43 protein-coding genes and 3 tRNA genes are annotated in these 49,426 nt (G+C 57.9%); 30 read left to right on the forward strand and 16 right to left on the reverse strand.

The window, feature by feature from the left end; all coding sequences use genetic code 11:
- Positions 1-244: 244 nt before the first annotated feature.
- The 3 genes from B5F98_RS09470 to B5F98_RS09480 form a co-directional block, all read right to left on the reverse strand.
- A complete protein-coding gene (locus tag B5F98_RS09470) occupies positions 245-2,863 on the reverse strand; it encodes a cation-translocating P-type ATPase (protein WP_087371846.1) in 2,619 nt (872 codons plus the stop codon).
- 326 nt (positions 2,864-3,189) lie between these two features.
- Positions 3,190-4,767, reverse strand: a complete 1,578-nt coding sequence (gene asnB / locus B5F98_RS09475) for an asparagine synthase B (protein ID WP_087371849.1) — start codon at positions 4,765-4,767, stop codon at positions 3,190-3,192.
- A gap of 81 nt (positions 4,768-4,848) precedes the next feature.
- Positions 4,849-6,942: a glutamine synthetase III gene (locus B5F98_RS09480; protein ID WP_087371952.1), complete on the reverse strand. Its 2,094-nt coding sequence runs from the start codon at positions 6,940-6,942 to the stop codon at positions 4,849-4,851.
- Between the two features lie 371 nt (positions 6,943-7,313).
- Between B5F98_RS09480 and gltB the strand changes: the two genes are divergently transcribed.
- Both gltB and B5F98_RS09490 read left to right on the forward strand, forming a co-directional pair.
- Positions 7,314-11,855: a glutamate synthase large subunit gene (gltB, locus tag B5F98_RS09485; RefSeq protein ID WP_087371853.1), complete on the forward strand. Its 4,542-nt coding sequence runs from the start codon at positions 7,314-7,316 to the stop codon at positions 11,853-11,855.
- A 5-nt stretch (positions 11,856-11,860) separates the two neighbouring features.
- Positions 11,861-13,348 carry a glutamate synthase subunit beta gene (locus B5F98_RS09490; protein ID WP_087371856.1) on the forward strand — a complete coding sequence of 496 codons (1,488 nt, stop codon included), beginning with the start codon at positions 11,861-11,863 and terminating at the stop codon, positions 13,346-13,348.
- A 43-nt stretch (positions 13,349-13,391) separates the two neighbouring features.
- Here the strand turns inward: B5F98_RS09490 and B5F98_RS09495 are convergent, their stop codons facing one another.
- Positions 13,392-13,952, reverse strand: a complete 561-nt coding sequence (locus B5F98_RS09495) for a TetR/AcrR family transcriptional regulator (protein WP_087371859.1) — start codon at positions 13,950-13,952, stop codon at positions 13,392-13,394.
- 146 nt (positions 13,953-14,098) lie between these two features.
- Between B5F98_RS09495 and glgB the strand changes: the two genes are divergently transcribed.
- Positions 14,099-15,895, forward strand: a complete 1,797-nt coding sequence (glgB, locus tag B5F98_RS09500; protein ID WP_087371862.1) for a 1,4-alpha-glucan branching protein GlgB — start codon at positions 14,099-14,101, stop codon at positions 15,893-15,895.
- 19 nt (positions 15,896-15,914) lie between these two features.
- Here glgB and B5F98_RS09505 read toward each other — a convergent pair whose 3' ends face one another.
- Positions 15,915-17,318 carry an MATE family efflux transporter gene (locus B5F98_RS09505; protein ID WP_242961644.1) on the reverse strand — a complete coding sequence of 468 codons (1,404 nt, stop codon included), beginning with the start codon at positions 17,316-17,318 and terminating at the stop codon, positions 15,915-15,917.
- 184 nt (positions 17,319-17,502) lie between these two features.
- Positions 17,503-17,578, reverse strand: a tRNA-Ala gene (locus B5F98_RS09510).
- 543 nt (positions 17,579-18,121) lie between these two features.
- On the opposite strand from B5F98_RS09510, the gene B5F98_RS09515 reads away from it, so the two are divergent.
- Positions 18,122-18,197, forward strand: a tRNA-Ala gene (locus B5F98_RS09515).
- 147 nt (positions 18,198-18,344) lie between these two features.
- Here B5F98_RS09515 and B5F98_RS13115 read toward each other — a convergent pair.
- The 3 genes from B5F98_RS13115 to B5F98_RS09530 form a co-directional block, all read right to left on the reverse strand.
- Positions 18,345-19,235 carry an IS3 family transposase gene (locus B5F98_RS13115; RefSeq protein WP_242961645.1) on the reverse strand — a complete coding sequence of 297 codons (891 nt, stop codon included), beginning with the start codon at positions 19,233-19,235 and terminating at the stop codon, positions 18,345-18,347.
- Positions 19,232-19,927 carry a helix-turn-helix domain-containing protein gene (locus B5F98_RS13120; RefSeq protein ID WP_087371866.1) on the reverse strand — a complete coding sequence of 232 codons (696 nt, stop codon included), beginning with the start codon at positions 19,925-19,927 and terminating at the stop codon, positions 19,232-19,234. The genes B5F98_RS13115 and B5F98_RS13120 overlap by 4 nt, the downstream gene beginning before the upstream one ends.
- Positions 19,928-20,016: 89 nt before the next feature.
- On the reverse strand, positions 20,017-20,496 hold the full coding sequence (locus B5F98_RS09530) for a hypothetical protein (protein WP_206418112.1): 480 nt from the start codon (positions 20,494-20,496) through the stop codon (positions 20,017-20,019).
- 297 nt (positions 20,497-20,793) lie between these two features.
- Here B5F98_RS09530 and B5F98_RS09535 point away from each other — a divergent pair, with 297 nt between their 5' ends.
- The 6 genes from B5F98_RS09535 to B5F98_RS12795 all read left to right on the forward strand — a co-directional run bounded on the left by B5F98_RS09535 (position 20,794) and on the right by B5F98_RS12795 (position 25,124).
- Positions 20,794-20,994 carry a helix-turn-helix transcriptional regulator gene (locus B5F98_RS09535; RefSeq protein ID WP_087371868.1) on the forward strand — a complete coding sequence of 67 codons (201 nt, stop codon included), beginning with the start codon at positions 20,794-20,796 and terminating at the stop codon, positions 20,992-20,994.
- 82 nt (positions 20,995-21,076) lie between these two features.
- Positions 21,077-21,859 carry a hypothetical protein gene (locus tag B5F98_RS09540; protein WP_206418115.1) on the forward strand — a complete coding sequence of 261 codons (783 nt, stop codon included), beginning with the start codon at positions 21,077-21,079 and terminating at the stop codon, positions 21,857-21,859.
- 6 nt (positions 21,860-21,865) lie between these two features.
- On the forward strand, positions 21,866-24,286 hold the full coding sequence (locus B5F98_RS09545) for a DEAD/DEAH box helicase (RefSeq protein WP_087371872.1): 2,421 nt from the start codon (positions 21,866-21,868) through the stop codon (positions 24,284-24,286).
- An 87-nt stretch (positions 24,287-24,373) separates the two neighbouring features.
- Positions 24,374-24,455: transfer RNA gene (locus B5F98_RS09550), tRNA-Ala, on the forward strand.
- A gap of 120 nt (positions 24,456-24,575) precedes the next feature.
- Complete coding sequence (locus B5F98_RS13000; protein ID WP_158099831.1) at positions 24,576-24,752, forward strand: hypothetical protein; 177 nt, start codon at positions 24,576-24,578, stop codon at positions 24,750-24,752.
- Positions 24,753-24,863: 111 nt separating this feature from the next.
- Entirely contained in the window at positions 24,864-25,124 is a 261-nt protein-coding gene (locus tag B5F98_RS12795) for a hypothetical protein (RefSeq protein ID WP_143482778.1), read from the forward strand.
- Positions 25,125-25,162: 38 nt separating this feature from the next.
- On the opposite strand, the gene B5F98_RS09555 is transcribed toward B5F98_RS12795, so the two are convergent.
- From B5F98_RS09555 to B5F98_RS09575, 5 genes are all read right to left on the reverse strand, one after another.
- Entirely contained in the window at positions 25,163-25,636 is a 474-nt protein-coding gene (locus B5F98_RS09555) for a TspO/MBR family protein (protein ID WP_087371876.1), read from the reverse strand.
- 96 nt (positions 25,637-25,732) lie between these two features.
- Positions 25,733-26,149 carry a YbaN family protein gene (locus B5F98_RS09560; protein WP_087371878.1) on the reverse strand — a complete coding sequence of 139 codons (417 nt, stop codon included), beginning with the start codon at positions 26,147-26,149 and terminating at the stop codon, positions 25,733-25,735.
- Positions 26,150-26,153: 4 nt separating this feature from the next.
- Positions 26,154-26,498: a nitrous oxide-stimulated promoter family protein gene (locus tag B5F98_RS09565; RefSeq protein WP_087371881.1), complete on the reverse strand. Its 345-nt coding sequence runs from the start codon at positions 26,496-26,498 to the stop codon at positions 26,154-26,156.
- Entirely contained in the window at positions 26,498-28,150 is a 1,653-nt protein-coding gene (cydC, locus tag B5F98_RS09570; protein ID WP_087371884.1) for a thiol reductant ABC exporter subunit CydC, read from the reverse strand. Before cydC ends, B5F98_RS09565 begins: the two co-directional genes overlap by 1 nt.
- Complete coding sequence (locus B5F98_RS09575; protein ID WP_087371887.1) at positions 28,147-29,883, reverse strand: ABC transporter ATP-binding protein/permease; 1,737 nt, start codon at positions 29,881-29,883, stop codon at positions 28,147-28,149. Before B5F98_RS09575 ends, cydC begins: the two co-directional genes overlap by 4 nt.
- A gap of 202 nt (positions 29,884-30,085) precedes the next feature.
- Between B5F98_RS09575 and B5F98_RS09580 the strand changes: the two genes are divergently transcribed.
- From B5F98_RS09580 to B5F98_RS09640, 13 genes are all read left to right on the forward strand, one after another.
- Positions 30,086-30,553 carry a hypothetical protein gene (locus B5F98_RS09580; protein WP_087371890.1) on the forward strand — a complete coding sequence of 156 codons (468 nt, stop codon included), beginning with the start codon at positions 30,086-30,088 and terminating at the stop codon, positions 30,551-30,553.
- A gap of 177 nt (positions 30,554-30,730) precedes the next feature.
- Positions 30,731-30,925, forward strand: coding sequence for a ferredoxin (locus B5F98_RS09585; protein WP_087228756.1), 195 nt, complete (start codon positions 30,731-30,733; stop codon positions 30,923-30,925).
- A 15-nt stretch (positions 30,926-30,940) separates the two neighbouring features.
- A complete protein-coding gene (gene hcp, locus B5F98_RS09590; protein WP_087371893.1) occupies positions 30,941-32,581 on the forward strand; it encodes a hydroxylamine reductase in 1,641 nt (546 codons plus the stop codon).
- Between the two features lie 103 nt (positions 32,582-32,684).
- Positions 32,685-33,191, forward strand: a complete 507-nt coding sequence (locus B5F98_RS09595; protein ID WP_087371896.1) for an HD domain-containing protein — start codon at positions 32,685-32,687, stop codon at positions 33,189-33,191.
- A 28-nt stretch (positions 33,192-33,219) separates the two neighbouring features.
- The gene (locus B5F98_RS09600) at positions 33,220-33,552 is read left to right on the forward strand and encodes a cupin domain-containing protein (RefSeq protein WP_087371899.1); all 333 of its coding nucleotides are present in this window, start codon (positions 33,220-33,222) and stop codon (positions 33,550-33,552) included.
- Between the two features lie 18 nt (positions 33,553-33,570).
- The gene (locus B5F98_RS09605) at positions 33,571-33,759 is read left to right on the forward strand and encodes a ferredoxin (protein ID WP_087371903.1); all 189 of its coding nucleotides are present in this window, start codon (positions 33,571-33,573) and stop codon (positions 33,757-33,759) included.
- A gap of 126 nt (positions 33,760-33,885) precedes the next feature.
- A complete protein-coding gene (locus B5F98_RS09610) occupies positions 33,886-35,202 on the forward strand; it encodes a M18 family aminopeptidase (RefSeq protein ID WP_087371906.1) in 1,317 nt (438 codons plus the stop codon).
- 25 nt (positions 35,203-35,227) lie between these two features.
- Positions 35,228-36,253 (forward strand): selenide, water dikinase SelD, encoded by a 1,026-nt coding sequence (gene selD / locus B5F98_RS09615; protein ID WP_087371910.1) that lies wholly within the window; start codon positions 35,228-35,230, stop codon positions 36,251-36,253.
- Positions 36,254-36,272: 19 nt separating this feature from the next.
- Positions 36,273-36,896, forward strand: a complete 624-nt coding sequence (gene yedF / locus B5F98_RS09620; RefSeq protein WP_087371913.1) for a sulfurtransferase-like selenium metabolism protein YedF — start codon at positions 36,273-36,275, stop codon at positions 36,894-36,896.
- Positions 36,893-37,720 (forward strand): selenium-dependent molybdenum cofactor biosynthesis protein YqeB, encoded by an 828-nt coding sequence (yqeB, locus tag B5F98_RS09625; RefSeq protein ID WP_087371916.1) that lies wholly within the window; start codon positions 36,893-36,895, stop codon positions 37,718-37,720. Before yedF ends, yqeB begins: the two co-directional genes overlap by 4 nt.
- 4 nt (positions 37,721-37,724) lie before the next feature.
- Positions 37,725-38,873, forward strand: a complete 1,149-nt coding sequence (locus B5F98_RS09630; RefSeq protein ID WP_087371919.1) for an aminotransferase class V-fold PLP-dependent enzyme — start codon at positions 37,725-37,727, stop codon at positions 38,871-38,873.
- Between the two features lie 10 nt (positions 38,874-38,883).
- Complete coding sequence (locus B5F98_RS09635; RefSeq protein ID WP_343219402.1) at positions 38,884-39,123, forward strand: DUF3343 domain-containing protein; 240 nt, start codon at positions 38,884-38,886, stop codon at positions 39,121-39,123.
- An 11-nt stretch (positions 39,124-39,134) separates the two neighbouring features.
- A complete protein-coding gene (locus B5F98_RS09640; protein ID WP_158099832.1) occupies positions 39,135-40,127 on the forward strand; it encodes an XdhC/CoxI family protein in 993 nt (330 codons plus the stop codon).
- A gap of 41 nt (positions 40,128-40,168) precedes the next feature.
- Here B5F98_RS09640 and yqeC read toward each other — a convergent pair whose 3' ends face one another.
- Positions 40,169-40,837, reverse strand: coding sequence for a selenium cofactor biosynthesis protein YqeC (gene yqeC, locus B5F98_RS09645; RefSeq protein ID WP_087371928.1), 669 nt, complete (start codon positions 40,835-40,837; stop codon positions 40,169-40,171).
- A gap of 331 nt (positions 40,838-41,168) precedes the next feature.
- On the opposite strand from yqeC, the gene B5F98_RS09650 reads away from it, so the two are divergent.
- The 6 genes from B5F98_RS09650 to yaaA all read left to right on the forward strand — a co-directional run bounded on the left by B5F98_RS09650 (position 41,169) and on the right by yaaA (position 46,928).
- Positions 41,169-42,794 carry a response regulator gene (locus B5F98_RS09650; protein WP_143482779.1) on the forward strand — a complete coding sequence of 542 codons (1,626 nt, stop codon included), beginning with the start codon at positions 41,169-41,171 and terminating at the stop codon, positions 42,792-42,794.
- A complete protein-coding gene (locus B5F98_RS09655) occupies positions 42,781-44,076 on the forward strand; it encodes a cache domain-containing protein (RefSeq protein ID WP_087371935.1) in 1,296 nt (431 codons plus the stop codon). The genes B5F98_RS09650 and B5F98_RS09655 overlap by 14 nt, the downstream gene beginning before the upstream one ends.
- Positions 43,992-44,669 (forward strand): ABC transporter ATP-binding protein, encoded by a 678-nt coding sequence (locus tag B5F98_RS09660; protein WP_087371938.1) that lies wholly within the window; start codon positions 43,992-43,994, stop codon positions 44,667-44,669. The genes B5F98_RS09655 and B5F98_RS09660 overlap by 85 nt, the downstream gene beginning before the upstream one ends.
- A gap of 79 nt (positions 44,670-44,748) precedes the next feature.
- Complete coding sequence (locus B5F98_RS09665) at positions 44,749-45,636, forward strand: hypothetical protein (RefSeq protein ID WP_087371941.1); 888 nt, start codon at positions 44,749-44,751, stop codon at positions 45,634-45,636.
- Between the two features lie 74 nt (positions 45,637-45,710).
- Entirely contained in the window at positions 45,711-46,175 is a 465-nt protein-coding gene (gene bcp / locus B5F98_RS09670; RefSeq protein WP_087371944.1) for a thioredoxin-dependent thiol peroxidase, read from the forward strand.
- Positions 46,176-46,181: 6 nt separating this feature from the next.
- A complete protein-coding gene (gene yaaA / locus B5F98_RS09675; protein ID WP_087371947.1) occupies positions 46,182-46,928 on the forward strand; it encodes a peroxide stress protein YaaA in 747 nt (248 codons plus the stop codon).
- 38 nt (positions 46,929-46,966) lie between these two features.
- Here yaaA and B5F98_RS09680 read toward each other — a convergent pair whose 3' ends face one another.
- Entirely contained in the window at positions 46,967-48,190 is a 1,224-nt protein-coding gene (locus B5F98_RS09680) for a HipA domain-containing protein (RefSeq protein WP_242961646.1), read from the reverse strand.
- A 167-nt stretch (positions 48,191-48,357) separates the two neighbouring features.
- Between B5F98_RS09680 and B5F98_RS09685 the strand changes: the two genes are divergently transcribed.
- The gene (locus tag B5F98_RS09685; RefSeq protein WP_087371950.1) at positions 48,358-49,371 is read left to right on the forward strand and encodes an alcohol dehydrogenase; all 1,014 of its coding nucleotides are present in this window, start codon (positions 48,358-48,360) and stop codon (positions 49,369-49,371) included.
- Positions 49,372-49,426 lie beyond the last annotated feature (55 nt).

A 49,426-nucleotide genomic window follows, 5' to 3' on the forward strand; every position in this document is an offset into this window, starting at 1 on the left:
CTTTACCAGCAAGAAAGAACTTGTCCAGATGATCAGACATTACATCCACTATTACAACACCAGGAGAGTGCAGCGAAATCTGGGTGTGCTGACGCCTATGGAAAAGCATGAACTGTATCTCGCTGCATAAAAAGCGGCCAGCAGCACATATAGGCTACTGGCCGGGAAAACTTTATATTTTTTCACTGTCCTCTTGACGGGGAGCGGTTCATAATGGAACTTGGAGTCTCTCTTTCTTATGGGATTACTTGCGCTCTATAATCACCTTGGCGATCTGGATGACGATGGTGGGGATGAGGGCCAGGCCCACGATCTCGCCCAGATTGGCCACCCCAAAGGAGGGGGAGACCATGAACAGGGAGTTGAGACCGGGGACAAAGAGCACCAGCATCAGCAGCACCACACCAGCCAGAAACGCCCAGATGGAGGCCTTGTTGCTGGAGAACTTCAGCCGGAAGATGGACTCGGCGCCTCGGCAGTTGAAGCCGTGGAACAGGCGGGCCAGAGTCAGAGTGGAGAAGGCCATGGTGGTAGCCAGAGCGGCGTCGCCAGTCTGATAGCCCAGATAGAAGGCAATCATGGTGACAATGGCGATGAGCAGACCCTGGATGCCGATACGGACCAGCAGAGGCCGGGTGAGAATGGGCTCCTTGGGGTCACGGGGTTTCTGATTGAGCAGCCCACGGCGGGCGGGCTCCATGCCGATGGCGATGGCAGGCAGGGAGTCGGTGAGCAGGTTGATAAACAGCAGATGCACCGCCTCAAAGGGAGCGGGCAGGGCCATCAGGGAGGCGTACACCACGCAGAAGATACCAGCGGTGTTGCCGGAGAGCAGGAACTGAATGGCGTTTTTGATGTTGGCGTACACGCTGCGGCCGTTGACCACCGCCTTGACGATGGTGGCGAAGTTGTCGTCGGCCAGAATCATGGAGGCGGCATCCTTGGACACCTCGGTGCCGGTGATGCCCATGGCCACGCCGATGTCGGCCTTTTTCAGGGCGGGGGCGTCGTTGACGCCGTCACCGGTCATGGACACGATGTTGCCCCGGCGCTGCCAGGCGTTGACGATGCGGATTTTGTGCTCCGGGGACACACGGGCGTAGACGGAGACAGAGGCCAGGCAGGCGTCCAGCTGCTCGTCGGTCATGTTGTCCAGCTCCACACCGGACAGGGCCTGATCGCCCTCCTGGAAGATGCCCAGCTGCTTGGCGATGGCGGTGGCGGTAATCTTGTGGTCACCGGTGATCATGATGGTGCGAATGCCGCCCTGCTTGGCGTCTGCCACGGCCTGAATGGCCTCGGGACGGGGCGGATCGATCATGGAGATGAGGCCCAGGAAGGTGAATTCCTGCTCATCGTCCAGGGACAGGGGACGAATGGCGTCCAGCTCCCGGTAGGCGAAGGCCAGCACACGCAGGCCCTCGGTGGACAGCTGGGTGTTGACCCGGCCGATCTCCTCTTTCATCTCCTGGGTCAGAGGCACCCGGCCCTCGCTGGTGAGCAGCCACTTGGAGCGGTCCAGCAGCACGTCCATGGCGCCCTTGGTGAAGAGGGTGGGCACGCCGTCAATGTCGTGGAGGGTACTCATGAGCTTGCGGTCGGAGTCAAAGGCCAGCTCGCCCAGACGGGGGTGCTGCACCCGGTAGGTCTCCTCTTCCACACCGAAGTGCTCGCCCAACATCACCAGGGCTACCTCGGTGGGGTCGCCGATGGAGGTGCCGGTCTCCTCCTCGTGGGTGGCGTCGCTGGCCAGCAGAGCGGCCTTCAGAAGCAGGCGCTGGACGTGGTTGGCCAGGTTCAAGTCCTTGCCCTCCACCAGAGCGCCGTCGGCGTACACCTTTTGGGGAGTCATCTTGTTCTGGGTCAGGGTGCCGGTCTTATCCGAGCAGATGACGGACACGCAGCCCAGGCTCTCCACGGCCTTCAGGTCCTTCATGATGGCGTTTTGTTTGGCCATCTTCTGGGTGCCCATGGCCAGCACGATGGTGACGATGGAGGACAGGGCCTCGGGGATGGCGGCCACGGCCAGAGCCACGGCAAACATCAGAGCGTCCAGAATCTCCATGTTGCTGCGGAACACGGACAGGCCAAAGACGATGGCGCAGATGACCATGATGACGATGGCCAGCTTGGCGCTGAAGTTGTCCAGGCTCTCCTGGAGGGGGGTCTTGCGCTGCTGGGTCTGATTCATCAACGTGGCGATCTTGCCCAGCTCGGTGTTCATGCCGGTGGCGGTGACCAGCACGGTGGCACGGCCATAGGTGACCAGGGAGCCGGAGAAGACCATGTTCTTCTGGTCGCCCAGAGCCACCTGGTCGGCGTGGATGACGTCGGCGGTCTTGTCCACGCCCTCGCTCTCACCGGTGAGGGAGCTCTCATTGACCTTTAGGGAGTAGTTTTCCAAAATGCGGCCGTCGGCCACCACCATGTCGCCGGCCTCCAGCAGCACGATGTCGCCGGGGACGATCTGGGTGGAGGGGATCTCCATGCGCTTGCCGTCCCGTAGCACTTTCGCTGTGGGGGAGGACATGGCTTTCAGGCTCTCCAGGGATTTTTCCGCCTTGAAGTACTGCACGGTACCCAGAATGGCGTTGAGAATGAGCACGGCGATGATGACGATGGTGCTCTCCAGATTGCCGGAGGCGGCGGAGATGAGGGCGGCGATGATGAGGATGATCACCAGTAGGTCTTTGAACTGCTCGGCAAAGACCTGGAGCACACTCTTTTTCTCACCCTCAGCCAGCTGGTTGGGGCCGAACTGCTGGGTCCGGGCTTGGGCTTCCTGGCCAGACAGTCCGTTGGAACTGGCTTTTTGAGTCTCCAGGGCCTGCTGTGGGGTTTGTTTGTAGTAGGCGTCTGTCATTGGTATTCCTTCCTTCCATGTGTTGAGTTGGGGGCGGAGAGGCAAAATAAAAAAGACCCTCCGCCAACTGCCCGCAAAGCGACAGTTGTCGAAAAGTCTTGTTACCACACAGGGTGCATACCGCCAGGCCAGCACGCTGACCGAGGTGTTGACGGCATAGCTTCAAACTACTCCCTTTTCAACTGCCGTCATTCTATCATGGGGGTGTGAGAAAGTCAAGGATGAATTTCCCTTTGCCCAGGGTGGACGGAGGTACCTTCTCAGTATTTCCAGAGAATAGGGGCAGTAAACGGGAGCAGCGTGCCATCGCCGCTCCCGTTTCCAGGTTACAGCCCGCTGTTTCCATAGTTGGACAGCACCCGGGCGGAGGGGTCGTCCACGTTGCACCCCGGCCAGGTCTTGTTGGGCATCCAGAAGTCAGTGACCATCTGGCTCTGGCCGGGATAGTGGGCTTCAAACAGTTCCCGGTAGAGCAGAGACTCCTTGGTGAAGGGCTGGGCGTGGGTGTAGGCCTTGCGCCGAGCCTGGAACTCTTGGTCGGTGTAGCAGGTCTCTGCATAGGCTTTCAGGTCGTCCACCATGGAGTGGCCCACGGCGTCGGAGAAAGCCGCCTTCTCCCGGTAGAGAATGTGCAGAGGCAGCCAATCCCCTTCAAATGCACGGCGTAGCAAGTATTTTCCCTTGCCATAGGTGTTGCACTTCAGACGGGGGTCAATGGCCATCACATAGCGCACAAAGTCCAGGTCACCAAAGGGCACCCGGGCCTCCAGAGCGTTCACCGAGATGCACCGGTCTGCCCGCAGTACGTCGTACATGTGGATTTCCCGAATCCGCTTGGCGGCCTCCTTCTGGAAGGCCTGGGCGGAGGGGGCGAAGTCGGTGTACTTGTAGCCGAACAGCTCGTCGGAGATCTCCCCGGTGAGGAGCACCCGGATGTCCGTGCGTTCATGGATGGCCTTGCACAGCAGATACATGCCAATGCTGGCCCGGATGGTGGTGATGTCATAGGTGGCCAGCAGCTCCACCACCGGCTCCAGGGCGGTGAGCACATCCTGCCGGGTGATGATGACCTCGGTGTGGTCGCTGCCGATGTAGTCGGCCACCTCCCGGGCGTATTTCAGGTCGATGGCATCCCGGTCCATGCCGATGGCAAAGGTGCGGATGGGAGTGGGGGACGCTTTGGCGGCGACTGCGCACACCAGAGAGGAGTCCAGCCCGCCGCTGAGGAGAAAGCCCACCGGGGCGTCGGACACCAGGCGTTTTTGAATCCCAGCCACCAGCTTTTCCCGGATGTTGGTGCAGATGGTGTCCAGGTCTCCCTCCACCACCTGGTCCACGCGGGTCATGTCCGCATAGCGCACAAACTGTCCGTCCAGATAGTAGTGGCCAGGGGGGAAGGGGAGAATGCGGCCCACCAGCCCCACCAGGTTTTTGGGCTCGCTGGCAAAGAGAATGGCCCCGGCCTGGTCGTAGCCGTAGTATAGGGGACGAATGCCCAGAGGGTCCCGGGCGGCGATCACGTGGCCACCCTGGGTGTCCAGAATGATACAGGCAAACTCCGCATCCAGCTGGGCAAACAGGTCCACTCCGTGCTCGAAATAGAGGGGGAGGAGAATCTCACAGTCGGATTGGCTCTGAAAGGTGTATTTATCCTTGAGTTGTTCCCGTATGGCCTCAAAGCCGTATAGTTCCCCGTTGCACACCCCATAGCAGCCATGGAGAACGAAGGGCTGCATTCCCTGGGGCTGTAGCCCCATAATGGCCAGGCGGTGGAAGCCCAGCAGCCCCATTCCGGTGTCCACAATGCGGGAGTTGTCCGGGCCCCGGGACTTGGTTTTGTAGAAGCCTTGGGTAAATGCCGTCACGTCAGCGTTTGGGGTGCAATATCCCATAATGGAACACATGTTGATGCCTCCTTGTGCGCCTGTGCCCATACCTCGGTGGAGGTATGGGCACAGGCATGTATATTCAAATAGGTATCGTGATTACCGAACCCCGAACAGCAGCTGTCCGTAGGAGGGGTAGGGCCAGAAGGAACTGGCGGTGATGGTCTCGGCCTGGTCCACCGCCTGGCGCAGCTGGACCATGGCGGGGAGCATCTTGTCCCGCACCGCCTCCGAGGTGGCGGTGACATCTTCCATCTGCTCCACGCGGTCCGTCACCACCTCCAGGGCTTCCATGCCCTGGGCGATCTGGTCGGTGAGGGTGCTCAGCTGTTCCAGCAGCTTGATCTCGTGGGTGCAGCGCAGAGTGTCCACCACACTGCGCTTGGCAGCAATGCCCTGGGCCACATGGGTGGCGTAGCTCTGGACGGCGGGGAGAATGTCCTGGCGGGCCATGTCGATCATGGTGTTGGCCTCGATTTCCACCGTCTTGCAGTAGTTGTCCAGCATGATCTCACAGCGGGAGTGGAGCTCGGGCACGGAGAATACCCCATGGCGGGTGAGCATCTCCACGTTTTTCTCGTGGAGTAGGTAGGGCATACAGTCGGCGGTGGTGGGCAGGTTGAGCAGCCCACGGGCTTTCGCCTCTTCAATCCAGCTCTCATCGTAGCCGTTGCCGTCAAAGAGAATGCGCTTGTGCTGGCGAATGACGTCCCGGAGAATGTGGTGGATTTCCGCCACCCGATCCTGGGCCTGTTCCAGGCGGTCGGCGTACTGGCGCAGGGACTCCGCCACAGCGGCGTTGAGCATCATGTTGGCGCAGGCGATGGAGTTGGAGGAGCCCAACATGCGGAACTCAAACTTGTTGCCGGTGAAGGCGAAGGGGGAGGTGCGGTTGCGGTCAGTGGTGTCCCGGGGCAGCGGGGGCAGGGCGTGGACCCCCAGCTTGACGCGCTCGGCCTGGGGGGCGGTGTACTGGCTGCCCTCCTCCATGGACTTGAGAATGCCGGACAGCTCATCCCCCAGGAAGATGGACACCACGGCGGGGGGCGCTTCATGGGCGCCCAGGCGGTGGTCGTTGCCAGCGGTGGCCACAGACAGCCGCAGCAGATCCTGGTAGTCGTCCACCGCCTGGATGACGGCACACAGGAAGAGGAGGAACCGGGTGTTCTCGTGGGGCTTGTCGCCGGGGGAGAGGAGGTTCACTCCGGTGTTGGTGGCCATGGACCAGTTGTTGTGCTTGCCCGAGCCATTGACTCCGGCAAAGGGCTTTTCGTGGAGCAGACACACCAGGCCGTGCTTGGCGGCCACCTTCTGCATGATCTCCATGGTCAGCTGGTTGTGGTCGGTGGCAATGTTGGTGGTGGTGTAGATGGGGGCCAGCTCGTGCTGCGCGGGAGCCACCTCGTTGTGCTGGGTCTTGGCCAGAATGCCCAACTTCCACAGCTCTTCGTTGAGTTCCTCCATGTAGGCGGCCACCCGCTCCTTGATGTTGCCGAAATAGTGGTCGTTGAGCTCCTGCCCCTTGGGGGAGCGGGCGCCGAAGAGGGTGCGCCCGGTGTAGATGAGGTCGGGCCGCTGGTCGTACAGCTTCCGGTCCACCAGGAAATACTCCTGTTCCGGGCCCACCGAGGTGCGCACCGACTTCACATCGGTGTCCCCCAGCAGATGGAGCACCCGCAGAGCCTGGCGGTTCAAAGCCTCCATGGAGCGCAGCAGGGGGGTCTTCTTGTCCAGTGCCTCGCCGCCGTAGGAGCAGAAGGCGGTGGGAATGCACAACGTCTTGCCCTTGATGAAGGCGTAAGAGGTGGGGTCCCAGGCGGTGTAGCCCCGGGCCTCAAAGGTGGCTCGCAGCCCGCCGGAAGGGAAGGAGGAGGCGTCGGGCTCCCCTCGGATGAGCTCCTTGCCGGAAAACTCCATAATCACGCCGCCATCCGGGGCGGGGGAGATGAAGCTGTCGTGCTTCTCGGCGGTGACGCCGGTCATGGGCTGGAACCAGTGGGTAAAGTGGGTGGCACCCTGCTCCACCGCCCAGTCCCGCATGGCGGCGGCCACCACATTGGCCACGGGCAGGTCCAGGGGCGTTCCCTCCTCCATGGTACAGCGCAGGGAACGGTAAATATCTTGAGGAAGGCGGGCCTTCATCACACGCTGGTCAAATACCTGACTTCCAAAATAGCTGGGCACGTTCGTCATGTTCATCCATCCTCTCCAGAAAATAAAAACGGACAGCGACGTCATAGAACTGAGCTCCATGACGTCGTTGTCCGTTGGATGGGCTTATGATACGCCCCGTTTTCGCCAAAGTCAAGTGTGAAAATGCTGCAAAGTGAAGTGGCTGTTTCTGGCAGAAACTTGTGAAAACTGCCATTTGTGTTCCAGGGGGTTGACAAGCTCCGGGGGTGTGTCGTATACTTTAACGAAATAAATAGTCCGCGCACGGCGCACGGATGTATTTACAAATACGAGATTGACAAGGGTGTCAAGGAATCCCACGGACAAGGTGGTCTGAGGGTTCTTTGGCGCCCTTGTGTTCGTTTTACAGATATTCCAAAGGGGGAGTCACCATGACAAAGCCATCCATGCAAACCCTATACTGCCCGCAGCTGGAGCATGACAACTGCGGCATCGGGGCCGTTGTGGACATCCACGGCCGGAAAACCCATCAAATTGTAGCAGATGCCCTGCACATTGTGGAAAACCTGGAACACCGGGCCGGAAAAGATGCCCAGGGCAAGACCGGGGACGGCGTTGGCATTCTGGTTCAGATCAGCCACCGCTTTTTCACCAAGGTATGTGCCCAATTGGGCATTGCTCTGGGCGGGGAGCGGGAATACGGCGTTGGCATGTTCTTCTTTCCCCAGGACGAACTGAAACGCAGCCGGGCCATGAAGATGTTCGAGGTCATTGTGGCCAAGGAGGGGCTGGAGTTTTTGGGTTGGCGTCCAGTGCCCACCGCCCCTCAGGTGCTGGGGGAGAAGGCACTGGCGTGTATGCCTGCCATCTACCAGGGCTTTGTGAAAAAGCCCAAGGACATCCCGGCGGGGCTGGCCTTTGACCGAAAGTTGTACATGGTGCGCCGGGTCTTCGAGCAGAGCAACGACAACACCTATGTGCCCTCTCTGTCCAGCCGCACCATGGTCTATAAGGGGATGTTCCTGGTGGGGCAGCTGCGCACCTTCTTTTTGGATTTGCAGGATGAGGACTTCGACTCTGCTATTGCCCTGGTGCACTCCCGCTTCTCCACCAACACCAACCCCAGCTGGGAGCGGGCCCACCCCAACCGCTTCATCGTCCACAACGGGGAGATCAACACCATCCGGGGCAACGCCGACAAGATGCAGGCCCGGGAGGAGACCATGTCCACCCCCGCCTTCTCGGAGGACGACTTGACCAAGGTGCTGCCGGTCATCCACGCCGACGGCTCCGACTCGGCCATGCTGGACAACACCCTGGAGTTTCTGGTCATGAGCGGCATGGAGCTGCCTCTGGCGGTGATGGTGGCCATCCCCGAGCCCTGGAGCCACAACGACACCATCTCCCAACCCCTCCGGGACTTCTACCAGTACTACGCCACCATGATGGAGCCTTGGGACGGCCCTGCCTCCATTCTGTTCTCCGACGGCGATGTGATGGGGGCGGTGCTGGACCGCAACGGCCTGCGCCCCTCCCGCTACTATATCACCAGCGATGGGCGGCTCATCCTCTCCTCGGAGGTGGGCGTGCTCTCCATCCCGGAGGACCAGATCATCACCAAGGAGCGGCTGCACCCCGGGAAGATGCTGCTGGTGGATACGGTGCAGGGCCGGGTGTACTCGGACCAGGAGATCAAGGAGCGCTACGCCGGGAAGGAGCCCTACGGGGAGTGGCTGGACAGCAACCTGGTGGAGCTCCACGACTTGAAGGTGCCCAACCAGCCGGTACCCCCGCTGAGCCGGGAGTACTGCGCCCGGCTGCAAATGGCCTTTGGCTACACCTATGAGGAGTACCGCAACAGCGTGTGCTCCATGGCCCTCAATGGCAGCGAGCCCATTGGGGCCATGGGTGTGGACACCCCGCTGGCGGTGCTCTCGGACCAGTATCAGCCCCTGTTCCACTACTTCAAGCAGATGTTCGCCCAAGTGACCAACCCGCCCATCGACTCGGTGCGGGAGAAAATCGTCACCTCCACCACCGTCTACGCCGGGAAAAACGGCAATCTGCTCCAGGAGCAGCCGGAGAACTGCCGGGTGCTGAAAATCAACAACCCCATTTTGAACGACCTGGACCTGTTGAAGATCAAGACTATGAACCGTCCCGGCTTCCAGGTGGCCACGGTCTCCATCCTTTACTATAAAAATACCCCCATGGACCGGGTGCTGGAGCAGCTGTTTGTCCAGGTGGACAAGGCATACCGCAAGGGGGCCACCATCTTGATCCTGTCCGACCGTGGGGTGGACGAAAACCACGTGGCCATTCCGTCCCTGTTGGCGGTGTCGGCGGTGCACAAGTACCTGGTGAAGACCAAGAAGTGTACGGCCATGTCCCTCATTCTGGAGTCCGGGGAGCCCCGGGAGGTGCACCACTTCGCCTGCCTGCTGGGCTATGGCGCCTGCGCCGTCAACCCCTACCTGGCCCACGCCACGGTGGCTCAGCTGGTGCAGGACGGGCTGCTGCATAAGGACTACTACGCCGCCGTGGAGGACTACGACCACGCCATCCTCCAGGGGATCGTGAAGATCGCCTCTAAAATGGGCATTTCCACCATCCAGTCCTACCAGGGCAGCCAGATTTTCGAGTGCATCGGCATCAGCCGGGAGGTCATCGACACCTACTTTACCGGAACCATCAGCCGCATTGGCGGCATCACCCTGGAGGACATCGCCGCCCAGACCGACGCCCAGCACTCCAAGGCCTATGACCCCCTGGGGCTGGCGGTGAATCTGACCCTGCCCTCGGTGGGCCGCCACAAGATGCGCAGCCAGGGGGAGGAGCACCGCTACAATCCCCAGACCATCCACCTGTTGCAGCAGTCCACCCACACGGGAGACTACCAGATGTTCCGGCAGTATACCGCCCAGGTGGACCAGGAGAACTTCGGCACCCTCCGCTCCCTCATGGAGTTCAACTACCCGGAACAGGGTGTGCCTCTGGAGGAGGTGGAGAGCGTGGACAGCATTGTAACCCGCTTCAAGACCGGGGCCATGTCCTACGGCTCCATCTCCCAGGAGGCCCACGAGGCCCTGGCGGTGGCCATGAACCACCTCCACGGCAAGTCCAACAGCGGCGAAGGCGGCGAGAGTGACGAGCGGCTGGAGTCGGCGGGCACCGACCATGACCGCAGCTCCGCCATCAAGCAGGTGGCCAGCGGCCGCTTCGGCGTCACCAGCCGCTATCTGGTCAGCGCCAAGGAGCTGCAAATCAAGATGGCCCAGGGCGCCAAGCCTGGCGAGGGGGGACACCTGCCTGCCCAGAAGGTGTACCCCTGGATTGCCAAGACCCGTCACTCCACCCCCGGCGTGAGTCTGATTTCCCCGCCCCCTCACCACGACATCTATTCCATTGAGGACTTGGCCCAGCTCATCTATGACCTGAAAAACGCCAACAAGTACGCCCGCATTTCGGTGAAGCTGGTGTCTGAGGCGGGCGTGGGTACCGTGGCCGCCGGTGTGGCCAAGGCGGGCGCCCAGGTGATTTTGATCTCCGGGTACGACGGCGGTACCGGAGCCGCCCCCCTGAGCTCCATTTTGGATGCGGGCCTGCCCTGGGAGCTGGGCCTGGCGGAGACCCACCAGACCCTGTTGAAAAATGATCTCCGGGACCGGGTGCGCATTGAGACCGACGGCAAACTCATGAGCGGCAAGGACGTGGCCGTGGCCGCCCTGTTGGGCGCCGAGGAGTTCGGCTTTGCCACCGCCCCCCTGGTCACCCTGGGGTGTGTGATGATGCGGGTGTGCAACCTGGACACCTGCCCCATGGGCGTGGCCACCCAGAACCCGGAACTGCGCCGTCGGTTTATGGGCAAGCCGGAGTATGTGGAACACTTCATGCGTTTTATCGCCCAGGAGCTGCGGGAGTACATGGCCAAGCTGGGCGTGCGCACGGTGGACGAGATGGTGGGCCGCACCGACCTGCTCCGTCAGAGAACCGACCTGACGGGCAACGCCGCTCAGGTGGATTTGAGTGGAATTCTGGCCCAGGTCCCGGACAGCCAGACCATCTTTGATCCCCAGCACGCCTACGACTTCCATCTGGAGCGCACCAAGGACGAGCAGGTGCTGCTCAAGAGCGCCAAGATCAAGGACAGCCTGTCCAGTGGCCGGGCCCACACCGTGGAGGTACAGCTGTTGAACACCGACCGCAGCTTCGGCACCCTGCTGGGCTCCGAGCTCACCCGCCGTCATCCCCACGGCCTGCCCCAGGACACCATCACCGTCCGCTGCCACGGCGCAGGAGGCCAGAGCTTCGGCGCCTTCATCCCCCAGGGCCTCACCCTGGAGCTGGAGGGGGACAGCAACGACTACTTCGGCAAGGGCCTATCCGGCGGCAAGCTGGTGGTGTATCCCCCCAAGCAGGCGAACTTTGTCCCCCATGAGAATATCATCATCGGCAATGTGGCCCTGTACGGCGCCACCTCCGGCCAGGCCTACATCAACGGCATGGCAGGGGAGCGGTTCTGCGTGCGGAACTCCGGCGCCCGTGCCGTGGTGGAAGGCGTGGGCGAGCACGGCTGCGAGTATATGACCGGCGGCTGTGTGGTGGTATTGGGCCCCACGGGTAAGAATTTCGCCGCCGGTATGAGCGGCGGCGTGGTGTACGTGTTGGACGAGGGCAACGCTCTGTACCGGAACCTGAACAAGGGCCAGGTGCTCATGGAGAAGGTGGAGAGCAAGTTCGACCGGGAGGAGCTGCGGCAGATGCTCCAGGACCATGTGGCCGCCACCGGCTCGGAGAAGGCCCGTCAGGTGCTGGACGACTTTGACGCCTATCTGCCCCGGTTCAAGAAAATCATTCCCGGGGAATACAAGAAGCTTATGCAGCTCTCCGCCCAATTTGAAGAGCAGGGCATGAGCCGGGAAGAGTCCCAGATCGAGGCGTTCTACGCCAGCGTGGCAGGAAAGGAAGGTTGAGGAAGATGGGAAAGCCCACAGGATTTATGGAATATCAACGGCAGAACGGGCCTTCCGTCCCGCCTCTGGAGCGCATTCAAACCTTTGACGAGTTCCACACCACCCTCACCCTCCAGCAGCAACAGCAGCAGGGGGCCCGGTGTATGGACTGCGGCGTCCCCTTCTGTCAGGCGGGGATGATGATCGGCGGCATGGCCTCTGGTTGTCCCCTCCACAACCTGGTGCCTGAGATCAACGATCTGGTATACCACGGCAACTGGGAGCAGGCGTATATCCGCCTCAGCCGCACCCACTGCCTGCCTGAGTTTACCTCCCGGGTGTGTCCCGCCCTGTGTGAGGCGGCCTGCACCTGCGGGGAATACAGTGAGCCGGTCACCACCAAGGACAATGAGCGCCAGGTCATTGAGTACGCTTTTGCCCATGGCCTGGTGAGCGGGGAGCCCCCCAAGGTGCGCACGGGCAAGCGGGTGGCTGTGGTGGGCAGCGGCCCGGCTGGCCTGTCTGCGGCGCTGCTGCTCAATCAGCGCGGCCACTGGGTGACCGTGTTTGAGCGCCACGATCGCCCCGGCGGACTGCTGCGCTACGGCATTCCCAATATGAAGCTGGACAAGAAGGTTATCGACCGCCGTGTTGCTCTCATGGAGCAGGCGGGGGTGGAGTTCCGGTGTCACGTGGACGTGGGGCGCACGGTCACCGCCCAGGAGCTGCTGGAGGAGTACGACCGGGTGATTCTGGCCTGCGGGGCCAGCCAGCCCCGGGACCTGCCAGTGCCCGGACGGGAGGCCCAGGGGGTGATGTTTGCCGTGGACTTCCTCACCCAGGTGACGAAAGAGCTGCTGGACAGTGACTTCCAAACCGTCCCCACCCACCTGGCCGAGGGCAAGCAGGTGCTGGTCATCGGCGGCGGCGACACGGGCAATGACTGTGTGGGCACCGCCATCCGCCTGGGAGCAGCGGGGGTGACCCAGCTGGAGATGATGCCCAAGGCCCCGGAGACCCGTACCCCCGGCAACCCCTGGCCCCAGTGGCCCCGGGTGCTAAAGACCGACTACGGCCAGCAGGAGGCCATCGCTGTGTTTGGCGAAGACCCACGCCGCTACCAGACCACGGTGAAGGAGTTTCAGCAGGACGCGGAGGGCAAGGTGTGCGGGGCCGTGCTGGTGAGCCTGGAACCCAAAAAGGACGAGGCCACCGGACGGATGCAGATGGTACCTGTGGAGGGCAGCGAGGTGGAGGTGCCCGCCGACCTGGTGCTCATCGCCGCAGGCTTTTTGGGCAGTGAGGAGTATGTGGCCCAGGCCTTCGGGGTGGAGCGGGACGGCCGCACCAACGTGGCCACCCAGCCCGGCGGCTATGAGACCAGCGTGGAGCGGGTGTTTACCGCCGGAGACATGCACCGGGGCCAATCCCTGGTGGTGTGGGCCATTGCCGAGGGCCGGGAAGTGGCCCGGGTGGTGGATGCCTCCCTCATGGGATACAGCAACCTATCATGATACAGAGAGTCCGGCACGGGGGTATCCTCGTGCCGGACTCCTTTTATTCCTGTTTACGGGCGTGCAGCTCTTCCACCAGGGCCCGAGAGCAGTGCTCGGTGATCTGGGCGATGGCGGCAATGGTGCCTGGGGTATCGATGGCTTTTCCCTCGCACATGGCGTAGTAGCCCCCGAAAATGGCGAAGTTGAGATAGACATTGAAGAACAGATCGTCTTCATACTGGGGATAGGCCTGGAAAATCCGCTCGTTCAGGGCGGCGTGGAGTTTTACCACGAAATTGCCCCGCTGGGGGCCGGAAAACAGCTTGTCAATCCGGGCAGACTGGGCATAAAAGGCCAGGAACAGCTCTTGGGTGAACTCTTTGGGGTGCTCCACCACGTATTGGGGGTGGGGGAGATTGTCCACCACCTGCTGGATCAGCTCCTGCTCCAACTGATCGGACAGGTGGTAGATGTCTGTGAAGTGGGTGTAAAAGGTGGACTTGTTGATTTCCGCCTTTTCACACAGCTCCTTGACCGTGATTTTCTCCAGGGGCTTGTGGGCCCGCAGCTCCATAAAGGCGGTGATGATACTCCGCCGGGTTTTCTTCACTCGAATGTCCATACGCCCCGTCCTTTCCCGACACTTTGCTGCAAAGGTTGGTTATCCGACCGCTGGCCTCAGCTGCTGGTGTGCAGCGGAGATCCTACCATGTATACTCTATTATAATTGGAAAACCGACGATTGTCTAGAAATGTAAGGAGGTCGCCATGGACTTTTACGGATTTTACACGGGCCAGGAATTTGAGGCCTATCGCTTTCTGGGTGCCCAGGTGCAGGGGGACGGCAGCGTGGTCTTCCGTACCTTTGCCCCCAATGCCGCCAGCATCTCGGTGATCGGGGACTTCAACAGCTGGCAGGGCAGTGACATGCACAAGATCTACGACGGGAACTTCTGGGAGCTCACCGTCCCTCAGGTGGAGGTGGGGGCCAGGTACAAATTCCGCATCACCAGCCAGACCGGGAACACCATTGACCACTGTGACCCCTATGGATTTGGCAGCGAAAAGCGGCCCAATACCGCTTCGGTGGTCCACACCCTGGATCGCTATTCCTTCCAGGACGGGGCGTGGATGGACCGCAGGGGAGAGGGGTACCAGCAGCCCCTGAACATTTACGAGGTGCACCTGGGCTCGTGGCAGAGAAAATCCGATGCCCCTGACGACTGGTACACCTATGAGGAGCTGGCCCAGCGGCTTATCCCCTACGTCAAGGAGTGCGGCTATAACTATATTGAGTTGATGCCCCTGGCTGAGCACCCCTGTGATGCCTCCTGGGGGTATCAGGACACCGGATTTTTCAGCCCCACCTCCCGCTATGGAACCCCCGATCAGCTGCGGTTCTTCATTGACCAGTGCCACCAAAACCACATCGGGGTCATCATGGACTTTGTCCCGGTACACTTTGCGGTGGATGACTACGCCCTGTGGAATTATGACGGCACCCCTCTCTACGAGTACCCCAACACTGCGGTGGGCCGCAGCGAGTGGGGCAGCTGCAATTTCATGCACTCCAGAGGGGAGGTCCGAAGCTTCCTTCAGTCGGCGGCTCTCTATTGGCTGAAGGAGTTCCATGTGGACGGCCTGCGCATGGATGCGGTGAGTAACCTCATCTACTGGCAGGGAGACCCGGGACGGGGGGAGAACCGTGGGGCCATCCAGTTTTTGCAGACCATGAACCAGGGCCTCAAGCAGCGGCAGCCCCACGCCCTGCTCATTGCCGAGGACTCCACTTCTTATTCTGGTGTGACCCGGGACGTGGCCCACGGCGGACTGGGCTTTGACTACAAGTGGGATCTGGGGTGGATGAACGACACCCTGTCCTACTTCCAGACCCCGCCCCAGATGCGGCCCCAGCACTATCACAAACTTACCTTCTCCATGATGTATTTCTATCAGGAGCGGTATCTGCTCCCCCTGTCCCATGACGAGGTGGTTCACGGAAAGGCCACCATCCTCCAGAAGATGCACGGGGACTATGAGGAGAAGTTCCCCCAGGCCAGAGCCCTGTACTGTTACATGATGGCCCATCCCGGAAAGAAACTCAACTTCATGGGCAATGAGATTGGGCAGTTCCGGGAGTGGGACGAGAGCAGGGAACAGGACTGGAATCTGCTCAGTTATCCGAAACACGATGAATTGTTCCGGTTCATCCGGGACTTAAACCACCTGTACCTCAACCACTCCGCCCTGTGGCAGGAGGATGACCGAGAGCAGGGCTTCCGGTGGCTGGACTGCCACCAGGAGGAGCGGTGCATCTACGCCTTGGAACGGCGCAGCGAAAAAGAGCGCCTGGTGTTCGTGTTCAACTTCTCGGACCAGACGCAGGACGGTTACCAACTCCCTGTGGAGGGGTGCGCCGGACTGCGGCCCATCCTCTCCACGGAGTGGGAGGAGTACGGCGGAGGCGTGAAGCGAAATGAGGGCTTCTTACCTGTCCTGCATAACCAAGTTCAACTGTCTCTTCCGCCCTATTCCGGGCTGTGCCTGGCGGTGGAAGGGGAATAAACAACAAGGTCTGAAATCTCTAGGATTTCAGACCTTGTTGCACATGATTGGGTTGAAGCTCGTTGGCAGAGGGGCGGAACCGGAAGTAGATGTAGAAGGAGAGAATCACATTGAGGGTGTCCGCCGTGATTTGGGACCAGACGATGCCGAACATGCCGAAGATGGCGTTGAGGAGAAAGAGCATGGGGATGTTGAGAAACAGCCACCGGGTCACGCCCAGGAAGAGGGACACACGCCCTTTGCCGAAGGCCTGGAACAGGTACACGGTGAAAAAGCTCAGGAACATCAGCGGGGTGGCCAGCACTCGGATGCGGAGGAACTGGGAGGCCAACTCCACCGTCTGGGCATCTCCAATGAACAGGTTGGAGAACTGGACGGCGAAAATTTCATACAGCGCAATGCTGATGGCCGCCACAATCAGACCAAGGCGGCGGGAGAGGCGGATGGCGTCGTTCATCCGTTGCTGATTTCCAGCCGAGTAGTTGTAGGCTACCAGGGGCAGCATACCCTGGCAGATGCCCACCCCCACATTCAGGGGGAAACGCTCCACTTTGAGGACGATGCCCACGGCGGCCAGAGCCACGTCGTGATAGGATACCATCAGCTTGTCAATGACCACATAGTCCAAATCGAAGAGCAGGGTGGTGATGGCGGAGGGAATGCCCACCCCGAACACCGCCACAATGCTGCTGCGCTGGGGCAGTCCTGCCTTGGGGGAGAAGGTGATGATGGAGCCCCGGCCCATCCGAGCCAGCACCACCAGGAAAAAGAGTAGGGCTACGCAGTTGGACAGGCAGGTGGCCAGACCAGCGCCCAGCACCTCCTGGCCCCGGGGCAGCAGGACAAACATAAAGAGGGGGTCCAGGGCGATGTTTAGCAGGCCGCCCAAGATGATACCCGCGCTGGCTTCCCGGGAGCGGCCAATGCTGCGGATGAGGTTGGCCAGCACGTTGGACAGTACCGTGGGAATGCCGCCGATGACAATGACACAGGTGGCATATTGCTGGGCGTAGTGGTAGGTGTTCTCGCCGGCACCCAGCAGCCCCAGCAGAGGCTCCATGAACAGCCCCGTGCCCAGGGCGAAGAGGGCGGCGATGGACAGACCCAGGTACAGAGAGAATGCGCTGACCTTCCGGGCCTCCTCGGGTCGGCCACTGCCCAGCAGCCGGGAGATGAGGGAGCCGCCGCCGATGCCTGCCAGTCCGGCCAGACACAGGGTGATGTTGAACACGGGGAGGATGAGGGAGGTGGAGGCCACCATGTACGGGTTGTTGGTCCGCCCCACAAAGAAGGTGTCCGCCATGTTGTAGATCAGCACGATCAGCTGGCTGGCTACAGCGGGAAGAATCATCTTCCGCAGGGCTACGGGGATGGGAAGGGTGGCGAAGATATCGGATTGGGCTGGTTTGGCGTTTGCTTGCATGGGGCTACACCTGAGCTTTCTAGCGGTTTATCGACTGCATGTCATTTGTCGCAACAGCATATATCATAGCACAAATCCACCGATGTTTTCCAGAAGAAAGAATGAAAGGAATTGATGCATAGGGCGGATGGTATCATGGTTTTGAGAAAAGAAAAAGTCCTGAACGCAGATGCGTTCAGGACTTTGGTGGAGATAAGCGGGATCGAACCGCTGACCTCTTGAATGCCATTCAAGCGCTCTCCCAGCTGAGCTATACCCCCGAGTTGTTATTTCGTTTTTGCGGCGGTCTCTCGCGCCGACAAAAATGAGTATATCAGAGAGGGGGTGGTTTGTCAACAAGAAATTTCAAAAAATCTAAAAATTTTTTCTTGGCTCTTTGTGCCTCTTGTTTTCGGCCTCGTGTGCCCCGGAAACAACGTGGCCAGGGGGGACGCACAGGACAGTCTGGGGGAAGCCTGCACAGCTGGCCACGCACCAGAGAGTTGCCTGCATGAAGAACTACTTCTTGGGAGCAATGCCATACGCGGACGGATACCCGTATGATGTCTGATTCTGATTATTATTATAGAGGTATATGAACAGCGATGTTGGGTCTATTTTAGCTTCTGCAAAAAAATCTGAAATTTTCTGAAAAAAGCCCTTGACTTTTCTTACACCCCCTGTTATACTAACACTCGTTCCGCAGGGGACACGACAAAAAACAAGTACAACCTGGGGGTATAGCTCAGCTGGGAGCCCGGTTGAAGCGGTTACACACCCCTCAGAAAAAATGAATAAGAAATACTCAGCACACCCTTTTATTTGGGGGTATAGCTCAGCTGGGAGAGCGCTTGAATGGCATTCAAGAGGTCAGCGGTTCGATCCCGCTTATCTCCACCAAACTTTGGTGTGCTGAGTATTCTTAGATAACCTGCTTCATACGAAGCAGGTTTTTTCATGCCTGTTCCTGAACTGCTCCCCGTCAAGAGGACAGTGAAAAAATATAAAGTTTTCCCGGCCAGTAGCCTATGTGCTGCTGGCCGCTTTTTATGCAGCGAGATACAGCTCGTGCTTCTCCATCGGCGTCAGCACGCCCAAGTTGCGCTGTACTCTCCTGGTGTTGTAGTAGTGGATATAGTGTTGAATCATCTGGACAAGTTCTTTCTTACTGGTAAATCGTCTGCCGTAGTAACGCTCCCGCTTTAAGATGCCCCAGAACCCTTCCATGGGGCCATTGTCAATGCAGTGGGCCACACGGGACATACTTTGTGTCATTCCTGCCTGCACAAGCTTGTGGTGGAAGGTTCGGTTGGTATACTGAAACCCTCTGTCACTGTGGAACAAGGGGTGAGCACCAGGATTGGCCTTCACAGCCTTGTCAAAGGTCTTGAATACAAGAGGATTGTCATTGCGATTCCCCAGCACAAAGGCCACAATGCGCCGGTCATAGAGATCCAGAATAGCGCTGAGATAGACCTTGTGTACTTCAGTTCCCTCATACCACTTAAACTCGGTCACATCGGTCAGCCATTTTTCATTCGGCTTTTCTGCATAGAATTGGCGATCCAACAGGTTTTCAGCTAGATACTGAGGATTCTTGGCCCGTCTGGTACAGCCGTGATTGCTGTACTTCACGGTAGAGCGAATATCTCTGGCCCGGCAAATGCGCAGCACTCTCTTGTCGTTGACGTGGATGCCGTAGTCGTGGCGCAAGTCATCGTTCAGCCTCCGATAGCCTTTGTCTGGGCTCTCGGAGTAGATTTTCTCGATCTTATCCGCCAGTTTCTCGTTTTCCGTAGCTCTGCGGCTCAACTTTCCAGAAGCCCATTTATGATAGGCAGAACGAGCGACATGGAGCAGTTTACACGCCACCTCAATGGGGTGCCCCTGATTTTCATGGCACTCCTGAATGGCTTTATAAGTACGACGCTGCCTCACTTCTTCCAGGCCTCTCTCCTCTCGATCTCGTCCAATTTTTTTAGCAGTGCATTCTCCATTTCCGCCAGATATAGCTTGTGCTTGAGTTGCTCAATTTCAATTTGGGCTTTTTCCAGTTCGGTGCGAGGAGTTTGGTCTTTCTTCCGGCGGCCCCGCCGATCCTCCAATCCTGCTTCTCCCATCTGTTCAAACCGAAGAGTCCAACTCCGAACCTGTTGATAGCTAACCTGGTATTTCAAGGCCATTTCTCCGTAATTCTTTCCACTGGCAATGCAATCCTTAACAATTTGGATACGCTCTTCCTGCGTGGTTTCCCGTCCTTGCTTCATGTAGCTTCCTCCTCCTGAGTGTTTTACGGAGTTGAAATCTCCATGAGCATTATACACCTTTATCCAATCCCTGAGCTGTGCACGATTCCCAATATGATATTTTCTGCAAATATCTGCCAGACTTCCTATGCCAGACAGATAATCCTCCACGGCCTGCCTCTTTAACTCCGGTCTGTACACATGGTTTTTGCGCGATAGAAATGCATCTACCCCATCTGCCTCATAGTTGCGTATCCATTGATTGACTGTCTCACCTGAAACCTTGCCTCTCCGAGCCGCTTCACTTATGCTGATCTGTCCCTTGAGATAATCTCGTATAATCTTGATCTTTTCTTCTACACCTAACTTTTGCTTCCTTGGCATGACAATGCTCCCTCCATGATTGACAGTGTTTTATTTCACTGTCTCTCATAGAGGGAGCATATCACCCTTTTGGGAGCGGGCTTTTTGTTTTATGCGGCAATCGTCACAATGTCCAGCCCTTCACAGAACTGTGTAAAGTCAATGTTGAAATCAATGTGCAGCTTGTAGTCACGGTATACCTCTACCCGCTTTATCAAACAGCTCACGATCATTTTCTTTGCCTCTATGCTGGCTGTATCGTACATTTCTGCCCATGAGATGATGTCGTTATACTGCGTGTTCAGCGAAGCCATCACCGCTTGTCCTTCGTCATAGGCCGCTTGCGCTGCCTCCAAATTCTCTTGGAGCTCTCTGCATTTCGCTTCGGCCTCGGCAATTAGAGAGTTTAACAGCTCTTTAGAGAAGCTACTCTCTCCACGGATGGTCTTGATGACTTCGCCTTTCAGCGTTTCGAGGTCTGCGGCAGCTTTGACATACTCGGATCGAACACTGTGGAGCAGGCTTTTCCGCTGCTCCATCTTCTCACGGTAACGGGCGCTGACAATCTCGCTTTTGGGAATTGCTTTCATGCGCTCAAAGATTTGGCGCACCAGCTTATCAATGATACCGTCAAGGATCTGCCATAAGCACTTACCTCCTGTTTTTGGGCGTAAAAAAAAGGGCTCAACTTTTCAGTCAAGCCCCCGTGGGTAGTTCCTCCTTTCTCCATTGAATTTACTAAGATATAAAAAATGCCGCCCATAGCCTCGGTTGGGCGGTACTTTGTATAAGTGTTTGAACGCTAACATTTGTTTGAAATATCGACTTCACATGATATAATAAAAATAATGAAATGCTAGATTAGATAATAATGAGGTCAAGAGATTATGGCTGTAAGCTACAAAAAATTATGGAAGTTGCTTATTGATCGAGATTTGAAGAAAAAAGATCTCGAAGAAATGGCCCAAGTAAGTCACTATACGATGAACAAATTAACGCATGGAGATAATGTCACCACCGATGTGCTGGGGCGCATTTGTAAAGCATTAGGGTGCTCTCTGGATGACATTATGGAATTTGTAGATTAGCAAATAGGATGATTTAGTTAGCAATACAGAAAAGCATTGTGTTCTGCAACTGATTGGATAAGGAGCAGAAAGGAGGACGGTCATGATTCCACTTGCTTTTACAGAGCATACCATCTCTTCAAAGATGGTTCTTACAATTATTGATATCGATGATATTACTGAACCAATCAAGGAAGTTCTTGATAAAAACTTTGTCTTGATCTGTGAAGGCAATTCAGGATCAGATTTGGCTACCGTTAAGACCCATGTGAAGAATTTATTTTCTACCAAACAACAAGATTGGATTATGGGAGCCACGGCCGAATTTTTTGTTCATCTGTATATTCGACTAACTGGTTATAAACAAGAATGCTTATTTTTAAATTTGGAAGAGAACTCAATAAAAAAGGGGTTTGACGGATATTATTCCAAAAATAACATCGAATGGCTAATGGAAAGCAAGGCTGGATCGATAGAATCAAAAGACATATCATATTCGGGAAAAGTTACATTGGCTATGAGTGATCTTTCCGCAAAGATTTCAGGCCGCGACAAAAGCGGAAAAAGAGGACTTCCCAATAATCCCTGGAGAGAGGCTTATGCGCATGCAAGCCAGTATGACGTTGGTACTGCAAAGGAAATTCGTAAAAACATTAAAAAGCTTTCTGACGACTTTACCAATGGGAAGTTTCGTTCGATTGAAGAATTTAACACTATGCCCTGTGGAACGATTTTTTTGTCGGGAGTTTGGAAACAACCCAATCATGACAGTATATTGAAAGATATTGAAAGCATAGCGGATAAGTTAAAGGGCGAGAAAGTTCATGTGATCTGCGTAACGCATCGTTCAACAGACATCTTCATGCGCTATATTGGCTTGAGGTAGAGTAATATGGATGATAACAAACTAATTCAAGATCTAAAAGCACTTCCGTTTTATCACTCGGCAATGGAGAAGTTAACCGTTAGCCCAGATCGGCTCGATGAAAACGAGAAGTCCTTTCTATTGACCGTAGCCATAATCCTTTTGAGAAAATATGAAAGAGATCGTCGGCTTACATCATTTGTTGAACTTGGTTATTCCATCATCTTAAAATATTCTTTATTTTTTGGCGATTATGCCCCTCTATATGATTTTAGTGTCAACATTGGATACTATCCAATAGCCCAAGCTATTACTGAATTTAAGCAGCTACAATTCTCTGATATCGCAGCATCAGTTATTCCCACTCTAATTAATGAAGGGTTCAAACATGACAATCTTATAGAAACATTTAGCCAAAAGCATACTCGAGATGAGATTCTTAACAGCAAAAGTAAAGATATATGCTATGTTGCCCCCACTTCTTTTGGTAAAAGCAGTATAATACTGGACCATATTGCTACGAAATGGTCCGTTTATAAACGTTTTGCCATTATTGTACCTACAAAATCTTTGCTCATGCAGACATATAGAGCTGTTCGGGATAGAAATTTTGATGCGAAAATAATCATACATGATGAAATGTACAACCATGAGGAGCGCTTTATTGCTGTATTAACACAGGAACGAGCTTTGAGGCTTCTTGATAAACATGACATATTTTTCGATTGCCTGTATATTGACGAAGCGCACCGCCTCTTGGAACGAGATTCTCGTTCAATATTACTTTCCAGACTTATAAAACTTAATCGAAAAAGATGGCCAAATTCGGAAATAGTTTATCTATCACCTCTGATAACGAATGTAGATAATTTGAAAATGGACACCTCTCAAGAGATTTTTGAACAACGCATTGCATTTAATATTAAAGAACCAGAATATTTCGAATATTGTACAAGTGGTGTTGTTCAGAAATACAATCGCTTTATTGACGAGTTTTTTCCTGTTGATATTTATATTAATATGTTTGCATACATTACTCTTAATGCCACAAAAAAGACATTTTGCTATTTGTATGCCCCCAGAAAAATCGAACAATTCGCAGATGAACTCGCACAAATAAAAGATCAGATTGAAATAAGTGACACGTTAAATACCGTGATTACAAATCTTAAAGAATATGTACACTCCGATTTCTACGCAATCGAATATCTGAAAAAAGGCATAATCTATTTACATGGGAAAATGCCGGACAATGTAAAAGAATATTTGGAATATCAGTATTCACAAATTCCGGAACTTCAATATATTATTGCGAACAAAGTCATTTTGGAGGGGGTAAATCTTCCAATTAATTCACTTTTTATTCTTAGCGGAAGGAACTTGCATGAAAAAGATCTTATTAATTTGATTGGCCGTGTAAACAGGTTAGATCAGGTTTTTTCATCTCCCCCAAAACTGGAAATGCTTATACCGCAAATACATTTTGTTAATAGCGATAAGTATAACCGAAAGCATGGAAATTTAGGAAACAAAATGCGCTTATTAAAGAGCTCAGTATTTGCGGATAAGGTAAAGAACCCTATTCTCACAAATTTTGATTTTGATGAAGCTGCGGAAAAAGGTGGCATTGAAAAATGCAAGGAGATTATCGAGAGCGAAAACACCTTTTTCTCAATAGCTGATGACCCTGTGCAAGAGTTAAAGCGTAAAATGATTTCTCTTGGAATGAATTCTATTTTTTCTCTTTCGGATGAACTATGCCAGATGATTTTAAATAGAATCGACCGAGCTAAAAAGTATCCACGATTACATGAAATTCACTTTTTAGATCGACTCCGTTCTATTTTTATTATTGATTTTTCTGCAAGTATTGTTGATGAAGAATTTGCTCGATTAATAAACGATAAGGCCATTGCTTACTATAAAATGTTTTTTGATAGCAGAAAACAATCGCTTAATGAGAATATAGCTCGAGAAATTCGATACTTTAAGCAAAGAATTGCAAACGGTGACAGTTTAATGTATATCGGAGAAAGCTATGGTGAATTACCGTATCAAGCAACTGGCCGTAGTGCTTACCGAAATGTTTATATTGATTTATCCAAGAAGTCAGATCGTCAATTAGCTAACATTGCTATTGTTAAACAAAAAATGGAAGAAGATTTCGTGAGCTTTAAACTTCGAATGTTTTTTCAGCTAATGTTTGACTATTCCATCCTTGACGAAGAAGAGTATCATCGAATCTTGTATGGCACAACAGATAAGAAGAAAATTTTTCTTGTAAAAACCGGACTGACAATCAATCTAATAAATCGGTTAGAAAGGGATGACCAATTAAAGAATATCACCTTTAACAAATATGGAAATTTAATTACAAATGAACTGTTTGCAGATTATCTACGGCATGCTGATGATTTTTATCGCTTTGAATTAAGTCGTTTCCTCTAATGTGTAGTGAAAGACTTGTCTATAACAGCGTTTTGCCGTTCTTTCTGTTGTTTGCGTATTGAAGCGCACCTTCTAGGCCCTGGTTACGGGGGTATGTAACCGATGGGCTCAGGAGAGCGCTTGAATGGCATTCAAGAGGTCAGCGGTTCGATCCCGCTTATCTCCACCAAAAAGACCTGAAACCAAACGGTTTTAGGTCTTTTACTTTTTCTCTGTGTGTTGCATCTGGATAGGCTCCATGCTATCATGATAATAACAAGAGGAACGGAAAAAGCACGAGGTGATAAAGATGAAGCATTTGAAACGATTCCTGTTGCTGCTAATTGCGTTGGTTGTGGGCGCTGGACTGGGCCACATCCTGTTGTCGGAATTTGAACCGCTGCGGCTGATTGCTTTTCTTGTGCTGTGTTTGGCTTTGGGCGAACTATTCTATCAGATTGATCAAAGAATGCAAGAGCAATCGTGAGCGTGGGGAGCCGTTGCATCTGACAAACTCTTTACCGTACCTGGGTGGCTCTGTTTACCTGTGCGTGCTATGGTTTCCTTATCCGATGCCATGGAGAGAGGAAGCCGGAAGATGAAAAAGCTACAAATGTGGGATTTGACCTCTGCACTGGTGTTTTTGATGGGGGCCGTACTGTTTGGCGTGCCCTGTTTTCGGTATGAGGTGGTGACACCGCTATCTGGGCTTGGTGCTTTGGTTGCGGTAGTTGGGGTGATTATGGGGCTGGTGAAGGTGCGTTGCCCGTGTTGCGGGGCTTTTCTTGGTGCTCTGGTGTCTCCTAAACGTCCCTTTTGCCCAAGGTGTGGGCGCAATTTAGAAAAAGTGCTGAGATAAGAAAAGCTCTGGAACCCTCAATGGGTCCAGAGCTTTTTTCATCGGTTGAGCCAGAAAATCCCCAAGTTGAGATACCCGGCAAAGGCAACCCACGCCAGATAGGGCAGCATCAGCCAGAACGTGCGGCGGTCCAGGGCGGAAAATTGCAGGGTGGTGAGGAGAATGAGGCACCACAGCAGCACCAGCCAGAAAAAGGACACCAGATACAGCCCCAGGTTGAAAAAGAGGATGGACCACAGAAAGTTAAACCCCAACTGAATGCCGTAGAACGTCAGGGCCCGCTTGACCAGCTTTTCTGGGTCCTGGGACCGGACCACTAAATAAGAGGCAATCCCCATCAGCACAAAGAGCACCGTCCACACCACGGGAAACAGCCAACCCGGTGGGGAGAGAGGCGGCTGGTTGAGGGCCTGAAAGTCCTCCATGGCGCCCCGGGTCACCCAGCCGGACAGGCCGCCCACCGCCAGGGGGATGCCAATGCACAACACCAATTGACGTAGTTTGTGACTCATTCCCAGCACCTCCGTTGCGGCTATTGTATGCTGCGTCGGGGAAAATTATGCGAACAAACACCCCGTGAACCGTTCTGTGGTCCACGGGGTGTTGCGTTAAGCCTGAGAGGCGGTTTCGTCCAGCTTGCGGTAATGCTCCGCCTGGGCAGGGGAGAGGGTCTTGATGCCGAAGATAAAGAAGAGAATGTGGAACAGCCACACACAGCCCAGGACGATGCGGCCCACCGGGACGCTGCCCATCATGAAAAAGCCGATGGACATCACTAAGGTGACCGTGACCATGATGCGAAGCTTGGTGCTCCAGGTCATGCCACGGCCTTTGGCAAAGCTCTCCAGATTGTTTTTATACAGCTTGGTGGAGGTGAACCAGTTGTGCAGCCGCTGAGAACTGCGGGCAAAGCAGAAGGCTGCCAGCATCAAAAAGGGAAAAGCGGGGAGCAGGGGCAGCACAGCGCCAACGGCGCCCAGTGCCAAGGCAATACAGCCAAATAGGATATAGAGCACTTTTTTCATGGTATCATCTCCTGTTTTGTCTTTGTTTCTCTCTGGAACTCTCCCACACGTGGCGCAGGGCCAGAATGGGGTGGTGGAGGAGCATCCGGGGCCCGGCGTAGCGCATGACCTGCCGGATTTGCTGGGCCATGTCCTTCCGGTAACAGTGCACCTTGCAGTTGGAGCAGAAGGTTTTCGTCTCCATAAAGGGGCATTTGTCGCTGCGCTCCATGGCGTAGTCCTTCAGCGCCTGACACTGGGGACACAGCTGCCCGGTGTGGGTGTGGTGAACGCCGTGGCAGTAGATGGAAATCATCTGCCCCACCACCTTTTTCTCCCGCAGGCGTTTGTTCTCCACAGCGGAGGCCATCAGCTCACCCTCCCATGCTCCACCGAGTGCACCTCGTCGGCAATGCCCATGGTGGACCGGCGGTGGCTGACCAAAATCACCGTGCGCTGGTCCCGCTCTCGGTGGAGGGAGCGGAGAATTTCCGCCTCGTTGAGGCTGTCCAGATTGCTGGTGGGCTCATCCAGCAGCAGGAAAGGGGCGTTGTGGAGGAAGGCCCGGGCCAGTCCCAGCCGCTGCCGTTCGCCGCCGGACAGGGTGTCCCCCAGTTCTCCCACCGGGGTATCGTACCCCTGGGGCAGGGTGAGGATGAAGTCGTGGATGGAGGCCTTCTTGCAGGCCTCCTCCACCTCTTCTCGGGTGGCGTCGGGGCGGGCCAGAAGAATGTTTTTCAAAATGGTGTCGTGGAATAGGTCGGTGTCCTGGGTCATGTACCCTTGCATGGAGCGCAAATCGGAGGTATTGATGTTCCGCACGTCCCGGTCCGAAATGGTCACCTCTCCGCTCTGGCGGTCCCAGAACCGCATGAGCAGCTTTAAGAGGGTAGACTTGCCCGAGCCGCTGCGGCCCACAATGCCCACCACTTTCCCCTTGGGAAAGTCCAGGGTCAGACCGTCCAGAATGGTCTCACCGCCGTAGGAGAAGGTGAGATCCTCGCAGGCGGCCCCGTGGAATCGGGTGGCGGACTGTCCGGACACCTCTTCCACCACCGGGGTCTCGTCCAGAATGTCCAGCACCCGCCGGGCGGCGGCAAAGGTGCTCTGGAGGGTGGCGCCCAGGTTGGCCAGAGCTACCACCGGGCCAAAGGAGGACATGAGAGTAATGAGGGGAATGAGCACCCCGCCAAAGTTCACCTGTCCCTGTTCCAGCAGCACCAGCCCCAGGGCCAGCAGCGCCAGGTCGTAGAGCCAGATGACGGTGTGGGTGACGGCGGTGTTGGTGCCGGTGATACGGCTCATGTCCTGCTGCACCCGGCTCAGATCGTCGGTGCGGCCCTCCAGCTCACCAAGACGCTGGGCCTGGCCGTGGTACTGGATGGTCTCATCCACCCCCCGCAGGCTGTCCAGTACAAAGGCGGACAGCTGCCCCGCCTTCTGGCGCATCCGGTTGCCGGTATCTCCGGAGCGGCCAGAGGCCAGCACGGGGAGGAGAATACCCACGGTGGCATAGGCCAGCAGAGCCAACACCCCGTAGGCCCAGTGAAACCAAGCCAGGAAGGCGGCGGTGAGCAGGCTCATCACCAGGGCGATGGCGGCCGGGGAGATGGTGTGGGCGTAGAACACCTCCAGCAGCTCAATGTCGGAGGTGATGACCGAGATCAAATCCCCCTTGTCCCGCCCGTCCAGCTTGGCAGGGGCCAGGCGGCGCAGGGCGGCAAATACCTTTTGGCGCAAAATAGCCAACAGTTTAAAGGCAATGTAGTGGTTGCAGGTCTGCTCTCCGTAGCGGAACACCCCGCGCAGCAGGGCACACAGGGCGGCGACCAGGAAAATCAAGGGCAGGGTGTCCTGGTGGTTGAGGACGGAGAGAATGCCCACGCCGCCCAGCACTGGGATCAAAGTGGCGGCGATGAAGCCCAGCACCCCCAGGGTGATAGCCAGGAGCATTACCCCGGTGAGGGGGCCCACCAGCGTGATGAGGCGGGCCATACAGGATAGATTGCTGCGGGGTTTCATGCGGGTACCTCCTCTTGGTTGAATTGTTCCAGCTCTTGCTGCTGGTCCCACAGCCGGGCATACAGCCCGCCTCGGTCCAGCAGCTGCCGGTGGGAGCCGTGCTCCACCACCCGACCGCCCTCCATGGCGTAGATGACGTCCGCCCCGGCCACATTGGCCAGGCGGTGGGAGATGACCAGCACCGTGTGGGTGCGGGAGAGACGGTGAATCTGGTCCATGATCTCGTTTTCGCTGTCCACATCCACGTTGGAGGTGGCCTCATCAAAAATATACATGGGACTGTCGTGGAGCAGTGCCCGGGCCAGGGCCAGACGCTGGCGCTGGCCGCCGGAGAAGTTGCTGCCGCCCTCCTGGAGCTTGGTGTCCAGCCCCTGCTCGCTGTGAAGGAAGGGGGCCAGATTGACCTGCTCCAGCACCGCCCACAGCTCGTCGTCCAGCGCCTCCGGACGGGCCAGCAGCAGGTTGTCCCGCACCGTGCCCTTAAAGAGATAGCTTCGGTGTCCGATGTAGGTGCAGTGGGCCATGAGGCTGTCCTCGGACAGGGAGGACAGCTCCTTGCCTCCCAACGTGATGTGTCCTCCATAGCCCCGGTTGCGGCCCATGAGCAGGGCGGACAGGGTGGACTTGCCGCAGCCGCTCTCGCCCACCACGGCGGTGAGGGAGCCGGGGGTGATGGTCAGATCCACCCCTTGGAGGATGGGCCGCTGGCCGTCATAGGAGAACGTGACGCCCCGGCACTCCAGGGTGGGATTGCCCTCCACGGATTCAGCAGAAGGGGCGGGCACCTCCAGGTCCAGCAGGGCGTAAATCTTCTGGGCTGCTGCCATGCCGTTCATGGCCACGTGGAAGAAGCTTCCCAGCAGCCGCATGGGGAGGAAGAACTCCGCCGACAGCAGGATGATGGCAAAGCATCCGGCAGGGGTGATGTGCCCCTGGGACAGCTGCATGAGGGCCAGAATGGCCCCCAGAGCTGCCCCGCCATAGGCGATGAGGTCCATAATGACAATGGAGTTGAGCTGCATGGTGAGCACCTTCATGGTCACCTTGCGAAACTCCTCCGCCTGCTGAGCCATTTCCTCCTGACGAGCCTCATCGGCCTGATAGATTTTCAAGGTAGTCAGGCCCTGGAGATTCTCCAAGAAGTGGTCGCCCAGACTGGTGTACTTTCCCCAGTACTTGGCCAGCAGCTTTTTGGCAAAGGTCTGCACCGCCGCAATGGCAATGGGGATGAGGGGCACGCACACCAGCAGCACCACGGCACACATCAGACTGATGGGGGCCAAGAAGACAAAGAGGGTCACGGGAGCCAGCAGGCTGTAGAAGAACTGGGGCAGGTAGGAGCCAAAGTAGATCTCCAGCTGGTCCACTCCTTCCACCGCCACCTGAACCACCTGAGCGGTGGAGGTGCGTTGGCGGTAGGAGGCCCCCAGGGTGTACAGCTTGTCAAATAGAGCCCGGCGCAGGGTGGATTTCACCTGCCGGGAGGCCAAATGGCTCATGCGGGCGGCGGCCCGCAGGGCAAACCACCGCACCACCAGAGCAACCAGGGCAATTCCTCCCGCAAAGGGGAGACTGGAGGATACCGGGCGGCCCTCCAGCAGCTGTCCCAGGAGCCAGCCCAGGGTAAACACCAGGGCGGCATTGGCCACCATGGAAATCCACTGGCAGGCCACATTTCCGGCAATAAATTTTTTGCTGTCCGGCACCATGCCCAACAGCCGTTTGTCCATCATCATGGGAATCTCCTCTCCTTTGAATTAGCTCAGGCTAACAGAAATGAAAAAAGAAAGTTAGCAAAAGCTAACGTTTTGTGCAAAAAAGAACAGGGCGAAGTTACCCTATGCAAACTATAGCACATTCCAGGCGGTGGTGCAAGCAGAAAATGGGGGGAGGGCATAGGATGAAGGGGGAAACCCCTGGAAGGAGGATGCCTAGATGGGAATTACCAGTTCAAATAAAGTGGTGGACCGCAGCGAAGTGGGCTGTGACGGCGAATTTCAAGTGACGCTGGCACTGACAGCGGCCCCGGACATCATTGAGAACCCCACCGATATTGTATTGGTGTTGGACCGCTCCGGCAGCATGTCAGGCGTGCCGCTGGGCGCCCAGGGGCGTATCATCCAGCTGGAGGTGACGGTGAAGGACGTCTGTCCCAACCGCCGGGTGGCCTTAGGTGTGATGTTAGAGGAGGTGGGCCCGGACGGGAAAACAGAGCCCCGTGGGTTTAAGGCGTACACCATTCCCGCCCACACCCAGCCGGGATGCCGGGACGTGCAGGTCCAGTGCATCCGCTTTGTGGTGCCCGAAGATGTGTCCCTGGGGGGCAAGTCTCTGTGTGACACCCGCCGCTTCCAGGTCCAGCTTATCGCCCAGGAGATGGATTGGGAGTTCCGCTGTCCGTAAATCAATCGCTATGCCAGGTGGGGAGATTCCCCGCCGGGCAAAAATTTTTAAAAGTTGTTGGTATAACAACAGAAAGAGGCGGCGAACCTGTGCTATCATGCCCCTTGTCATAAGAAAGGTTTAAGACGCTGTCAGCGGTGGAATTCTATGGGTATCAACCGGAAGGGAAGTGCTGATATGAATGCGACAGTGGATCAATATCTGTGTATCGGGTGCGGGGCCTGTGTCGCCTTGTGTCCTCGGGTGTTTCGTATGGGAGAGGACGGCAAGTCGGGGGTGAGCCAGGCGGTCACGGAGGAGACCTTGTCCCAGGTGCAGGAGGCCATTGACTCCTGCCCGGTCACCGCCATCAGCTGGCTGGAACACGAGTAAAAGGAGCTTATCAACATGGAACAAAAGATGTTTTGCTACCAGTGTCAGGAGACCGCCGGGTGCCGTGGGTGCACCATGGTGGGTGTGTGCGGCAAGCAGCCGGACGTAGCCGCTATGCAAGACCTGCTGGTGTATGTCAGCCGGGGCATTTCCGCCGTCACTACGGCTCTGCGTAAGGAGGGGAAGACGGTTGCCCCGGAGATCAACCATCTCATCACCCTCAATCTCTTCACCACCATCACCAACGCCAACTTTGACCGGGAGAGCATTGAGGCCCGCATCCGCGCCACGCTGGAGGCCAAGGCCCAGCTGCTGGCCCAGCTCGGCGATACCGCGAACCTGCCCCAGGCCGCCCTATGGGACGGCGCTGGGGACTGGGAGGAGAAGGCCAAGACGGTGGGGGTGCTGTCCACCGAGAATGAGGACATTCGCTCCCTGCGGGAACTGATTACCTACGGCCTCAAGGGCCTGTCCGCCTACTCCAAGCACGCCAACGCTCTGCTCCAGGATGACGAGGACGTGGACGCCTTTTTGCAGCGGGCCCTGGCTGCCACGTTGGACGACAGCCTCACGGTGGACCAGCTGGTGGCTTTGACCATGGAGACAGGCAAGTACGGTGTCTCTGGCATGGCCATGCTGGACAAGGCCAACACCTCCGCCTATGGAAACCCTGAGATCACCCGCGTCAACATCGGGGTGGGCAAGAATCCCGGCATTCTGGTCTCCGGCCACGATCTGCGGGACCTGGAGATGCTGCTGGAGCAGACCCAGGGCACCGGGGTGGACGTGTACACCCACTCGGAGATGCTCCCTGCCCACTACTATCCCGCCTTTAAGAAGTATCCCAACTTTGTGGGCAACTATGGCAACGCCTGGTGGAAGCAGAAGGAGGAGTTTGAGGCCTTCCACGGCCCCATCCTCATGACCACCAACTGCATTGTGCCCCCCAAGGACAGCTACAAGGATCGGCTGTACACCACCGGGGCCGCCGGATACCCCGGCTGTACCCACATTCCCGGCGAGATCGGCGAGCAGAAGGACTTTTCTGCCCTCATTGCCCACGCCAAGACCTGTGAGCCTCCCGCCCAGTTGGAGACCGGGGAGATTGTGGGCGGCTTTGCCCACGCCCAGGTGCTGGCCCTGGCTGACCAGGTGGTGGAGGCGGTGAAGAGCGGCGCCATCCGCAAGTTTGTGGTCATGGCCGGCTGCGATGGCCGAGCCAAGAGCCGGGAGTACTACACCGAGTTTGCCAAGGCTCTGCCCCAGGACACGGTGATTCTCACCGCTGGCTGCGCCAAGTACAAGTACAACAAGCTGCCTCTGGGTGACATCGGCGGCATTCCCCGGGTGCTGGACGCTGGACAGTGCAACGACTCCTACTCTCTGGCGGTCATCGCCCTGAAGCTCAAGGAGGTGTTCGGGCTGGAGGACATCAACGACCTGCCCATCATCTATAACATCGCCTGGTATGAGCAGAAGGCGGTTATCGTGCTCCTGGCCCTGCTGTACCTGGGGGTGAAGAACATCCACCTGGGTCCCACTCTCCCCGCTTTCCTCAGCCCCAACGTGGCCAAGGTGCTGGTGGACAACTTCGGCATTGCGGGCATCGGCACTGTGGAGGGGGACATGAAGCTGTTCTTCGGCGAGGACGCCTGATTTTCCCCGTGAAATTCCTTGCTTTTTGTTGGAATAACAACATACTTTTTCCGGGGAAAGGTGTATACTAAACGTATTCCCACACAGAGTGAGGCGTTTTCGTATGCAGAGCAATGAGATGATCGATCAGATTACTTGGAAGATGGTGGACCACGACCGGGGCAGCGCCAAGCGCATCCAGCACTTTTTAAAGGTGCACCGGTTTGCCCAGCTCATCGGCCGGGGAGAGGGGCTGGACGCCCACACCCAGCTGGTGCTGGAGTGCGCCGCCCTGGTCCACGACATCGCCATCGGCCCCTGCAAGGCCAAGTATGGCCGGTGCACCGGCACCTTGCAGGAGCAGGAGGGCCCGGCCTACGCCCGGGACCTGCTGGCGGAGTTCCAGCTGCCCCAGGCCGACGTGGACCGCATCGGCTACCTGGTGGCCCACCATCATTCCTATGACAATATCCAGGGTATGGACTATCAGATCCTGGTGGAGGCGGACTTCCTGGTCAACTTCCACGAGGACAAGATGGAGAAAGAGACGGTACAGGAGACCATGAACCGGATTTTCCGTACTGAGACCGGGAAACGGCTGTGCCGGACCATGTTCGACCTGGACCAGTGACCCGTTCCGCGAGAGGAGGTCCCTTCCAGTGGACGTAAAAATGAAAAACATCAGCAAATCCGAGGTGTTGGTCTTAAAAGACCAGGTTACCTATCAGCAGGGCCAGGTGGTTAGCAAAACTCTGGCCCAGAACGATGCCGTGAGCATCACCCTCTTTTCCTTTGACAAGGGAGAGGAGATCAGCACCCACCAGTCCGGGGGAGACGCCTTTGTCACCTGCCTGGACGGGGTGGGGAAGATCACCATCGACGGGGTGGACTATCTGCTCCATGAGGGGGAATCCATTGTGATGCCCGCCGGGCACCCCCACGCCGTGTATGGCCAGGAGCAGTTCAAGATGCTCCTGGTGGTGGTATTCTAATCAAGGAAGGTGAAATGTATGAAAGCAGTGGTAGATCAGGATCTGTGCATCGGCTGCGGCCTGTGCTGCGGCACCTGCCCCGACGTGTTCCGTCTCAGCGGCGAGGGCAAGTCTGAGGCCTATCAGGAGGCCACGGAGGACAACCGGGGCCTGGTGCAGGAGGCCATTGACGGATGCCCCGTGTCCGCCATCAGCTGGGCCGAGTAACTTCCAATCCAGACAACGCCGGAGTGCAGCCATGTGCTGCGCCCCGGCGTTTTTGGCGTCCGGTGATTGAAAATCCGGCGCAATCCTGTATAATGGAGGAAAGTAACCACTAGGAGGAACCAAACCATGTATCAAGAGACATCCCGTGAGGTGTTGGATTTTATCAAACACAGCCCCAGCTGCTTCCACGCCGTGCACCAGCTCTCCCGAATGCTGGACCAGGCCGGATATCAGCGCCTGAAGGAGTGCGATGGCTGGACCCTGGAACAGGGGGGCAAGTATTACGTCACCCGCAACGGCTCGTCCATCATTGCCTTCCATGTGGGCCAGCAGCTGGACAACTACCACTTCCAGATTACCGCCTCCCACAGCGACTCTCCCAGCTATAAGGTGAAGGAGAAGGCGGAGCTCAAGGGCAAGGGCGGCTATCTACAGCTGAACACCGAGGGGTACGGCGGCATGATCTGCTCCAGCTGGCTGGATCGTCCTCTGTCTCTGGCTGGCCGGGTGCTGGTGCGCCAGGGCAACGTGGTGGAGACCCGGCTTCTCAACATCGACCGGGACCTGCTGCTCATCCCCAATGTGGCCATCCACATGAACCGGGACGTGAATTCCGGCATGAAGTACAACCAGCAGGTGGACATGCTCCCACTGTTCTCCGCCGGGGAGTGTGGAGAGAACAGCTACTATGAGCTCATTGCCCAGGAGCTGGGGGTGAATCCGGAGGACGTTGTGGGCTGTGACCTGTACCTCTACCCCCGGGTGGCCCCCTCCCTGTGGGGCGCCAAGGAGGAGTTCATCTCTTCCCCCCGCCTGGACGACCTCCAGTGCGCCTATACCTCTATGAAGGCCCTGGTGGACAGCCACAACCCCCACGGGGTCAACGTGTGCTGCTGCTTTGACAACGAGGAGGTGGGCTCCGGCACCAAGCAGGGTGCTCTGTCCACCTTCCTGCGGGACGTGCTCCAGCGGGTCCACGCTGCCCTGGGCCATGCCCCCGAGGACTACTTCCGGGCAGTGGCCAAGAGTTTCATGGTGTCCTGCGACAACGCCCATGCCGTCCACCCCAACCACCCGGAGAAGACGGACGGGGAGAACTGTGTGTATATGAACCAGGGTATTGTGGTGAAGTTCTCCGCCAACCAGAAGTACACCACCGACGGCATCAGCGCCGCCATCTTCATGCAGCTGTGCAAGGATGCCCAGGTGCCGGTACAGACCTTCGCCAACCGCAGCGACATGGCAGGAGGCAGCACCTTGGGCAACCTGTCCACCCAGCAGGTGTCCCTCCACACCGTGGATGTGGGCCTGCCCCAGCTGGCCATGCACTCTGCCTATGAGACGGCGGGGGTGAAGGATTCGGCCTATATGGTCCAGGCCCTCACCGCCTTCTATAATACCGACCTGGACATCACCGACAGCGATCGGTTTGTGCTGGGCTGAGAATACGAGAAACGAGGTGTGTTTCATGGGTCAACCGCTGCAATTTTGCCGAGGCGGTGGATGCACCGCCAAGCTGGGCCCTGCGGCCCTGAGCCGGGTGCTGGAGAAGCTGCCCCGGCCCACCGACCCCAATTTGCTCATTGGCGCCCAGTCCAGCGACGACGCCGCAGTGTACCGCCTCACCGATGACCTGGCCATTGTCCAGACCCTGGACTTCTTCCCACCCATGTTGGACGACCCCTACCTTTTCGGGCAGGTGGCCGCCACCAACGCCCTCAGCGACATCTACGCCATGGGGGGCGAAGTGAAAACGGCGCTGAACATCGTCTGTTTTCCTGAGGAGATGGACCTGAACATCCTGGGCGAGATTCTCCGGGGCGGCAGCGAGAAGGTGCTGGAGGCGGGGGGCTCCCTGGCCGGGGGCCACTCCATCGCCGACCAGGAGGTGAAGTACGGCTTGTCTGTGACGGGGGTGGTCCACCCCCAGCGGATTCTGGCCAACAACACCGGAACCGTGGGGGACCACCTCATCCTCACCAAGCCCCTGGGTGTGGGCCTGCTGTGTACCGCCGCCCGGCTGGGCCAGGCGGACCCCCAGGCCTTCCAGGGGGCGGTGAAGTCCATGACCACCTTAAACAAATACGCTGCCCAGGTGGCGGCCAAGTACCGGGTCCACGCTGCCACCGATGTGACGGGGTTCGGATTGTTGGGGCACCTCCACGAGATGATGCGCCCCCACCTGTCTGCCCGGATTTTCGCCCACGCCCTGCCCGTGCTGGACACGGCCCTGGACTGTGCCGACGAGTTTTACCTCACCGCCGCCGGGCAGCGCAACCGCAACTTTGCCACCCAGCGGGCGGTGCTCCACGGGCTCACCTTTGCCCAGGAGGAACTGCTCTTTGACCCCCAGACCTCGGGGGGCCTGCTGCTGGCGGTGGAGGAGGCGGATGCCCAGCCCCTATTGGAGGAACTGCGTACCCTGGACTTGCCCTGCGGCGACATCGGGACCATTCTGCCCCGGTTGGACGCAGAGATCATTGTAGAACCGTAAACAAGAGGAGGAAATGAATATGGAAGTTCTGGTGGATGCCCGTGGCAAGGCATGTCCCTTGCCAGTGATTGAGACTCGCAACGCCCTGCGGGAGCACGGCGCTCCCGTGGTGACCCTGGTAGACAACGACATTGCCCGGCAGAACGTGGAGAAGATGGCCCGTCAGATGGGCCTGAATGCCGCCACTCAGCAGGCGGAGGGGGGCTGGCGCATCACCCTCACCGCCGCCGAGCAGGGCTTTGACCCGGACAGCCAGGAGGTGGCAGACCTCATGGAGAACATTCCCCCCTGCACTGTGCCTGTCCAGGGCCCCACCGTGGTGGTGCTGTCCTCGGACCAGATGGGAACGGGGGACGAGGTGCTGGGCCGGGCTCTGATGAAGGGCTTTGTCTACGCCCTCACCCAGCTGGATGAGGCCCCGGACACCGTACTGCTCTACAACGGCGGCGCCAAGCTGTCTGTGGAGGAGGCGGAGACGGTGGCGGACCTGAAGACCCTGGAAGAGGTCGGGGCGGAAATCCTCACCTGTGGCACTTGCCTGAACCACTACGGCCTCACCGAGAAGCTGGCGGTGGGCAGTGTCACCAACATGTATGTCATTGCCGAGACCATGGCCAAGGCCGGAAAGGTCATCCGCCCATGAGGGGCGTGGTGGTAGTCCGGGGCGGGGGAGACCTGGCCACCGGGACCATCCTGCGCCTGCACCAGTGCGGGGTACGGGTGTTGGTGCTGGAGTGCGCCCAGCCCACCGCCATCCGCCGGGCAGTGGCCTTCTGTGAGGCGGTGTATGACGGTGTCACTCAGGTGGAAGGGGTGACCTGTCGCCGCATTGATACCCCGGAACAGGCCGAAGCGGTGTGGGTAGAGGGTGAGATTCCCCTGCTGGTGGACGAAACCGGGGCGTGCCTTTCTCAGGTGCAGCCAGTGGCCTTGGTGGACGCCATTCTGGCCAAGCGCAACCTGGGTACCACCCGGGACATGGCCCCCATCACCGTGGCCCTGGGCCCTGGCTTTGTGGCTGGGGAGGATGTGGACGCCGTGGTGGAGACCATGCGGGGCCACCGTCTGGGCCGGGTGCTGTACACCGGGGCCGCCCAACCCAACACGGGGGTGCCGGGGAAGATCGGTGGCTACGACAAGGAGCGGGTCATTCACGCCCCGGCGGACGGGGCCCTGGTTCCCTGCACCGCCATCGGCGACGTGGTGCAGACGGGGCAGACCCTGGCTATGCTGGGGGACGTGCCGGTACCCGCCACCATTGACGGCGTGCTCCGAGGGCTCATCCGGGCGGGATACCCGGTGACCAAGGGCCTGAAAATTGCGGACATTGACCCCCGACTGGGGGAGCGGGAGAACTGTACCACCGTCTCGGACAAGGCCCGGGCCATTGCCGGGGGCGTGTTGGAGGCCCTGCTCCACCTGGCCCAGGAGAGAGGCCTCACCCGTTGTCTGCTGGGGGAGGGGTGAGCCCATGATCTATCTGGATGCGGCGGCCACCTCCTTTTTGAAGCCACCCTGTGTGGCCCAGGCGGTGGTGGATGCCATGCACACGGTGGGCTCCCCAGGACGGGGAGCCCATCCTCTGACGTTGGCGGCCTCCCGCACCGTGTGGGCCTGCCGGGAGGCGGTGGCGGAGCTGTTGGGTGCCACAGACCCCGCACGGGTCTGCTTCACCCCAAACTCTACAGTGGCGCTGAACACCGCCATCTGTGGCCTGTACGGCCCGGGGGACCACGTCATCACCACCGCCCTGGAGCACAACTCTGTACTGCGCCCCCTGTATCGTCTGGAGGAGCAGGGGCTGGAGGTGACCATTCTTTCCGCCGACGAAACGGGCAACATCGACTATGGGGACTTTACCCGGGCCCTGCGCCCCAATACCCGAGGGGTGGTGTGCACCCACGCCTCCAATGTCACGGGGAATACCCTGGATTTGGGACGCATTGGGGCCTTTTGCCGAGCTCATGGCCTCACCTTTGTGGTGGATGCCTCCCAGTCTGCGGGAGTGCTGGACGTGAACCAGCAGGCGGTGGGGGCTTCCGTGGTGTGCTTTACCGGCCACAAGGGACTGCTGGGCCCCCAGGGCACGGGCGGGCTGAGTGTGGCCCCAGATGTGACCCTTCGCCCCTTTGTAGTGGGGGGCAGCGGCGTGCACAGCTACGACCGCCGCCATCCCCAGGACCTGCCCGAGGGCCTGGAGGCGGGCACCCTTAATGCCCACGGCCTGGCGGGGCTGCTGGCCGGGATAACTTATGTCAAAGAACAGGGCCGGGAAAACTTGTATCGGAAAGAGATGGAATTGGCCCGGACTTTCGTAAACGGGGTGCGGGACCTCCCCGGCGTGACCCTATACGGGGATGTGGACGCCCCCCACCGCACGGCGGTGGTGTCTTTGAACCTGGGGGAGGAGGACGCCGGAGCGGTGGCGGACGTGCTGGCCCAGGAGTTTGGAATCTGCACCCGGGCGGGGGCCCACTGCGCCCCTCTCATCCATGAGGCCCTGGGCACCTCGGCTCGGGGGGCAGTGCGGTTTTCCTTCTCCCATCTGAATACCCCCCAAGAGGTGGCCCAAGCCGTGGACGCTGTGGCAGACTTGGCCCGGCGGCTATCACCCATATAAGGAGAAACCCATGTTGAGAAAACCCCAGCTTCGCCTGGTCATCACCTTCCACACCACGGCGGAGGCATTGAAAACCGAGAAACTGGCCCGGGAGCAGGGCCTGGAGGGACGGCTGATTCCGGTACCCCAGGTCCTCAGCGCCGGGTGTGGGCTGGCGTGGAGTGCCCCGCCGGAGACTCAGGCGGCCATGGAGACCGTGCTGGAGCGGGGGAATATCCACCCACAGCAGATTATTCAACTGACCATTTAGGAGGGATGCAGGTGGACAACGGATATCAAGCTCTGGCCCGGGCCCTGGACGAGAAGGGCTTAGTGTGGCGGGTTACCTCTCTGGAGGGGGAGACCCTGGGCCAGGCGGTCCAGTTGGAGCAGCGCCCTGCCTGGCTGGACCATGGCTTCCAGCCCCCTTGTCAGACTACCGATGAGGAGGGGCGGGCGGTGCTGGTGGAGTGCCTGCGCCGGGAAAAGACCCTGCTCATCTGCGGCGGCGGCCATGTGTCGGTGCCCGTGGCCCGACTGGGGGTGATGCTGGGTTACCAGGTGACGGTGGTGGACGACCGGGAGGAGTTTGCCCAGCCCCAGCGGTTTGAGCCGGGGGTGGACACCGTGTGCGCCCCCTTCGAGGAATACCTGTCCCACACCTTTCCCTGGGAGGAGCATCCCGACTTGTCCGTGGTCATCGTTACCCGGGGCCACGGGGGAGATGCAGCGTGTCTGCGCCAAGCTGTGAAGCACCCCTTGACCTATTTGGGCATGATCGGCAGTAAGAGAAAAAATCAGGCCATCTTCCAGCTGCTCCAGGGGGAGGGGGTGGACCCCCAGGCGCTGGAGCGGGTCCACGCCCCCATCGGGCTGGACATCGGGGCCCAGACCCCCGAGGAGATTGCCGTGTCCATCGCCGCGGAGTGGATTGCCACCCGCCAGTGCGGCCAGGGCTCTGTCTTCCCCAGGGAGCTCCGGGAGGCGCTGCGGTCCGGGGCCGGGGGCGTCATGGTCACGGTGGTGAAAAAATCCGGCTCTGCCCCTCGGGGTGTGGGAACCCGGATGTTGATTCGTCCTGACGGCACCACCGTGGGCACCATCGGCGGTGGCCTGGCGGAATACCAGGCGGTGTGCCAGGGGCGGGATTTGTTGGACCACCCTCACCCCATGTTGGTCTCCTATGACATGCGCTCCGGGGAAGCAGGGCGCTCCGGCATGATCTGCGGCGGCACCATTGAGGTGCTGTTTGAAGAGGTGTCAACCCAAGTATAAATGAAAAAATGCCTGTTCAGCTTTGGCTGGACAGGCATTTTTTATGGGCAAATGGTGCAGGAAATCCCACGGGCGGAGAGAAAATCCTTCACTTGGGCCGCCACCTCTTGGCGGCGAGGGGTGTCCACCTGGGTGAGCAGGACATGGTACTTATCAAGGGGCAGCCCTCCGGCGTCCATGGCGTCCTGAACGCAGAAAAGCACATCGGGGGTGTCTACGGTGTGTTGGGGATGTTCCGCCCAGTCCGGGCAGAGCTGGTAGCAGTGGACGCACTCGGCCACCGGGCGGTCCACAGCGGACAGCCCCGCCACCACCAGACACAGGTCGGTATTGGGCAAGATCACCGGTTCAAAGGAGCGGTGCAGCTTCAAGGGCAGCATTTTGGCCCCGTCGGCCTCGTATAGCACCAGCTGGGCTGCCTCACAGCCCAGGTCCAGAAGTTCCGGGGAGAGCGCGCGCAGCTTGCCTTCCTGAGAGGTACATCCGGCACAGGTGACCCCTGGTTGGGCCAATGCCTCGGCCAACTCCTGGGGGGAGGGGTCTATGAGAAGTCGATCACATACCGTGTCCGGGTAGGGGCGGATGCGGGTGGTGGTGGTCAGCAGCACCCGCCGCTGGCGGTGGGCCACGGCCAACCGCCCCAGGGCAGTGGTCTTTCCTCCCGCTCCGATGGCGGCCACAGAATGCATGGTCTCCAGAGAAATTGGCACGGGATATCCCTCCTGTTCCTGACTGTGATATCCAATTTATCAAAGCATATTTAGCCGGAAATTGCAAGAGGAATTGAGGGAAAAAGTACCATTGCCCCGTAATGGGAGGCAATAAACGCCAGTATGGGAGAAATAGGACATAAATGGACACATATGGTGGGGAGACAGACAAGATGCACAAAAATTGAAAATGAGATTGAAAAAAAGTGGGCAATGTGCTTTAATTTAGTAAAATATCAATGGAGGAACAGCGGAGCGGCCCATGGGCCGGACATAGGAAGAGGGGGAGTTTACCGTGGTGTGGCAAGACAGAGACAAGGGTGAGAGTGGTGTGCAGTTTCCGTACCGCTACCGGGTCATGCTGGTGGACGACGAGGAGGAAGTGCGGGAAGGCGTGCGGGAGAAAGTGGAGTGGAACCGATGCGGCTTTGAGCTGGTGGCCGAGGCGTCCAACGGCCAGGAGGCCTGGGAGACCGCCAAAACCGTGGCGCCCGACGTGGTGATCACCGACATTCGCATGCCCTTTATGAGCGGGCTGGAGCTGTGCCACAACCTGCGCACCATGTTTCCTGATATCTGCCTGGTGATTCTCACCGGGTATGACGACTTTGACTACGCCAAACGGGCCATTCAGGAGAATGTGACCGAGTATATCTTAAAGCCTGTGAATTTCGGGGAGTTTACCGCTCTCATGGGGCGAATTCGAGAGAAGCTGGACCAGCACCTGGCCAAGCAGTACGATTTGAAGCGGCTGAGAGAGCAGTACGAGATGAGTTTGCCTGCCATGCGGGAACAGCTGTTGGCACGGCTGTTGGACAGCAGTGTCCAGGAGGAGTGGGCCCGGGAAAAGGCTCGGGAAATGCGCCTGAGCATCGCCGGGGAGAAGTGGACCATTGCCCTCATCCGCTACAACGGGGGAGAGGTGGCCAGCCGAGAGCGGGAGCTACTGCCCCACATGGTGCGGCAGCGGGCGGAGAAGGAGCTGCCCCGGTACTGTCCTGTGATCTGCTTCCTCTACCAGGACTATGTGGCGGTGTTGGCCACCATCGAGCAGCAGCAGGATATGCTCCAGCTCATCAACGGGATGCGCCAGATCTGCCTGTCCGCCCAGCGATTCCTCCAGCTGGAGCTGGCGGTGGGCATTGGCAGCACTTGCACCGCCCTGTCCCAGCTGCGCCGGTCAGCTATGGAGGCCAGAAATGCCTTGGACTATCAGACCATGGTGGGGGAGGAGCCGGTGGTGTACATCGGGGACATTGAGCCCCAGACCACCGAGGCCTCCGCTCTGGAGGGCTATTCCTTCCGGGAGCTTCTGGCCGCCATGCGCCTGGAGGACAATGACCAGATTGAGGAGACGGTGCGCAACTTTCTCTCGGTGCTGCGGGCCAAGAAAATGCCGGTGTCCCAGTACCGGCTGTCGGTGATGGAGCTGGCCACCGAGCTGCTGCGGGTCATCAAGACCTATGAGCTGGAGGACACCGACGATCTGTCCCAGCAGTTGGTGGAACTGACGTTACTAAAAAATCTCAACTCTCCCTGGGGCTTTGAGAGCCGCCTCATCCAGCTGTGCCAGCAGATCAGCCGCTCCATTGCGCAAAAGCGCAACAACGCCACCCAGCTGGTGGCGGAGGAGGCTAAGAGCTACATTCAGAAGCACTACAGCAACCCGGCACTGTCCCTGGAGTCGGTGTGCACCCATCTGCATTTGAGTGTCAGCCACTTTTCTACTCTGTTCAAGCAGGAGACGGGGTGCGGGTTTGTCAACTACCTCACCCAGGTGCGGCTGACCCAGGCGGCGTGGCTGCTGGACAACACGGACAGCGCGGTGGGGGAGATCGCCCAACAGGTGGGGTACAGCGAACCGGCCTATTTCAGCTACGTGTTTAAAAAGCGGTACGGGGTCTCCCCCATGAAGTACCGCTATATGAAGGAGAAGAGTGAAGATGGGGAGGGTTAAGCAGGTACTGACCCACTGGCTGGAGGGGTTTCGCAGCAAGAACATCCAGTATACCATCGCTCTGGCCTTTACCGGCATCACCCTGGTGGCCATGACACTGGTGGGGATTGTGCTGTACACCGGCTTTTTCTCCTCGGCGGAGACCATGATGAAGGAGAACAACACCCGCCTGGTGGAACAGATTGGACTGAACCTGGACATGTACCTGAAAAATATGATGCGGGTGTCCGAGACGGCCTACTACCGGGTGATCAAAAAGCATGACCTGGCAGTGGATGACATTGGGGAGCAGATCGAGCTGCTGTACGACGCCAACAAGGATTTGCTGGTGAGCATTGTCATTCTGGACCCCGAGGGCAACGTGTTGACCAGTGCCCCGGCAGCCAAGGAGAAGGAGGCACAGACGGCAAAAGATCAGGCGTGGTTCCGGGAGGCCCTGGACAAAATCGAGAACTTTCACTTCTCTCTGCCCCATGTGCAGAACCTGTTTGACGACCCGGACTGCCGCTACCGCTGGGTGGTATCCCTGTCCCGGGCGGTGGAGCTGACGGAGAATGGACAGGTGGGCCAGGGCGTGCTGCTGTTGGACATCAACTTTTCCGGCATTGAGCAGATTTTCAACAACGCCGGATACGGGGACTCCGGTTACGCTTACCTGGTAGGGGAGGACGGGGAGATGATCTACCACCCTCGTCAACAGCTGGTGTACTCCGACCTCTTTGAAGAGGACAGCTTGGCCTACGTGGGGGAGGAGGACGGCAACTACATCGGAAAGGTGAGCGGGCAGGACTCGGTGATCACCGTCAAGACGGTGGGATACACCGGGTGGAAGATTGTCCGGGTGGCCCCCGTGGGCATCTATTCCGATGACGTGCTCTTTATCCAGCTGGCGGGCCTCATTGGTGTGGTATGTCTGGCCATCCTCATCATCCTGGTCAACCAGTCGGTGTCTTCCCAGATTGCACGCCCGGTGGAGGAGCTGCAAAAGTCGGTGGAGAAGCTGGAAAACGGAGACCTGGATGCAGAGATCGCCATCGGTGGCTCCTATGAGATTCAACGGCTGGGCAGGACGGTGCAGTCCATGGCCCAGGAGATGAAAAACCTCATGGCGGATAAGGTGCGGTATAAAAACAAGTTCACCGTCACCTTTGACACCGACCCGGAGGTACTGGAGCTGTCCGCGGTGACGGCGCTCGGATGGAATACTTCTATCAGGCCCGGGAGGAGGAGCCGGACGAAGGGACAATACAGTCCCCTGAGACATTGGCGCTGCACAACGTGAGCTTCTCCTATGCGGCGGAAGACATGCCCGTTCTCTCCCAGGTGAATTGGACCCTGTCCACCGGGGACAGGATACAGCTGATGGGGGAAAACGGGTGCGGAAAGTCCACTCTGATGTCCCTTCTGGGCGGCATCTATCCGCCAGATCAGGGAGAAATTTTGGACGAGAGGGGAGCGGTGGTATCGCTCCAGCGGCTGCGCCGCAGTGTGGCCCTACAAGAACAGGACAGCGTCATCTTCACGGGGACCGTGTGGGACAATCTGTTCTTACCAGAGCACAAGCGGGAAGCTGCTGCCCAGCTCTTGGCAGACCTGGCCTTTGCCAAGCCCTTGGAATATGCCATTGCGGGGGATGGAAAGAATCTGTCCCCCGGGGAGCGGAAGAAAATTTTGCTCACCCGGGCTCTGCTGAAAGAGGCCCCCTTTCTCCTCCTGGACGAGCCGTTGAACCACCTGGACTCAGTGGCCCGGGAGGCGCTGGCGGTCAGACTGGAGGAGCGGCGGGGAGGCCTCTTACTGATTTCTCATGACCCGTGGTTGCCAGAGCGCCTGGGGCTGGAAAAACGCTGGATTTCTGTGGAATTATCTTGCTAAACCCATGCCACTCTGATACACTGAACTTGAACCCATAAGGCCTCGGATGGGAAGAGAATACAGGAATGGAGATGATAGTATGAAGGTCATTCCACGTAAGCTTGCGGCCCTATGTCCCCTGCTTCTCTTACTCTTGCTTACCCCAAAGGCCCATGCCAACATGGCTGCGCCTGCCAATCCAGATGTGGGAACCGCCATCACCTTTGAGAAAAATCAAGAGCTTGCAGTGACCTCAGAGGTGCTGGATATCACCGTGAAAGGGGCCAAGGCGGAGATCGTGGCTACCTATACCATGGAAAACACCAAGGACCAGCAGGTTGTCACCCCTTCCATGTTCCTCTCGCCCAACGTGGAGGCGGGGAATGTCACCGTCCTGGTGGATGGGCAGGAGACGCCGGTTGTGGTGGAGAGCTATACGCTGGGGGATGTCACCCAGATCGACACCCAGGACTGGCAGTACGTGGTGCTGGACGGGGAAGCCGCCGATGTGGGCCAGGGACAGACCGTGGACACCATCCTTTTTGCCTTGGAGTTTGAACCCCGCCAGCAGTATGACGTTGTGGTCTCCTATACCTACCGACTGGGGGGATATCCGGACTACGACTACAATGTCAAGCGGGGCACCTTGGAGTATTACCTGCGACCTGCGGCCCTGTGGAAGGATTTTTCCAACCTGACCATCAACCTCCACCTGGACGAGGACATGCCAGTGCTTCAGGACAGCAACCTGGAGTTTGAAAAGGTGGCGCCCCGTACCTATCAGTACGTCTCGGACACTTTGCCAGAGGAAAATCTGCGCATAGAGGTGGACCAGTCCTGGTGGCAGGAACTGTTTGGCTTCTTCCAAAACCCCTATCTGGCCGTGTATGCCATGTATTTTGTCCCGGTGATTGTGGTAGTCGTTGCCTGCGTGGGAGGCGTGATTTGGATGGTGCGGTGGACGGCACGCCGCAACAAGCGACTCTAAAAGCGGTTGTGTGGGATCAAATCCTGTGGTAGGATGAAAGTCAGAAATCACCTCATGCAAAGGAGAGAATCGTCATGTTAGAAGTGGGAACCAAAGCCCCGGACTTTACCTTGAAAAATCAGGAGGGTCAAGAGGTCAGCCTGTCCCAGTTTGCAGGAAAGCGAGTGGTGCTGTATTTCTATCCCAGAGACAACACCCCCGGCTGCACCCGGCAGGCCTGCGGGTTTGCCCAGAACTATGAGGGCTTTAACCAGCGGGACGTGGTGGTCATCGGTGTCAGTAAGGACTCCGTGGCCTCTCACCTGAAATTTGCCCAGAAGTATGAGCTGCCCTTTGTGCTCCTCTCTGACCCCGACTTGGAGGCCATCCAGGCCTACGGTGTGTGGCAGGAGAAGAAGCTCTATGGCAAGGTGAGTATGGGAGTGGTGCGCACCACCTATGTCATCGACCCTCAGGGTGTCATTGAGAAGGTGATGCCCAAGGTGAAGCCAGACACCAACGCCGCCGAGATTTTGGCCTACCTGGACGGAGAGGTGTAACTGGCCATGCGAATCATCATTTCCCCCGCCAAGAAGATGCGGGAGGACACGGACAGTCTGGCCTGGCGCAACTTGCCCGCCCATCTGGAGCAGACTCAGCAGCTGTGCCAGGTGCTCCAAGGCATGTCCTACGACCAGCTGAAAAAGCTCTGGAAGTGCAACGACCAGATCGCCCAGCTGAATGTGGAACGGCTCAAAACCATGGACTTGCACCGCAACCTCACTCCAGCCATTCTCAGCTATGAGGGGATTCAGTATCGGTATATGGCTCCTGGCGTGTTCACCCAGGAGGAGCTGGAGTACGTGGAAGAGCATTTGCGTATCCTCTCCGGGTTTTACGGCCTGGTGCGCCCCTTTGACGGTGTGACGCCCTACCGCCTGGAGATGCAGGCCAAACTCCCAGTGGGCCAGGCCAAGGACCTGTACGCCTTCTGGGGGGACCATCTGGCCCGGGACCTGTGGGGGGAGACGGACTGCGTCATCAATCTGGCTTCTAAGGAGTACAGTGTGTGCATTTCCCGCTATGTACCGTCCAACGCCCGGTTTATCACCTGCGTGCTCGGAGAAGAGCAGGGGGGCAAAGTGGTGGAAAAGGGTACCATGTGCAAGATGGCCCGGGGAGAGATGGTGCGGTATATGGCCCAGCACCGGGTGGAGCGCCCGGAGGATCTCAGTGCCTTTGACCACTTGGACTACCGCTTTTCGCCCCAGCACTCCCAGGAGAATTTATACGTCTTTTTGAGAAACACATAACAGAAGGGCCTCCCGCCGTGGGAGGCCCTTATTCGTTGTTATTGGTAGCTCTGTGCCACGTTTTGCTCCACGTCGTCGGCGGTGGAGGAGAGATCGGGGCTCTGTTGGGACTGTGCAGCCTGTTGAAGCCGCTGGACCCGCTGACGGACCGCCTTTGCGATGGCCTCGATGCGGTCAGCGCCCACGCAGCCTTGTGCCAGGGAGCCGGACAGGGTGTCCCGAACCAGCTCATCCAAGTCGGACAACGCTTCAAAGTCCACCCAGTCCAGGGAGGAGACCAGCTTCAGCTGCTGGTCGTGGTGGTTTTTGAAGGGCTTGCACACCACATCGTGGTCCGTGGGAATCCGCTCTGCGGTCCGGTCATAGCCCAGGGAGGTTCCGCTGTCAAAGATGGGGGCCATGCCCAGCCATTCCAGAGTCTCCGGGTTACGCAGCAGGCCGAAGTTGTTCAGGTGGCGGTCCTCATTGGCTAGAAGATAGTCTACCACCAGCATTTGGTCCAGGGCGGGCACCACGTGGTCTACACCCAGAGCCTGACAGCAGGAGAGAAAGTGCTGATACACCGACTGGCTGTTGCTCTTTTTCTGGGTCTGCATCACCTGCCAGGCGGTGACCAGCTCGGTGTCTGGGGTGACAAAGTCCGTACACACCGAGTAGGGCTGGCCGTTGCTCCAGAGCAGACGGTACGGGACGTGGGGGATGTTCAGACGCTCCATAATGCCTGTGGCGATGACCTCGTTGAAGGGCTGCTGCTGGAAGGGGGCGCTACCCCCCTTGATGAGACAGCGGGCGCCGTCCACGATCTTCCAGCACTTTCTCAGATACCCGTCGGTGGTATTGTCCGGGGAGCAGAAGTCAAACCCAGAGATGGGTTTGGGCTGGCCGAAGAGCACACTGCCCACGTCGTCGGAGAAGGGATTGTCGTAGAAATTGATGGTATCCCAGATGACCCCGGCGTCCTGAGGGCAAATCCAATAGTGATCGGAGAGACTCAGCCCATAGCTACGCAGGGGCAACAGCTGCGGGCTGGGCAATCCCAGCGCCTCCAGAGCCTCCCGTATCCCGATGCGGGTGGCGGGGATGCAGCGGCCTGTCCACCAATGGTTCAGGGCGGCCCGGTCCACCTCTCCACTGGGAGTACAGGTGCCCACCGGGAGGTGTTCTGGTGTGTAGACGGTGCTGATATGTCGAATCGACCCGGTGGCCTCGTCCAGTTCCAACGCTGCCACTGCCAGCCGTTTGTGCATCAGGGTGCAAATCATGGGTAGTCCTCCCTTCATATTGAGTGTATTGTAACATATCCATAAAAACTCTGCAATAAAAAATGTGTTTCCGGTCAAAGTGAATAGAATAGACTGGAGGAGCGCTTGATTTCTGTGTCGGGATTGGGTACAATATAAAAATAATACCGAAGAAAAGAGGGAGTGCCATGCTGGCCTATACCTATATCCGACAGGGGAAATTCGAACTGCTGGACAAACCCAAGCCGGTGCTGCTGGACGACCGGGACGCCATTGTGAAGGTGACCTTGGCCAGCATCTGCACCAGTGACCTGCACATTAAGCACGGCAGCGTACCCCGTGCGGTACCCGGCATCACCGTGGGCCACGAGATGGTGGGGGTGGTGGAGCAGGTGGGCTCCGCGGTCACCACTGTAAAGCCTGGGGACCGGGTGACGGTGAATGTGGAGACCTTTTGCGGAAGCTGTTTTTTCTGTCAGCACGGATGGGTCAACAACTGTACCGACCAAAATGGCGGCTGGGCCCTGGGGTGCCGCATCGACGGCGGACAGGCGGAGTATGTCCGGGTGCCCTATGCAGACCAGGGCTTGGACAAGATTCCAGACACCGTTACCGACTTACAGGCTCTATTGGTGGGGGATGTGCTGGCCACGGGCTACTGGGCTGCACAGATTTCTGAAATCAAGGAAGAGGACACGGTGCTCATCTTGGGCGCTGGGCCCACGGGCCTGTGTACCCTCCAGTGTGTGGCCCTGTACCATCCCAAACGCATCATTGTCTGCGACCTGGACGAGAGCCGACTGGCCTTTGTACGCCAACACCACCCCGGTGTGCTGACCACAACGCCCAACGGGCTGAACGACTTTGTGGTGGCCCACAGCGACCACGGGGGTGCCGATGTGGTGCTGGAAGTGGCGGGGAGCGAGGAGACCTTCCGCATGGCCTGGGAGTGTGCCCGACCCAACGCCATTGTCACTGTGGTGGCTCTCTATGACGGCCCCCAGACGCTGCCCCTGCCCGATATGTACGGGAAAAACCTGATCTTTAAGACAGGCGGCGTGGACGGCTGCAACTGTCCGGAGACCTTGCAGCTCATTGCCCAGGGGAAGTTGGACACCACGCCCCTGATTACCCATACTTATGACCATTCCTTTCCGCTGCGCTCCAAGGCACCAAAGGAATATGAAACCCGGTACCTCTAACGCAGCCAGTCGTAATTTGTTAGAATAGGCTTGAGGAAGCAGGCACACTACAGAG

It is taken from the genome of Pseudoflavonifractor sp. An44 (assembly GCF_002161675.1).
Lineage (GTDB): Bacteria > Bacillota > Clostridia > Oscillospirales > Oscillospiraceae > Enterenecus > Enterenecus faecium.

Bases quoted from the DNA above. Each gene is read 5' to 3' on its own strand.
- yaaA (WP_087371947.1), top strand. From the start codon at position 46,182: ATGCGAATCATCATTTCCCCCGCCAAGAAGATGCGGGAGGACACGGAC.
- glgB (WP_087371862.1), top strand. From the start codon at position 14,099: ATGGACTTTTACGGATTTTACACGGGCCAGGAATTTGAGGCCTATCGC.
- B5F98_RS09565 (WP_087371881.1), bottom strand. From the start codon at position 26,498: ATGGCCTCCGCTGTGGAGAACAAACGCCTGCGGGAGAAAAAGGTGGTG.
- selD (WP_087371910.1), top strand. From the start codon at position 35,228: ATGGGTCAACCGCTGCAATTTTGCCGAGGCGGTGGATGCACCGCCAAG.
- B5F98_RS09660 (WP_087371938.1), top strand. From the start codon at position 43,992: ATGGAATACTTCTATCAGGCCCGGGAGGAGGAGCCGGACGAAGGGACA.
- B5F98_RS09555 (WP_087371876.1), bottom strand. From the start codon at position 25,636: ATGAGTCACAAACTACGTCAATTGGTGTTGTGCATTGGCATCCCCCTG.
- B5F98_RS09610 (WP_087371906.1), top strand. From the start codon at position 33,886: ATGTATCAAGAGACATCCCGTGAGGTGTTGGATTTTATCAAACACAGC.
- B5F98_RS09605 (WP_087371903.1), top strand. From the start codon at position 33,571: ATGAAAGCAGTGGTAGATCAGGATCTGTGCATCGGCTGCGGCCTGTGC.
- B5F98_RS09545 (WP_087371872.1), top strand. From the start codon at position 21,866: ATGGATGATAACAAACTAATTCAAGATCTAAAAGCACTTCCGTTTTAT.
- B5F98_RS09680 (WP_242961646.1), bottom strand. From the start codon at position 48,190: ATGATTTGCACCCTGATGCACAAACGGCTGGCAGTGGCAGCGTTGGAA.
- B5F98_RS09580 (WP_087371890.1), top strand. From the start codon at position 30,086: ATGGGAATTACCAGTTCAAATAAAGTGGTGGACCGCAGCGAAGTGGGC.
- B5F98_RS09480 (WP_087371952.1), bottom strand. From the start codon at position 6,942: ATGACGAACGTGCCCAGCTATTTTGGAAGTCAGGTATTTGACCAGCGT.
- yqeB (WP_087371916.1), top strand. From the start codon at position 36,893: ATGAGGGGCGTGGTGGTAGTCCGGGGCGGGGGAGACCTGGCCACCGGG.
- asnB (WP_087371849.1), bottom strand. From the start codon at position 4,767: ATGTGTTCCATTATGGGATATTGCACCCCAAACGCTGACGTGACGGCA.
- B5F98_RS09495 (WP_087371859.1), bottom strand. From the start codon at position 13,952: ATGGACATTCGAGTGAAGAAAACCCGGCGGAGTATCATCACCGCCTTT.
- B5F98_RS13000 (WP_158099831.1), top strand. From the start codon at position 24,576: ATGAAGCATTTGAAACGATTCCTGTTGCTGCTAATTGCGTTGGTTGTG.
- B5F98_RS09505 (WP_242961644.1), bottom strand. From the start codon at position 17,318: ATGCAAGCAAACGCCAAACCAGCCCAATCCGATATCTTCGCCACCCTT.
- B5F98_RS09585 (WP_087228756.1), top strand. From the start codon at position 30,731: ATGAATGCGACAGTGGATCAATATCTGTGTATCGGGTGCGGGGCCTGT.
- B5F98_RS09535 (WP_087371868.1), top strand. From the start codon at position 20,794: ATGGCTGTAAGCTACAAAAAATTATGGAAGTTGCTTATTGATCGAGAT.
- B5F98_RS09595 (WP_087371896.1), top strand. From the start codon at position 32,685: ATGCAGAGCAATGAGATGATCGATCAGATTACTTGGAAGATGGTGGAC.
- B5F98_RS09685 (WP_087371950.1), top strand. From the start codon at position 48,358: ATGCTGGCCTATACCTATATCCGACAGGGGAAATTCGAACTGCTGGAC.
- B5F98_RS13120 (WP_087371866.1), bottom strand. From the start codon at position 19,927: ATGCCAAGGAAGCAAAAGTTAGGTGTAGAAGAAAAGATCAAGATTATA.
- B5F98_RS09665 (WP_087371941.1), top strand. From the start codon at position 44,749: ATGAAGGTCATTCCACGTAAGCTTGCGGCCCTATGTCCCCTGCTTCTC.
- hcp (WP_087371893.1), top strand. From the start codon at position 30,941: ATGGAACAAAAGATGTTTTGCTACCAGTGTCAGGAGACCGCCGGGTGC.
- cydC (WP_087371884.1), bottom strand. From the start codon at position 28,150: ATGAAACCCCGCAGCAATCTATCCTGTATGGCCCGCCTCATCACGCTG.
- B5F98_RS09540 (WP_206418115.1), top strand. From the start codon at position 21,077: ATGATTCCACTTGCTTTTACAGAGCATACCATCTCTTCAAAGATGGTT.
- bcp (WP_087371944.1), top strand. From the start codon at position 45,711: ATGTTAGAAGTGGGAACCAAAGCCCCGGACTTTACCTTGAAAAATCAG.
- gltB (WP_087371853.1), top strand. From the start codon at position 7,314: ATGACAAAGCCATCCATGCAAACCCTATACTGCCCGCAGCTGGAGCAT.
- B5F98_RS09630 (WP_087371919.1), top strand. From the start codon at position 37,725: ATGATCTATCTGGATGCGGCGGCCACCTCCTTTTTGAAGCCACCCTGT.
- B5F98_RS09635 (WP_343219402.1), top strand. From the start codon at position 38,884: ATGTTGAGAAAACCCCAGCTTCGCCTGGTCATCACCTTCCACACCACG.
- B5F98_RS09560 (WP_087371878.1), bottom strand. From the start codon at position 26,149: ATGAAAAAAGTGCTCTATATCCTATTTGGCTGTATTGCCTTGGCACTG.
- B5F98_RS09530 (WP_206418112.1), bottom strand. From the start codon at position 20,496: ATGAAAGCAATTCCCAAAAGCGAGATTGTCAGCGCCCGTTACCGTGAG.
- B5F98_RS12795 (WP_143482778.1), top strand. From the start codon at position 24,864: ATGAAAAAGCTACAAATGTGGGATTTGACCTCTGCACTGGTGTTTTTG.
- yedF (WP_087371913.1), top strand. From the start codon at position 36,273: ATGGAAGTTCTGGTGGATGCCCGTGGCAAGGCATGTCCCTTGCCAGTG.
- B5F98_RS09575 (WP_087371887.1), bottom strand. From the start codon at position 29,883: ATGATGGACAAACGGCTGTTGGGCATGGTGCCGGACAGCAAAAAATTT.
- B5F98_RS09490 (WP_087371856.1), top strand. From the start codon at position 11,861: ATGGGAAAGCCCACAGGATTTATGGAATATCAACGGCAGAACGGGCCT.
- B5F98_RS09655 (WP_087371935.1), top strand. From the start codon at position 42,781: ATGGGGAGGGTTAAGCAGGTACTGACCCACTGGCTGGAGGGGTTTCGC.
- B5F98_RS09470 (WP_087371846.1), bottom strand. From the start codon at position 2,863: ATGACAGACGCCTACTACAAACAAACCCCACAGCAGGCCCTGGAGACT.